General features: G+C 71.6%; 61 protein-coding genes and 3 pseudogenes. 25 read left to right on the top strand and 39 right to left on the bottom strand.

The features are described 5' to 3' along the window. Positions 1-77: 77 nt before the first annotated feature. Complete coding sequence (locus ACIBBH_RS39345) at positions 78-626, bottom strand: DUF6817 domain-containing protein (protein ID WP_399413290.1); 549 nt, start codon at positions 624-626, stop codon at positions 78-80. 195 nt (positions 627-821) lie between these two features. Here ACIBBH_RS39345 and ACIBBH_RS39340 point away from each other — a divergent pair, with 195 nt between their 5' ends. Further along, positions 822-1,715, top strand: coding sequence for a LysR family transcriptional regulator (locus tag ACIBBH_RS39340; RefSeq protein WP_399413288.1), 894 nt, complete (start codon positions 822-824; stop codon positions 1,713-1,715). On the opposite strand, the gene ACIBBH_RS39335 is transcribed toward ACIBBH_RS39340, so the two are convergent. Continuing rightward, positions 1,654-2,130 (bottom strand): ATP-binding protein, encoded by a 477-nt coding sequence (locus tag ACIBBH_RS39335; protein ID WP_399413286.1) that lies wholly within the window; start codon positions 2,128-2,130, stop codon positions 1,654-1,656. The genes ACIBBH_RS39340 and ACIBBH_RS39335 overlap by 62 nt on opposite strands. A 126-nt stretch (positions 2,131-2,256) precedes the next feature. On the opposite strand from ACIBBH_RS39335, the gene ACIBBH_RS39330 reads away from it, so the two are divergent. Continuing rightward, a complete protein-coding gene (locus tag ACIBBH_RS39330) occupies positions 2,257-3,120 on the top strand; it encodes a helix-turn-helix transcriptional regulator (protein ID WP_399413284.1) in 864 nt (287 codons plus the stop codon). Next, positions 3,117-3,389: a DUF397 domain-containing protein gene (locus ACIBBH_RS39325; protein WP_399413282.1), complete on the top strand. Its 273-nt coding sequence runs from the start codon at positions 3,117-3,119 to the stop codon at positions 3,387-3,389. The genes ACIBBH_RS39330 and ACIBBH_RS39325 overlap by 4 nt, the downstream gene beginning before the upstream one ends. On the opposite strand, the gene ACIBBH_RS39320 is transcribed toward ACIBBH_RS39325, so the two are convergent. The 3 genes from ACIBBH_RS39320 to ACIBBH_RS39310 form a co-directional block, all read right to left on the bottom strand. Continuing rightward, a complete protein-coding gene (locus tag ACIBBH_RS39320; protein WP_399413280.1) occupies positions 3,349-4,554 on the bottom strand; it encodes a cytochrome P450 in 1,206 nt (401 codons plus the stop codon). The genes ACIBBH_RS39325 and ACIBBH_RS39320 overlap by 41 nt on opposite strands. After that, the gene (locus ACIBBH_RS39315; RefSeq protein ID WP_399413278.1) at positions 4,554-5,546 is read right to left on the bottom strand and encodes a DUF1259 domain-containing protein; all 993 of its coding nucleotides are present in this window, start codon (positions 5,544-5,546) and stop codon (positions 4,554-4,556) included. Before ACIBBH_RS39315 ends, ACIBBH_RS39320 begins: the two co-directional genes overlap by 1 nt. A 224-nt stretch (positions 5,547-5,770) precedes the next feature. Further along, positions 5,771-6,079, bottom strand: coding sequence for a helix-turn-helix transcriptional regulator (locus ACIBBH_RS39310; protein WP_399413275.1), 309 nt, complete (start codon positions 6,077-6,079; stop codon positions 5,771-5,773). A gap of 96 nt (positions 6,080-6,175) precedes the next feature. Between ACIBBH_RS39310 and ACIBBH_RS39305 the strand changes: the two are divergent. Then, positions 6,176-6,340 (top strand): annotated as a pseudogene (locus ACIBBH_RS39305) (beta-ketoacyl synthase N-terminal-like domain-containing protein); the annotation flags it as partial. A 63-nt stretch (positions 6,341-6,403) separates the two neighbouring features. Here ACIBBH_RS39305 and ACIBBH_RS39300 read toward each other — a convergent pair. The 11 genes and pseudogenes from ACIBBH_RS39300 to ACIBBH_RS39250 form a co-directional block, all read right to left on the bottom strand. Beyond that, positions 6,404-8,344, bottom strand: coding sequence for an AMP-dependent synthetase/ligase (locus ACIBBH_RS39300; RefSeq protein WP_399413273.1), 1,941 nt, complete (start codon positions 8,342-8,344; stop codon positions 6,404-6,406). A 208-nt stretch (positions 8,345-8,552) separates the two neighbouring features. Next, a pseudogene (locus ACIBBH_RS39295) lies at positions 8,553-8,714 on the bottom strand (acetyl-CoA C-acyltransferase); the annotation flags it as partial. Positions 8,715-8,810: 96 nt separating this feature from the next. Then, a complete protein-coding gene (locus ACIBBH_RS39290; protein WP_399413271.1) occupies positions 8,811-9,512 on the bottom strand; it encodes a TetR/AcrR family transcriptional regulator in 702 nt (233 codons plus the stop codon). Positions 9,513-9,558: 46 nt separating this feature from the next. Then, positions 9,559-9,858 carry a DUF4229 domain-containing protein gene (locus tag ACIBBH_RS39285; RefSeq protein WP_399413269.1) on the bottom strand — a complete coding sequence of 100 codons (300 nt, stop codon included), beginning with the start codon at positions 9,856-9,858 and terminating at the stop codon, positions 9,559-9,561. 84 nt (positions 9,859-9,942) lie between these two features. After that, positions 9,943-10,467: a GNAT family N-acetyltransferase gene (locus ACIBBH_RS39280; protein WP_399413266.1), complete on the bottom strand. Its 525-nt coding sequence runs from the start codon at positions 10,465-10,467 to the stop codon at positions 9,943-9,945. Positions 10,468-10,483: 16 nt separating this feature from the next. Further along, complete coding sequence (locus tag ACIBBH_RS39275; protein WP_399413264.1) at positions 10,484-11,134, bottom strand: UdgX family uracil-DNA binding protein; 651 nt, start codon at positions 11,132-11,134, stop codon at positions 10,484-10,486. 52 nt (positions 11,135-11,186) lie between these two features. Then, positions 11,187-12,350: an aminofutalosine synthase MqnE gene (gene mqnE / locus ACIBBH_RS39270; RefSeq protein WP_399413262.1), complete on the bottom strand. Its 1,164-nt coding sequence runs from the start codon at positions 12,348-12,350 to the stop codon at positions 11,187-11,189. 82 nt (positions 12,351-12,432) lie between these two features. Next, complete coding sequence (locus ACIBBH_RS39265; protein ID WP_399413260.1) at positions 12,433-12,888, bottom strand: Lrp/AsnC family transcriptional regulator; 456 nt, start codon at positions 12,886-12,888, stop codon at positions 12,433-12,435. A gap of 77 nt (positions 12,889-12,965) precedes the next feature. Next, the gene (locus tag ACIBBH_RS39260; protein WP_399413300.1) at positions 12,966-13,634 is read right to left on the bottom strand and encodes a UbiX family flavin prenyltransferase; all 669 of its coding nucleotides are present in this window, start codon (positions 13,632-13,634) and stop codon (positions 12,966-12,968) included. A 292-nt stretch (positions 13,635-13,926) separates the two neighbouring features. After that, a complete protein-coding gene (gene mqnP, locus ACIBBH_RS39255) occupies positions 13,927-14,829 on the bottom strand; it encodes a menaquinone biosynthesis prenyltransferase MqnP (protein ID WP_399413257.1) in 903 nt (300 codons plus the stop codon). Further along, complete coding sequence (locus ACIBBH_RS39250) at positions 14,826-16,283, bottom strand: menaquinone biosynthesis decarboxylase (protein WP_399413255.1); 1,458 nt, start codon at positions 16,281-16,283, stop codon at positions 14,826-14,828. The genes mqnP and ACIBBH_RS39250 overlap by 4 nt, the downstream gene beginning before the upstream one ends. A 76-nt stretch (positions 16,284-16,359) precedes the next feature. Between ACIBBH_RS39250 and ACIBBH_RS39245 the strand changes: the two genes are divergently transcribed. Next, entirely contained in the window at positions 16,360-16,650 is a 291-nt protein-coding gene (locus tag ACIBBH_RS39245) for a PLD nuclease N-terminal domain-containing protein (RefSeq protein ID WP_399413253.1), read from the top strand. 68 nt (positions 16,651-16,718) lie between these two features. Here ACIBBH_RS39245 and ACIBBH_RS39240 read toward each other — a convergent pair whose 3' ends face one another. Beyond that, on the bottom strand, positions 16,719-17,039 hold the full coding sequence (locus tag ACIBBH_RS39240; RefSeq protein WP_399413251.1) for an ArsR/SmtB family transcription factor: 321 nt from the start codon (positions 17,037-17,039) through the stop codon (positions 16,719-16,721). A 106-nt stretch (positions 17,040-17,145) separates the two neighbouring features. Here ACIBBH_RS39240 and ACIBBH_RS39235 point away from each other — a divergent pair, with 106 nt between their 5' ends. The 3 genes from ACIBBH_RS39235 to ACIBBH_RS39225 all read left to right on the top strand — a co-directional run bounded on the left by ACIBBH_RS39235 (position 17,146) and on the right by ACIBBH_RS39225 (position 19,218). Beyond that, positions 17,146-18,120: a zinc-binding alcohol dehydrogenase family protein gene (locus ACIBBH_RS39235; protein ID WP_399413249.1), complete on the top strand. Its 975-nt coding sequence runs from the start codon at positions 17,146-17,148 to the stop codon at positions 18,118-18,120. 121 nt (positions 18,121-18,241) lie between these two features. Beyond that, entirely contained in the window at positions 18,242-18,868 is a 627-nt protein-coding gene (locus tag ACIBBH_RS39230; RefSeq protein ID WP_399413247.1) for a DUF6232 family protein, read from the top strand. Beyond that, positions 18,865-19,218 (top strand): hypothetical protein, encoded by a 354-nt coding sequence (locus tag ACIBBH_RS39225; protein ID WP_399413246.1) that lies wholly within the window; start codon positions 18,865-18,867, stop codon positions 19,216-19,218. The genes ACIBBH_RS39230 and ACIBBH_RS39225 overlap by 4 nt, the downstream gene beginning before the upstream one ends. A gap of 91 nt (positions 19,219-19,309) precedes the next feature. Here the strand turns inward: ACIBBH_RS39225 and ACIBBH_RS39220 are convergent, their stop codons facing one another. Beyond that, positions 19,310-19,552 (bottom strand): hypothetical protein, encoded by a 243-nt coding sequence (locus ACIBBH_RS39220; RefSeq protein WP_399413244.1) that lies wholly within the window; start codon positions 19,550-19,552, stop codon positions 19,310-19,312. Between the two features lie 181 nt (positions 19,553-19,733). Here ACIBBH_RS39220 and ACIBBH_RS39215 point away from each other — a divergent pair, with 181 nt between their 5' ends. From ACIBBH_RS39215 to ACIBBH_RS39200, 4 genes are all read left to right on the top strand, one after another. Beyond that, positions 19,734-20,186: a nucleoside deaminase gene (locus ACIBBH_RS39215; RefSeq protein WP_399413242.1), complete on the top strand. Its 453-nt coding sequence runs from the start codon at positions 19,734-19,736 to the stop codon at positions 20,184-20,186. Next, a complete protein-coding gene (locus ACIBBH_RS39210; RefSeq protein ID WP_399413240.1) occupies positions 20,164-21,150 on the top strand; it encodes an isopenicillin N synthase family dioxygenase in 987 nt (328 codons plus the stop codon). Before ACIBBH_RS39215 ends, ACIBBH_RS39210 begins: the two co-directional genes overlap by 23 nt. An 85-nt stretch (positions 21,151-21,235) precedes the next feature. Further along, positions 21,236-23,338, top strand: coding sequence for a hypothetical protein (locus ACIBBH_RS39205; protein ID WP_399413238.1), 2,103 nt, complete (start codon positions 21,236-21,238; stop codon positions 23,336-23,338). After that, positions 23,338-24,885 (top strand): hypothetical protein, encoded by a 1,548-nt coding sequence (locus ACIBBH_RS39200; RefSeq protein ID WP_399413236.1) that lies wholly within the window; start codon positions 23,338-23,340, stop codon positions 24,883-24,885. The genes ACIBBH_RS39205 and ACIBBH_RS39200 overlap by 1 nt, the downstream gene beginning before the upstream one ends. Here the strand turns inward: ACIBBH_RS39200 and ACIBBH_RS39195 are convergent. The 8 genes from ACIBBH_RS39195 to hemL form a co-directional block, all read right to left on the bottom strand. Continuing rightward, positions 24,882-25,298 carry an SRPBCC domain-containing protein gene (locus ACIBBH_RS39195; RefSeq protein ID WP_399413234.1) on the bottom strand — a complete coding sequence of 139 codons (417 nt, stop codon included), beginning with the start codon at positions 25,296-25,298 and terminating at the stop codon, positions 24,882-24,884. The genes ACIBBH_RS39200 and ACIBBH_RS39195 overlap by 4 nt on opposite strands. A gap of 184 nt (positions 25,299-25,482) precedes the next feature. Continuing rightward, positions 25,483-26,565, bottom strand: a complete 1,083-nt coding sequence (ccsB, locus tag ACIBBH_RS39190; protein ID WP_399413232.1) for a c-type cytochrome biogenesis protein CcsB — start codon at positions 26,563-26,565, stop codon at positions 25,483-25,485. Continuing rightward, positions 26,562-28,289, bottom strand: a complete 1,728-nt coding sequence (locus tag ACIBBH_RS39185; RefSeq protein ID WP_399413230.1) for a cytochrome c biogenesis protein ResB — start codon at positions 28,287-28,289, stop codon at positions 26,562-26,564. The genes ccsB and ACIBBH_RS39185 overlap by 4 nt, the downstream gene beginning before the upstream one ends. 3 nt (positions 28,290-28,292) lie before the next feature. Next, positions 28,293-29,066: a cytochrome c biogenesis CcdA family protein gene (locus ACIBBH_RS39180; RefSeq protein ID WP_399413228.1), complete on the bottom strand. Its 774-nt coding sequence runs from the start codon at positions 29,064-29,066 to the stop codon at positions 28,293-28,295. Position 29,067: 1 nt separating this feature from the next. Next, complete coding sequence (locus ACIBBH_RS39175; RefSeq protein WP_399413226.1) at positions 29,068-29,655, bottom strand: TlpA family protein disulfide reductase; 588 nt, start codon at positions 29,653-29,655, stop codon at positions 29,068-29,070. Positions 29,656-29,721: 66 nt separating this feature from the next. Beyond that, the gene (locus tag ACIBBH_RS39170; RefSeq protein WP_399413224.1) at positions 29,722-31,008 is read right to left on the bottom strand and encodes a hypothetical protein; all 1,287 of its coding nucleotides are present in this window, start codon (positions 31,006-31,008) and stop codon (positions 29,722-29,724) included. Positions 31,009-31,163: 155 nt separating this feature from the next. Beyond that, the gene (locus tag ACIBBH_RS39165; protein WP_399413222.1) at positions 31,164-31,889 is read right to left on the bottom strand and encodes a histidine phosphatase family protein; all 726 of its coding nucleotides are present in this window, start codon (positions 31,887-31,889) and stop codon (positions 31,164-31,166) included. Further along, positions 31,886-33,205, bottom strand: coding sequence for a glutamate-1-semialdehyde 2,1-aminomutase (hemL, locus tag ACIBBH_RS39160; RefSeq protein WP_399413298.1), 1,320 nt, complete (start codon positions 33,203-33,205; stop codon positions 31,886-31,888). The genes ACIBBH_RS39165 and hemL overlap by 4 nt, the downstream gene beginning before the upstream one ends. A gap of 530 nt (positions 33,206-33,735) precedes the next feature. Here hemL and ACIBBH_RS39155 point away from each other — a divergent pair. Next, positions 33,736-34,173, top strand: coding sequence for a hypothetical protein (locus ACIBBH_RS39155; RefSeq protein WP_003974483.1), 438 nt, complete (start codon positions 33,736-33,738; stop codon positions 34,171-34,173). Positions 34,174-34,194: 21 nt separating this feature from the next. Next, positions 34,195-34,440: a hypothetical protein gene (locus ACIBBH_RS39150; protein WP_399413220.1), complete on the top strand. Its 246-nt coding sequence runs from the start codon at positions 34,195-34,197 to the stop codon at positions 34,438-34,440. Between the two features lie 32 nt (positions 34,441-34,472). Here the strand turns inward: ACIBBH_RS39150 and ACIBBH_RS39145 are convergent, their stop codons facing one another. The 3 genes from ACIBBH_RS39145 to ACIBBH_RS39135 all read right to left on the bottom strand — a co-directional run bounded on the left by ACIBBH_RS39145 (position 34,473) and on the right by ACIBBH_RS39135 (position 37,275). Beyond that, the gene (locus tag ACIBBH_RS39145) at positions 34,473-35,942 is read right to left on the bottom strand and encodes a sensor histidine kinase (protein ID WP_399413218.1); all 1,470 of its coding nucleotides are present in this window, start codon (positions 35,940-35,942) and stop codon (positions 34,473-34,475) included. Further along, positions 35,939-36,658, bottom strand: a complete 720-nt coding sequence (locus ACIBBH_RS39140; protein WP_399413216.1) for a response regulator transcription factor — start codon at positions 36,656-36,658, stop codon at positions 35,939-35,941. Before ACIBBH_RS39140 ends, ACIBBH_RS39145 begins: the two co-directional genes overlap by 4 nt. A 197-nt stretch (positions 36,659-36,855) precedes the next feature. Further along, positions 36,856-37,275 (bottom strand): PepSY domain-containing protein, encoded by a 420-nt coding sequence (locus ACIBBH_RS39135; protein ID WP_399413214.1) that lies wholly within the window; start codon positions 37,273-37,275, stop codon positions 36,856-36,858. Between the two features lie 470 nt (positions 37,276-37,745). Between ACIBBH_RS39135 and ACIBBH_RS39130 the strand changes: the two genes are divergently transcribed. Next, positions 37,746-38,051, top strand: coding sequence for an STAS domain-containing protein (locus tag ACIBBH_RS39130; protein WP_399413212.1), 306 nt, complete (start codon positions 37,746-37,748; stop codon positions 38,049-38,051). A 27-nt stretch (positions 38,052-38,078) separates the two neighbouring features. Here the strand turns inward: ACIBBH_RS39130 and ACIBBH_RS39125 are convergent, their stop codons facing one another. Then, positions 38,079-38,486, bottom strand: coding sequence for an ArsI/CadI family heavy metal resistance metalloenzyme (locus ACIBBH_RS39125; protein ID WP_399413210.1), 408 nt, complete (start codon positions 38,484-38,486; stop codon positions 38,079-38,081). 28 nt (positions 38,487-38,514) lie between these two features. Further along, positions 38,515-39,873, bottom strand: coding sequence for an NAD(P)-binding domain-containing protein (locus ACIBBH_RS39120; protein ID WP_399413296.1), 1,359 nt, complete (start codon positions 39,871-39,873; stop codon positions 38,515-38,517). A gap of 128 nt (positions 39,874-40,001) precedes the next feature. Between ACIBBH_RS39120 and ACIBBH_RS39115 the strand changes: the two genes are divergently transcribed. Beyond that, the gene (locus tag ACIBBH_RS39115) at positions 40,002-40,370 is read left to right on the top strand and encodes an ArsR/SmtB family transcription factor (protein WP_399413208.1); all 369 of its coding nucleotides are present in this window, start codon (positions 40,002-40,004) and stop codon (positions 40,368-40,370) included. Between the two features lie 3 nt (positions 40,371-40,373). Here the strand turns inward: ACIBBH_RS39115 and ACIBBH_RS39110 are convergent. Then, positions 40,374-40,918, bottom strand: a pseudogene (locus tag ACIBBH_RS39110) (aquaporin); the annotation flags it as partial. A gap of 135 nt (positions 40,919-41,053) precedes the next feature. On the opposite strand from ACIBBH_RS39110, the gene ACIBBH_RS39105 reads away from it, so the two are divergent. Then, positions 41,054-41,473 carry an arsenate reductase ArsC gene (locus tag ACIBBH_RS39105; RefSeq protein ID WP_399413206.1) on the top strand — a complete coding sequence of 140 codons (420 nt, stop codon included), beginning with the start codon at positions 41,054-41,056 and terminating at the stop codon, positions 41,471-41,473. Here the strand turns inward: ACIBBH_RS39105 and ACIBBH_RS39100 are convergent. Then, positions 41,418-41,612 carry a hypothetical protein gene (locus tag ACIBBH_RS39100; RefSeq protein ID WP_399413294.1) on the bottom strand — a complete coding sequence of 65 codons (195 nt, stop codon included), beginning with the start codon at positions 41,610-41,612 and terminating at the stop codon, positions 41,418-41,420. The genes ACIBBH_RS39105 and ACIBBH_RS39100 overlap by 56 nt on opposite strands. Positions 41,613-41,819: 207 nt before the next feature. On the opposite strand from ACIBBH_RS39100, the gene ACIBBH_RS39095 reads away from it, so the two are divergent. Next, a complete protein-coding gene (locus tag ACIBBH_RS39095; RefSeq protein WP_399413204.1) occupies positions 41,820-42,197 on the top strand; it encodes a hypothetical protein in 378 nt (125 codons plus the stop codon). 307 nt (positions 42,198-42,504) lie between these two features. Here the strand turns inward: ACIBBH_RS39095 and ACIBBH_RS39090 are convergent, their stop codons facing one another. Next, the gene (locus ACIBBH_RS39090; protein WP_399413202.1) at positions 42,505-42,678 is read right to left on the bottom strand and encodes a hypothetical protein; all 174 of its coding nucleotides are present in this window, start codon (positions 42,676-42,678) and stop codon (positions 42,505-42,507) included. A gap of 362 nt (positions 42,679-43,040) precedes the next feature. On the opposite strand from ACIBBH_RS39090, the gene ACIBBH_RS39085 reads away from it, so the two are divergent. Then, on the top strand, positions 43,041-43,337 hold the full coding sequence (locus ACIBBH_RS39085; RefSeq protein WP_399413201.1) for a hypothetical protein: 297 nt from the start codon (positions 43,041-43,043) through the stop codon (positions 43,335-43,337). A 190-nt stretch (positions 43,338-43,527) separates the two neighbouring features. Continuing rightward, entirely contained in the window at positions 43,528-44,961 is a 1,434-nt protein-coding gene (locus ACIBBH_RS39080; protein ID WP_399413199.1) for a phosphatidylglycerol lysyltransferase domain-containing protein, read from the top strand. A 137-nt stretch (positions 44,962-45,098) separates the two neighbouring features. Here the strand turns inward: ACIBBH_RS39080 and ACIBBH_RS39075 are convergent, their stop codons facing one another. The 3 genes from ACIBBH_RS39075 to ACIBBH_RS39065 all read right to left on the bottom strand — a co-directional run bounded on the left by ACIBBH_RS39075 (position 45,099) and on the right by ACIBBH_RS39065 (position 48,502). Next, positions 45,099-46,541 carry an ATP-binding protein gene (locus tag ACIBBH_RS39075; protein WP_399413197.1) on the bottom strand — a complete coding sequence of 481 codons (1,443 nt, stop codon included), beginning with the start codon at positions 46,539-46,541 and terminating at the stop codon, positions 45,099-45,101. Then, complete coding sequence (locus ACIBBH_RS39070) at positions 46,542-47,270, bottom strand: response regulator transcription factor (protein ID WP_399413292.1); 729 nt, start codon at positions 47,268-47,270, stop codon at positions 46,542-46,544. A 341-nt stretch (positions 47,271-47,611) separates the two neighbouring features. After that, positions 47,612-48,502 (bottom strand): NADP-dependent oxidoreductase, encoded by an 891-nt coding sequence (locus ACIBBH_RS39065; RefSeq protein ID WP_399413195.1) that lies wholly within the window; start codon positions 48,500-48,502, stop codon positions 47,612-47,614. Between the two features lie 119 nt (positions 48,503-48,621). On the opposite strand from ACIBBH_RS39065, the gene ACIBBH_RS39060 reads away from it, so the two are divergent. Then, positions 48,622-49,026: a winged helix-turn-helix transcriptional regulator gene (locus tag ACIBBH_RS39060; RefSeq protein WP_399413193.1), complete on the top strand. Its 405-nt coding sequence runs from the start codon at positions 48,622-48,624 to the stop codon at positions 49,024-49,026. 9 nt (positions 49,027-49,035) lie between these two features. Here ACIBBH_RS39060 and ACIBBH_RS39055 read toward each other — a convergent pair whose 3' ends face one another. Further along, positions 49,036-49,533, bottom strand: coding sequence for a MarR family winged helix-turn-helix transcriptional regulator (locus ACIBBH_RS39055; protein WP_399413191.1), 498 nt, complete (start codon positions 49,531-49,533; stop codon positions 49,036-49,038). Between the two features lie 72 nt (positions 49,534-49,605). Continuing rightward, entirely contained in the window at positions 49,606-50,025 is a 420-nt protein-coding gene (locus ACIBBH_RS39050; protein WP_399413189.1) for a hypothetical protein, read from the bottom strand. A 183-nt stretch (positions 50,026-50,208) separates the two neighbouring features. Between ACIBBH_RS39050 and ACIBBH_RS39045 the strand changes: the two genes are divergently transcribed. From ACIBBH_RS39045 to ACIBBH_RS39030, 4 genes are all read left to right on the top strand, one after another. Beyond that, positions 50,209-50,547: a YnfA family protein gene (locus ACIBBH_RS39045; protein WP_399413188.1), complete on the top strand. Its 339-nt coding sequence runs from the start codon at positions 50,209-50,211 to the stop codon at positions 50,545-50,547. 91 nt (positions 50,548-50,638) lie between these two features. Next, a complete protein-coding gene (locus tag ACIBBH_RS39040; RefSeq protein WP_399413186.1) occupies positions 50,639-51,415 on the top strand; it encodes an SDR family NAD(P)-dependent oxidoreductase in 777 nt (258 codons plus the stop codon). Next, positions 51,415-51,564 carry a hypothetical protein gene (locus tag ACIBBH_RS39035; RefSeq protein ID WP_399413184.1) on the top strand — a complete coding sequence of 50 codons (150 nt, stop codon included), beginning with the start codon at positions 51,415-51,417 and terminating at the stop codon, positions 51,562-51,564. Before ACIBBH_RS39040 ends, ACIBBH_RS39035 begins: the two co-directional genes overlap by 1 nt. A 24-nt stretch (positions 51,565-51,588) precedes the next feature. Then, positions 51,589-51,717 carry a tyrosine-protein phosphatase gene (locus ACIBBH_RS39030; RefSeq protein WP_399413182.1) on the top strand — a complete coding sequence of 43 codons (129 nt, stop codon included), beginning with the start codon at positions 51,589-51,591 and terminating at the stop codon, positions 51,715-51,717. Positions 51,718-51,847: the final 130 nt, after the last annotated feature.

Raw genomic sequence — 51,847 nt, 5'->3', positions numbered from 1 at the left:
CGCGGGCCGCGGAAGCACGACACTGCAAAGAAGCGAGTGGCCCCCACGGCAACCCCACCAATCGGCGGCCGGGCAGCTCACCTCTCCCCGCCCAGCACCCTCTCGCAGTCCTGCCAGGCGGGCGGGCTCAGTAGGGGGCGGAGGTCGGTGAAGAGGGCGAGGAGGGCTGGGGCGTGGTGGGCGTGGAAGGTGGGGTCGTGGGCGGCCAGGTCGAGTTCGTTGGCGGCCGTCAGGTCGGCGAAGTCGCGTGCCCGGAGTGGTGACGCGTGCTCGTCCCGGCTGGTGAATCGGTTACGGAAAGGCGAGTTGAGGTCCGCTCTCAAGCGCGGGTACGTCGCCTTCCGGTCGCAGCTCCCGTAGAGGTACACGATCGCCTCCGCCTCCTCCCCGACCGCTTCCCGAAGCTCGTGGCGGCGCGCCGACGGCAGTAAGGCGCTCGGGAAGCCGTCGGTGCCGTAGAACGCGTGGCAGAGGCCGGCCAGTTGGAGGGCCGGGCGGGCGCCCCAGGTGGACAGGCGGGCGCGTACTCGTTCGCAGTGGGCGAGGAGGGTGCCGCCCGGGTGGGGGATGTCGTCCGCGTTCAACCGGGCCAGTAGCGCCCGTGCTTGCGCCGTCCCGTTCTCCACTTGCCGTGTCCCCTTCGGCCTGCGTGCGTCTGTGGTCGGCACCCGCTCCCTCCTCCCCCCACCCGGGTCCGGACATCGGTGCGGGGAGGGAAGGAGCGGGTTGCCGCCTGGGCCCGATAGGGATCGTCGTACGCGCGCATTGGTCCAGTCAATCCTTGGGATTTGTGGCGGGGCCCAAGTGTTAGCTTGGGTCTCGTGACCCTCGACGACCTGCGTGTGTTCGTGGCCGTGTGCCGGGCCGGGAGCCTCAGCGCGGTGGCCCGGGAGCTGGGGTGTACGCAGTCGGCCGTGAGCCAGCACGTGAAGCGGCTGGAGCGGGAGACGGGGGTGGCGCTGCTGGAGCGGCAGCCTCGCGGGGTCGTCCCCACCCACGCCGGGCGGGTGCTCGAAGCCGCCGCCGCCGAGGGGATCTGCGGGCTCGACCTCGCCGTACGGAAGTTGCGGGACCTCGTCGACGGTCACAGCGGTTACGTGCGGGTCGCCACCGGGGCCACCACCGTCCGGCACTTCATGTCCGACGCCGTCGTCACCTTCCGCCGACGGCATCCCCACGTCACCCTGGAGTTCCGCACCGTCAGTTCCGGACGCGGCAGTTTCGACGCGCTCGCCGACGGCACGCTCGACCTCGCATGGATCACGCTCGGCCCGCCCGTGCGCGGGATCGAGCAGCGGGCCGTGGTCGAACTGCCCTGGGTGCTGGCCGTACGGGCCGACGATCCGCTCGCCCGGCGGCCGTACCTAGACGCCGGCGAGCTGAGTGACGTACGCCTGATCCGGCTGCCGCCCAACTCCGCCTCTGCCGCTCATCTCGACAGCGTCTGCGATGAGTTGGGCGTGCGCTTCGCCTACGAGCCGAGCGTCGCCGACTGGGATACCGCCCTGCTGCTCGCCGAGTTGGGGGTCGGGCGGGCCGTCGTGCCCGCCGTACCCGGGCTTCCCGTGCCCGGGGAGGGTGATCTCCGGCTCGTTCCCCTCCCCGGGCTGCGGCCCCTGCCCGTCGGGTGGGCCGTACGCCGCTGGGACGCGCTCAGTCCGCCGGCCCGGGCTTTCGCCGACACGGTCGTCGAGTGCCGCGCCCGGTTGACCTGAGGGGCAGTTCCGCCCACACCGTCTTGCCCACGGCGCGTTCCCTGACCCCCCAGGTCCGCGACAGCAGCGATACGAGGATCAGGCCTCTGCCGCCCTCGTCGACCTCGTCGCCCGCCGTGGCGAACCTCAGCCGCCTGTCTCCCCGCGCGTCACTCACCTCGATCCGGAGTGTCTCCTCGGGGAGCAGCAAGAGGCGCAACTCGAAGTCCCTGCCCGGGACCCGGCCGTGCGTGACCGCGTTCGCAGCCAGCTCTGCCACCACGTGCTGCGCGGTGTCGTTCACTTCTCCGTCGTGGGGGTAGCCCCAGCTCGCCAGCTGGTGCGCCGTGAGGCGACGGGCCAGACGCGCGCCGCGCGGCGTCGCACTCAGGCGCTGGGTCAGTTCGGCGGTGGGGGTGGAGATCTGCGAGTTCACGTGACAGAGCGTGGTCGCTTCTCTCTACCCTGACCAGGAGTGACCTGGCGACGTTGCGTAGCCGTACGGGTGCGGTGGGTTGGGTGTACGGGTCGTCGGGCCTGATCGGGAGCGGGGTGGCGTGAGGTGACGGAAGAGGGCGAGCGGAGGCCGGAGACCCCTGCGGAGGCCGACGGTACGACGGGGTTGTTCACGACGCTGGGTAAGCAACTCAAGGTGCTTCGGGAGCGGAAGGGGCTCACGCAGAAGGAGCTGGGGCACCTTGTCGCCTACGGGCCCGATGCGATTTCGGCCATGGAGCGGGGGGTGCGGGTTACTCAGCCGGAGTTGTTGGAGAAGGCGGATGAGTTGCTTGAGGCCGGGGGGCTCCTCACGGCGGCCATCCCTGACGTCAAGGAGGCGCTGAAGAAGGCGCGCACCCGACACCCAGAGTGGTACCGGGGGTATGCGGTTATGGAGGCGGCGGCGATCGAGCTGCACCACTACTGCAACCACGCGGTACACGGCTTGCTTCAGACCGAGGATCACGCGCGGGCCGTGTTCGCCAAGCGGCGGCCGTTCCTGGACGAGCAGACCATTGAGAAGCGCGTCGCTGACCGGCTGACCCGGCAACAGGTCTTCGACCGTTGGCCGTCGCCTGTCGTCAGCTATGTACTCGAGGAGGTGGTGTTGGACCGACCCATCGGCGGGCCGCGCGTGCATGGCGAGCAGCTGCAGCGCCTGTTGCAGGTCGGTGGCATGCGGAATGTCGAGATCCAGGTGATGCCAACGAAGCTCGAGGAACACCCCAATCTGGGCAGCGCGTTCAATTTGCTGACGCCCAAGGGGAATGCGCAGGTGGCATACACCGAAGCTCAGGGGTTCCCCCGCCTGATCACAGACCCGGAAGAGGTCAGGAAGATCGCCGATCGCTATGGGATCATGCGAGCGATGGCTCTCCCGCCCACGGAGTCCCGGGCGTTGATCGAGACGAAGCTGGAGGAGCTATGAGCAACGCGGAACTCACCTGGTTCAAATCCAGCTATAGCGATGGCGAGGGTGGTGACTGCGTCGAGGTGGCCTATAGCTGGTTCAAGTCGAGCTACAGCGACGGTGAGGGCGGCGAATGCCCAGAAGTCGCCGCCCTCCCCACCACCATCCGCATCCGCGACTCCAAGCGGCACCCCACCGCCCCTCACCTGACCCTCTCCCCCACCGCCTGGCAGGCCTTCCTCCCCCTCACCAAGTCACCGGCAGCTCCACGGGGAACCGGCGAATAGTCTTCGCATCCCACCGGACGTCCTCCGGCGGCACCGCCAGCCGCAGGCCGGGGAAGCGCTCCAGCAACCGCCCCACCGCCACTTCCAGTTCCGCCATGGCCAAGGGCACGCCGATGCACCGGTGGCCGCCCCAGCCGAAGGTCATGTGGGGGGTGTGCGGTCGGCCGGGGTCGATGACGTGGGGGTCCGGGTAGCGGGCCGGGTCGCGGTTCGCGGTCAGGTACGACACGTGGACGAACTCCCCGGCCCGGATCTTCACGCCGTCCAGCTCGACGTCCTCCACGGCCACGCGGGGGATGCCGACGCCCTTGCGGAACGGGATGTAGCGGAGCAGCTCGTGGATGACGTCCGGGAGGCTCTCGGGGTGTCGCCTCAGCTGGTTCATCAGCTCGGGCCGGGTCAGCAGCAGGTACACGATGTTGCTGATCTGGCAGGTGGCCGTGTCCTGGCCGCTGAGCACCAGCGTCAGGGTCATGACGGCCATTTCCTTGTCGTCGAGCTGGTCCTCGCCGTCCCGGGCGGCGATCATCGCGCTGACGATGTCGTTCCCCGGGGTGTGGCGGCGCTGCTCCACGACGGTGTGGAAGTAGGCGGTCAGGTCGGCCTTGACCTGGGCCGCCGTCTCCTTGTTGTCCCGGCCGGTGACGAGGAGCTTGAGGACGAGTTCGCGCATCCGGGGCCAGTCGTCCCGGGGGATGCCGAGCAGGTCCAGGATCGTGTGCTGGGGGAACGGGTCCGACAGGTGCCGCACCAGATCCGTGGGCGGTCCCTCCTTCGCCATCTCGTCCAGCAACGAGTCCGCGAGCCGGACGATCCGCTCCCGCATCCCGTCGACCCGTTCCTGGGTGAACGCCTGGGAGACCAGGCTCCGTACGCGGCTGCTCTGGGGCGGGTCCATGACGTTGACGGACTCGGGGGACACGATGGGTTCCGGTGTCATCCGGGGATAGTCGTAGCCCATGATCCGCGCCCGGCTGAAGCGGCGGTCGGAGGTCACGGTCTGGACCGACTGGAAGTCGGTGACGAGCCAGGCGTCGGCGTCGCCGTACGGGAGGCGGATGCGGGTGGGGGACTCGCGTTCCATGAGGGCCGCGAGCTCGGGGTCGAACTCCAGGGCCTCGCTGTAGGAGAAGGGGCAGGTGACCGGTTCGTCGTTCGTGGTCATCAGGCGGTCACCCCGGGCATCGGCACGACGTTGGTGGCGTCCACGGCGGGGCGCAGGCCCTTGGCGAGCCGGACGGCGTCGCCGACGGCCCAGTAGTGGACGAAGAAGAGGCGGGGGTTGTCGGTGAGGTTGTGGTGGTGGAGTTCGACGAGGTCGACGCCGGCGCGGCGGACAGCGGCGAGGACGGCCTGGACCTCGTCGGCGACCATGACGAAGTCGCCGTTGATCGCGGCCCGGCCCCTGCCGAGGGGCTGGTAGTTGACGGAGGTGGTGGAGCCGAGGCCCGGGGGGAGGATCAGGTGGCCGTCGGTGATCGTCTCCTTGCGGACGAAGGTGCTCTTGTAGACGTTCCCGTCGCGGGATCCGGGCACGCCGATCGCGGCGTCGATGGCGGCGGTGTCCAGGTCGAGGGGCGGCAGGGAGGCGGGGGTGGCCGTTTCCGGCCGTGGTGTGGCCGTCCGGTCGAATGCCGCGCGCAGGCCGTGGGCGACGGCCACCGGGTCGTGGCCGTGGGCGTGCACGTGTACCCACCAGATGTCGGGCTTCTGCGCGAGCAGGTGCTTGTGGATGGCTGTCTGCCAGATGCCGTGCTGTTGCAGGGCGTCGCTGAAGGGCTGGAGTTCCTGCTCGGTGACCACCGCGTCGCCCATGAGCAGTGTGCTGCCGTCGTCGTAGCGGACGAAGGACACGTGGGTGCCGAGGGCGAGTGCGGCGTCGATCCTGATGCCGTGGGAGCGCACCTTCAGGTCCCGGCGCGGGAGACCCGTGTGGTACATGTACCGCTTCATGTCGCCGGGGGCGCCCAGGGCCTTGCCCACGTCCGACCAGTCGGCCGGCTTGGTCATCACCGGCTTGGCCAGGGTGCGGCCCGCCGCGTGCGTCGTGCCGGGGACCACCCCGGTCAGTACGGGCGTCAGCGCGGCGGTGGCCAGCATGCGGCGCCGGGACGGGATGAGTGGGGGTCGGCTGTGCTGCTGTCGGTCATCGGTCATGTCATATGCCTCCTGGCGCGATGGAAGCACGGCAGGCGCCGCGGACCGGTGATCTGCACCGGCGGGTGCGGCCAGGTGGGCTAAGCGGGCTTGGCGGTCGGGTGAGAGCCCCGCAGCGGCACCCCTGGGCCGATCAGGTCGCAGGAAAGGGACGGTGCCGCGCCAGCGCAGTCGAGGGGCGTCGGCTTGGCGGTGTCCTCTCCAGGCCGTACCAGGGGATTTCCTCAGGCCGGGTAGGCCGGGCCTTCGTCGTGCCGGATCCGGGGCCGGCCTGCCCGTCCCCGCCGCCTGGGGCGGGTTCCCCGGGCCCGGCGTGTGCGGTACTCGCCGGGGGTCATGTCGAACTCCTTGCGGAACGCGAGGTGGAAGCCGACCTGGCTGCGGTAGCCGATGCGCTGGGCGATGTCCTGCTGGGGCACGGACGTGTCCGCGAGCAGCCGCCTGGCCTCCTGCAGACGGCGCACCATCAGGTGCCGCATCGGCGGCTCGCCCACCAGCTCCCGGAACATCTGTGAGAACACCGACCGGGACATGCCGGCTCCGGGTAACCATGGTCGGCGCCGGGGCGCGGGCCCGTGCGGTCGCGTCCCGGCAGACGGCACGCAGCCGGACCAAGTACGGGGGAAGAGATGTCAGGCTACAACGGTGCGCTCGATCAGCGGCGCACACCGGTGCCCGTCGCCGTGATCGGCCTCGGGTGCCGCCTGCCGGGGGCACACGGCCCCGGGCAGCTGTGGGAACTGCTCCGCTCGGGCCGGGACGCCACCGGCCCCGCGCCCGCAGACCGGTTCCCCACCGGGACGGCTGTGCCCGCGGGTGGCAGGCGCGGTGGATTCGTGGACGGCGGACGGCAGGCCCTAGCTGTACAGGCCCTCCACCTGCGCCGCGAAGTCCCGCATGATCGCCTCCCGGCGCAGCTTCATCGACGGCGTGAGGTGACCGGCCTCCTCGGTGAAGTCGACGGGCAGGACGGCGAAGCGCCGGATGGACTCGGGCCGGGAGACGAGCTTGTTGGCCTCGTCCACCGCCCGTTGCAGGACGGCCGCCAACTCCTCGTCACCGGCGAGGAGTTCCGGGGGGACGGGGTGCTTGCCGTGCATCAGGCGCCAGTGGGTGATGCCGTCGGGGTCGAGGGTGAACAGGGCGGTGACGTAGGGGCGGCCGTCGCCGACGAGCATGCACTGGGAGATCAGGGGGTGGGAGCGGAGCCAGTTCTCCATCGGGGCGGGGGCGACGGACTTGCCGCCGGAGGTGATGAGGAGCTCCTTCTTGCGGCCGGTGATGGTGAGGTAGCCCTCGTCGTCGAGTTCGCCTATGTCGCCGGTGGCCAGCCAGCCGTCCCGGGTCGCGGGGACGACTCCGCCCGCCTGGGGGTCCCAGTAGCCGCGCAGGACGTGGTCCCCCGCGATGAGGATCTCGCCGTCGGCCGCGATGCGGACCTTGGTGCCGGGCAGGGGCCAGCCGACCGTGCCCAGGCGGGGCTTGAGGGGCGGGGTGACCGTGGAGGCGCCGGTGGTCTCCGTGAGGCCGTAGCCCTCGAATATCTCGATGCCCGCGCCGGCGTAGAAGGCGGCCAGGCGGCGGCCGAGCGGGGAGCCGCCGCAGATCGCGTAGCGGACCCGGCCGCCCATCGCGTTGCGGAGGCGGCGGTAGACCAGGGGGTCGTAGAAGGTGCGGGCGGCCTTCAGGGAGCGGCTGGGGCCGTTGCCGGTGCCGGTCTGGCGGGCTTCGAGGGCCTCGCCGTACCGGCGGGCGGTGGCCGCCGCACGGTCGAAGGTGGAGAGGCGTCCGCCCGCCTCCGCCTTGGCGCGGGCGGTGTTGAAGACCTTCTCCAGCGTGTAGGGGATGGTCAGCAGGCAGGTCGGCTTGAAGGCGGCCAGGTCGGGCAGCAGGTCCGCCGCCTTCAGGCTCGGGGTGTGGCCCAGCCGGACCCTGGCCCGGACGCACGTGATGGCCACCATCCGGCCGAAGATGTGGGACATCGGCAGGAACAGCAGCACCGACGCCTGCTCCCCGGACTTGGCCTTGAAGACCGGGTGGAGGAGTTCGATGGCGTTGTCGGCCCCGGCGAGGAAGTTGCCGTGCGAGAGGGCGCAGCCCTTGGGGCGGCCGGTGGTGCCGGAGGTGTGGATGAGGGTGGCGAGGGTGTCGGGGCCGAGCATGCCCCGGCGTACGGCCACCTCCGCGTCCGGCACCTGCGCGCCGAGCTCCGCGAGGCGGTCCACATGGCCCTTCTCCATCACCCACACGTGCCGCAGGTCGGGGAGGCGCTGCAGTTCGGGGCCGATGGCAGCGGCCTGGCCGGCGGTCTCGGTGACGAGGGCGACCGCGCCGGAGTCCTGGATGATCCAGCGGGTCTGGAAGAGGGAGGAGGTGGGGTAGACGGGGACGGTCACCAGGCCGGCCGCCCAGGCGGCGAAGTCCAGCAGCGTCCACTCGTACGTCGTACGGGCCATGATGGCGATGCGGTCGCCGGGCGTCAGGCCCTCGGCGATCAGTCCCTTCGCCACCTCCAGTACCTGCACGGCGAACTGGGCCGCCGTCACGTCCTGCCAGCCGCCGTCGGAGGTCCTGCGGCTGAGGACGACCGCGCCGGGGTCCGCCTCCGCGTTCTCGAACGGCAGGTCCGCCAGCGACCCGTGGGTGACCGGCGCGGCGAAGGGTGGGACGGACGCCTCCCGGACGACCCCCTCCAGACGCCGTGTCTCGGGTTCGACGAGGATCGGTACGCCGTCGTAGTCGGTGGCGTGGACGGGGGCGCCGGAGGAGACGGGGGCGTGCGGGTACGGGGTGGACACGGGCGGCTCCTCGGGCGTGCAGCGTGACCTGCTTGCTGCATGACGTACGTGCCCCGGATACCGAGGCGTTCACCGACGGTCCTGTTCCACAAAGGAGTTACCGGCGATTAAGGAGGTGATCGTACGAGGCCTCTGTGGTGGGCGTGTGCTGGTTCGGGGATGGTCCCGCGCCAGGCCTGTGCAATCTCGGGGATCAGGTGACGGTGGTTCATGTTCGCTCCGGGATCGCCGTCACACCCTGGCCGCCGGCCGCGCGGACCGAGATCAGTCCGCGTGCCGGTCCCTCCCGCTCGGACAGCGGTTTCGCCAGCGTGGCGACGAGCCGGGCGCCGGCCGCGGCGAAGGGGTGGCCGGTGGCGAGGGAGGAGCCGCGCCGGTGCTGCCGCCGGGGGGCGGTGACGTACGCGGCTCAGGGCGGGCGGTTCGAGTTGCGGGGCGGCGAGACGGTGCACGTGACGGGGGACGTCTACGCGCTGCTCTCCTGAGCCGCCGGCTCGGGCGGTGACCAGGGGCGGCCCTCCATGAGGTTGGCCAGGCCCGCCCAGGCGAAGTTCATCAGGGTCGCAGCGGCCTGCCGGGGGGTGACGCCCGGGGTGGCGTTGGCCCAGGCCGCGAGGGACTCGGCGGCGCCGACGAGGGCCTCGGCGAGGCCGGCGACCTCGTGCTCGGGGAGGTCGGGGTCCATGGGGGTCCCCCCGCTCGAGCGAAGTCGAGAGTGGGGGAGGGCCTCCCGGGCGGTGACGGCGATGAGCCGGGTGACGAACGCGACGATCTCCTCGCGCATCGCGGTGACCTCGGCGGCGAAGGTCTCGCCGTGGGTGCGGGCCTGGAGGTGCAGGACGGACCAGCCCTCGGGGTGCTCGCCGGTGTGCGCGAAGAACGCCTGGAGTCCGTCCCAGAGTTGGCGGTCGGCGGGCAGGCCGGGCCGGACCCCGGTGCGCACGGCCTGCGTCAGCGCCTTGGCCTCACGGCGGATGCAGGCGGTGAAAAGGTCTTCCTTCGAATTCAGGTACAGGTACACCAACGGCTTGGAGACCCCCGCCAGTTCGGCGATCTCGTCCATCGACGCGGCCATGTACCCCCGCTGGCCGAAGGTCTGTACGGCGGCGTCGAGCATCTGCTGCTCCCGCACCGCGCGCGGCATCCGCTTGGTCTTCACGGCACCCATGGGGCAAGCGTAGTTGGGGCCGCCGCGGGCGCCGCCGGAGAGGAGCTCAGGAGGTCTGGCCCTGCGCCCGTGCGGCGTCGTCGGCCAGGTCCTCCTGGCTGCGGTTGGCCTCCAGGTTGGCCTTCACCCGGTCGACCTTCTGCACGATCTGCACGGAGGCGCGGTCCCGCTCCTTGCGCAGTACCACCCAGCTGATCGGCGCCGAGAGCACCAGGGAGAGCAGCAGGACCCACAGGATGTTGGAGTCGCCGAAGCCGCGCGGGAAGATCCCGGAGTAGACAGCGCCCCAGACGACCACGAGGCAGCCCGCGAAGATACCGAGGCGCATCAGCGTGTAGCGGAGCATCTCAATCCAGTCTTCCGATGACGAAAAGGGGCACCGTCCAGTGAAGCATGCCCGGCCACCGGTCTTGGAAGGGGGTGGGACGAATCACCGCAGAGGCAGGAGCATCGTGACGTCCTCCCGGTCGTCACCCGGAGCGACCCGGATCGCGCCGGGCACGCGGCCGACCTCCTTGTAGCCGCAGGAGGCGTAGAACCGCTCCAGGCCGAGACCGCCCCGGCAGGAGAGCCGTATCGCGTCGATGCCCTCGAAGCCGCGGGCCGCGTCCTCGGCCGCCGCCAGCAGGTCGCGGCCGTAGCCCTTGCCCTGGTGCCTCGGGTGCACCATCACCGTGTACAGCCACACCCAGTGCGTCATCAGCCGGTGCGTGTTGAAGGAGAGGAAGGCGGTCGCGGCGACCTGTCCCGCCTCGTCGTGCCCGACCAGCAGCCGGTGGCGCCCCTCGGCCATCGCGACGAAGTGTCCGACCAGCTCCGGGCGTATGTCCTCCCGCGTCACCGGCGGTACGAAGCCCACGGCTCCGCCCGCGTTGGAGACGTCCGTCCACAGGTCGAGGATGCCGTCGCGGAGGGCGGGGGTGACAGCGGGACCGAGCGTAAAGGTAAGGGGCATGCGCGGATGGTATCTATTACCCCAGCGCTCGTGCAGCCACTTTCAGATCCGCCACCAGCCCCCGGTACGCCCCTTCCCGGTCCTCCGCCCGCAGCACCGCCGAGGGATGCACGGTCGGCACCAGCCGCTCCTGCCGCCCGTGGATCTCGTGCTCCAGCACCGTCCCGCGCACCTCGGTCACCTTGAACGACGAGCCGAGCAGCGCCTTCCCGGCGGTGGCGCCCAGCACCACGATCAGCTCGGGTTCGACCACCGCCAGCTCGGCGGCGAGCCAGGGCCCGCACGCGGTCATCTCGCGCAGGGTCGGCGCCTTGTGGATGCGGCGCTTGCGGGGTTCGGTCCGGGTGAACTTGAAGTGCTTGACCGCGTTGGTGACGTACGCCTCGCCCGGGTCGATCCCCGCCTCCGCGAGCGCCCGGTCCAGCAGCTTCCCGGCGGGCCCCACGAAGGGCCTGCCCTGCCGGTCCTCCTGGTCGCCGGGCTGCTCGCCGACCAGCATCACGCGCGCGTCCTCGGCGCCCGTCCCGAACACGGTCTGGGTGGCGTTCCGGTGCAGCGGGCAGCCCCGGCATCCGGCGGCGGCCTCGCGCAGGGCGGTCAGGCCGGCCCGGTCGGGGACGAAGGGCTCGGCGGTGTAGGCCTCCTCAGGGGCCTTCGTGGTGGCCATGCCGGACGGGTACCCGCCCGGCACCGGCCCTCACGGTCGCCGGGTCACGGCGTCACACCCGCATCGGCTGCGGGGACTCGCGCCGCGCCGGGTCCGGACCGTCGTACTCGCGGATGATCTCGTACCGCGTGTTGCGCTCGACCGGCCGGAAGCCCGCGTCGCGGATCAGGTCGAGCAGGTCCTCGCGGGTCAGCTTGTTCGGGGTGCCGTAGTTGTCGGCGTCGTGTGTGATCTTGTACTCGACGACCGAGCCGTCCATGTCGTCGGCGCCGTGCTGAAGGGCGAGCTGGGCGGTCTGCACGCCGTGCATCACCCAGAAGACCTTCACGTGCGGGACGTTGTCGAACAGCAGCCGCGAGACCGCGAAGGTCTTCAGGGCCTCGGCGCCGGTCGCCATCTGGGTCCGGGCCTGCAGGCGATTGCGGATCTTGCCGTCCTTCATGTCGACGAAGTCGTGCTGGTAGCGCAGCGGGATGAAGACCTGGAAGCCGCCGGTCTCGTCCTGCAGTTCGCGCAGCCGCAGCACGTGGTCGACGCGGTGCCGGGGCTCCTCGATGTGGCCGTACAGCATGGTGCACGGGGTCTTGAGCCCCTTCTCGTGCGCCAGCCGGTGGATCCGCGACCAGTCCTCCCAGTGGGTGCGGTGGTCGACGATGTGCTGCCGGACCTCCCAGTCGAAGATCTCCGCGCCACCGCCGGTGAGGGACTCCAGGCCGGCGTCGATCAGCTCGTCGAGGATCTCGCTCGCGCCGAGCCCGGAGATGGTCTCGAAGTGGTGGATCTCGGTGGCGGTGAAGGCCTTCAGGGAGACGTTCGGCAGGGCGGCCTTCAGCTCGCGCAGGGAGCGCGGGTAGTAGCGCCACGGGAGGTTCGGGTGCAGGCCGTTGACGATGTGCAGCTCGGTGAGGTTCTCCGACTCCATCGCCTTGGCGAGCTTGACCGCCTCCTCGATGCGCATCGTGTACGCGTCCTTCTCGCCCGGCTTGCGCTGGAAGGAGCAGTAGGCGCAGGAGGCCGTGCACACGTTGGTCATGTTGAGGTGCCGGTTGACGTTGAAGTGGACGACGTCGCCGTTCTTCCGCGTCCGCACCTCGTGGGCGAGCCCGCCCAGCCAGGCCAGGTCGTCCGACTCGTACAGCGCGATGCCGTCCTCGCGGGTCAGCCGCTCACCGGAGCGGACCTTCTCCTCCAGCTCGCGCTTGAGCCCGACGTCCATACCAACACCTTTCTACGACAGCCTGACCAACCGTACTCCCCCGCCCTTCGGGCGGGCGGAGCCCCCGTACGGCGCTTCGCGCCTACACCTCTTCGGGCAGCTCCCCGACCCGGTTCTCCCATTTCGTGGACAGCACGATGGTGGTACGCGTCCGCGACACGCCCTTGGTGCCGCTGAGCCGCCGGATGATCTTCTCCAGCCCGTCGACATCGGTCGCCCGGACCTTGAGCATGAAGGAGTCGTCACCCGCGATGAACCAGCAGTCCTCGATCTCCTGCAGGTCCTTCAGCCGGCGGGCCACGTCCTCGTGGTCGGCGGCGTCGGAGAGCGAGATGCCGATCAGGGCGGTGACACCGAGCCCGAGGGACGCGGAGTTCACGGTGGCCCGGTAGCCCGTGATGACGCCGGCCGCCTCCAGCCGGTTGATGCGGTCGGTGACGCTGGGTCCCGACAGGCCGACGAGGCGCCCCAGCTCCGCGTACGAGGCCCGGCCGTTCTCCCTCAGGGCCTGGATGAGCTGCCTGTCCACCGCGTCCATGCGATCGAAGCCTTCCGGTGAAAAGTTCTTGGAGTGATGAGAGGTACTGCCACTAACTCGACTTGCTCAGATGGCGCTCATGTCGTGCGGGTTCCGTCGCCGGTTGCGGTACCGCCGCCCAGGTCCCCCCGCCAGCGGCGGTAGAGCCGGTGCTCCACACCCGCCGCGTCGAGGATGCGTCCGGCGACGAAGTCCACCAGGTCCTGGATGTGGGTCGCGCCCGCGTAGAAGGCCGGCGAGGCGGGGACCACGGTCGCGCCCGCGTCGTCCAGGGCGACCAGGTGGCGCAGGGTCTGGCCGTTCAGCGGGGTCTCCCGGACGGCGACGACCAGCGGGCGGCGCTCCTTGAGGGTGACACTCGCCGCCCGCTGCAACAGGTCCTTGGACAGCCCGAGCGCGACCCCGGCCACGCAGGCCGTGGAAGCGGGCACGATGAGCATCCCCTTCACCGGGTACGACCCCGACGACGGCCCGGCCGCCAGGTCCCCCGCGTTCCAGTACCGCACCCCTTCGACGTCCACCGCGAAGGTCTCCGGCTTCCCGTCGGCCCCCCTCGCGAGCCATTCCCGCAGGTCCTCCCGCCAGTGCGCGTCCCGGAACGAGATCCCCGTCTCGTCCAGCAGCGTGAGCCGCGACGCCCGGCTGACCACCAGGTCCACCCGCTCCCCGGCGTCGAGAAGCCCCCGCAGCACGGCAGCCGCGTACGGAGTCCCGGATGCTCCGGACACCCCCACGATCCAAGGCACGCGCTGCGTTTCTCCTGCGTTCACACCTTGAGCGTACCGGCGGGACGAGCGGTGTTCAGGACGGGTGGGGCGCCTACGCCTCCGGCACCGGGGCGACGGCGGAGCCACGCGGCCCGGCACGCAGGCCGGGGCCGCCGGACGAGCCCCGCGGGGCGGGGAGCACCTCACCGTGAACGGATTCATGGGAATCGCTCTCGGGCCATCCCCGCCACAGCCGGCACAACGGCCCGATCAGCGTGGGAATCCGGCGGCAGCCCGACCGGCCCCTCGCCGCTGATGCCACCCGGACGGGTTACAGCGTGAGCCCCCGTACCAAGAGGTCCAGCAACGCACAGACGAACAGCGAGATCCCGATGAAACCGTTCGTCGAGAAGAACGCCCTGTTCAACCGGGACAGGTCGTGCGGGCGGACGATCCTGTGTTCGTAGACGAACGCGCCCGCGACGACCACCAGGCCCAGCCAGAAGAAGGCGCCGGCGTGGGTCACCAGCGCGTACCAGACGAACAGGGCCGTCGTGACCGTGTGGCACACCCGCGCGCCCCGGATGGCGGCGGGCACACCGAAGCGGGCCGGGACCGACATGACGCCGATCTCGCGGTCGGCGTCGACGTCCTGGCAGGCGTAGATGAGGTCGAAGCCGCCGATCCACACGCCGACGGCGAGACCGAGGATCACGGCGTGCCAGGACCACTCGCCGCTGATCGCGAGCCAGCCGCCGACCGGACCCATGGCCTGGGCCAGGCCCAGGATGGCCTGGGGGAAGTTCGTGAAGCGTTTGCCGTAGGGGTAGACCACCATCGGGATCACGGCGATGGGGGCCAGGGCGAGGCAGAGGGGGTTCAGCAGGGCCGCCGCGCCGAGAAAGACCACCAGGGCGATCAGGGCGCCGGTCCAGGCGTGCCGGACGGACATCGCGCCGGTGACCAGTTCGCGGTGGGCCGTGCGCGGGTTCCTCGCGTCGATCTCGCGGTCGATGATGCGGTTGACCGCCATCGCGAAGGTCCGCAGGCCCACCATGCAGACGGTGACCAGGAGCAGGCGGCCCCAGTGGATGTTCCTGTCCCACTGGTACATCGCGGTGAGGGAGGCGATGTAGGCGAAGGGGAGGGCGAAGACCGAGTGCTCGATCATCACCAGGCGGAGGAATGCCTTGGTGCGTCCCGGCTGGGGGATGGCGGCTGAAACGCTGCTCACAGGCCGTACTCCTTCCAGCGGCGGTCGACCTTCGCCGCCGTCTCCGGATCCGACAACACCATGTCCGGCCACCCCCCGTCGCGCGTGTACCCCTCCTCGGGCCACTTCTTCGTCGCGTCGATGCCCGCCTTGCCGCCCCAGAACTGCTGGTAGGAGGCGTGGTCGAGGTGGTCGACGGGGCCCTCGACCACCGTGAGGTCGCGGGCGTAGTCCGTGTTGCCGAGGGCCCGCCAGGCGACCTCGTGCAGGTCGTGGACGTCGCAGTCGGCGTCGACGACCACGATCAGCTTGGTCAGGGACATCATGTGGGCCCCCCAGATCGCGTGCATCACCTTCTGCGCGTGCTTGGGGTACTTCTTGTCGATCGAGACGATCGCGCAGTTGTGGAAGCCTCCGGCCTCGGGCAGGTGGTAGTCCACGATGTCCGGCACGATGATCTTCAGCAGGGGGAGGAAGAAGCGCTCCGTGGCGCGGCCCAGGGGGCCGTCCTCCGTCGGGGGGCGGCCGACGACGATCGACTGGAGCAGCGGGCGCCTGCGCATGGTCACGCAGTCGATCGTGAGCGCGGGGAACGGCTCCTGCGGGGTGTAGAAGCCGGTGTGGTCGCCGAAGGGGCCCTCGGGCAGCATCTCGCCCGGCTCCAGCCAGCCCTCCAGTACGACCTCCGCGTTCGCCGGGACCTGGAGCGGGACCGTCTTGCAGTCGACCATCTCGATCCGCTTGCCCGCGACGAACCCGGCGAAGAGGTACTCGTCGATGTCGCCGGGGAGGGGGGCGGTGGAGGCGTAGGTGACGGCGGGCGGGCAGCCGAAGGCGATGGCGACCGGGAGGCGCTCGCCCCTGCGTGCGGCCACCTGGTAGTGGTTGCGGCTGTCCTTGTGGATCTGCCAGTGCATGCCGATGGTGCGCCGGTCGTGGCGCTGGAGGCGGTACAGCCCGAGGTTGCGGATGCCGGTCTCGGGGTCCTTGGTGTGGGTGAGCCCCAGGTTGAAGAAGGAGCCGCCGTCCTTGGGCCAGGTGAAGAGCGCGGGGAGCCGGTCGAGGTCGACCTCGTCGCCGTGCAGGACCACCTCCTGCACGGGCGCGTTGTCGGACTTCACCTTCTTCGGCGGCACGTGCGTCATCGCGCCGAGCTTGCCGAAGGCCTCGCGCACGCCGACGAAGCCGTGCGGCAGTTCGGGGCGCAGCAGCCCGCCGATCCTGTCGCTGATCTCGCCGTACGACTTCAGGCCGAGCGCCTTCAGCAGCCGGCGGTCGGTGCCGAAGACGTTCATCGCGAGGGGCATCGCGGAGCCCTTCACGTTTTCGAAGAGCAGCGCGGGACCGCCGGCCTTCTGCACCCGGTCGACGATCTCCCCGACCTCCAGGTACGGGTCGACCTCGGCCTTGATGCGCTTGAGGTCTCCCTCGCGCTCCAGTGCCCTGAGCAGGGAGCGAAGATCGTCGTAAGCCATGCGTCCCAGTATCGGCCACCCGCTACTCTGGCCCGGTCACCGGGGCCGTCCCACTTCCCGAGGAGATCGCACCACCATGCTCAGGTATCTGCCGCTCCTGCTGGTCCTGGCGCTGTGGATCTACGCCTTCGTGGACTGCCTGAACACCCCCGAGGAGGAGGTGCGCGCGCTGCCGAAGGTGATCTGGGTGATCGTCATCCTGCTCTTCGGCGAGGTGCTGGTCGGCCCGGTCGCCTGGCTGATCGCCGGCAAGGTGCGGGGTGCTCCGGCGGTCGGGCCGGGCGCGGGCGGGGCCCGCTGGGTCGCGCCCGACGACAACCCCGAGTTCCTGAAGTCCCTCAACAAGGACAACCCCGAGTCGGACTGAGGGAGCCGCGGGCGGTGCCGTAGCCGCCGGTGCCTGCCGGTTGCGCATCGGCCGGTTCCGGGCGCGTGCTACTCGCGCAGCACCAGGTCCAGCAGTCCCGGGAAGCGGGCGTCGAACTCCTGCCGGCGCAGCCTGTTGACGCGCTTCGGTCCCTCGTCCCGCTGCTCGACCAGGCCCGCCCCGCGCAGGACGGAGAAGTGGTGGCTGAGGGCGGCCTTGCCGACGGGCACGTCGAAGCTGCCGCAGCTGCGGGACCAGTCGGCGGAACCGGCCAACTCCCTTACGAGCGTGAGCCGTACCGGGTCGGCGAGGGCGGCGAGGGCGGTGAGGACCGGGACGTCGTCCGGGTGGGTGTGCTCGGGGGCGGCCCGATGACGGGTGGCGGTCACGTCGTCCTCCCTGCGGTTGCCGAGTGTTCGATGAAAACCATACACTCGCGAGTGTTCGGTTTTCGTTGAACAGACGTGGACGAGTCTCTCGAGCCGGGGGTACGACATGCGCGCGATCGAGTTCCAGGAGTACGGCGGTCCCGAGGTCCTGAAGGTGGTGGAGCGGGACGTCCCCGAACCCGGCCCCGGCCAGGTGAGCATCGACGTGGCGTACACGGGGGTGAACTTCGCCGACCTCAAGGCCCGCGCGGAGGGCTACCGGGTGCCCGCGCTGCCGTACGTCCCCGGCCTGGAGGTCTCCGGCCGGATCCGCGCCGTCGGCGCGGGCGTCGAGGGCCTGGCCGTGGGCCAGGGGGTGGCGGCCCTGGCGGAGGGCGGGGCGTACGCGGAGGTGGCCGTGGCCGACGCGGTGACCGTCTTCCCCCTCCCCTCCGGCGCCGGCCTCCGCACGGCGGCCACCCTGCCGACGGTGCTGCCCACCGCGTACGCCCTCGTCCACACGGTCGGCCGCCTCCAGCCCGGCGAGACGGTCCTCGTCCAGGGCGCGGCGGGCGGAGTCGGCACGGCGGTGGGCCAGTTGGCGCGGGCGGCGGGTGCCGGGGCGGTGTACGGCGTGGTGTCCTCGGCATCCAAAGCGGCGTACGCCAAGGAGCACGGCTACGACGAGGTCTTCGTCGGCGCCTTCGAGGAGCCGGTCCGGGCGGCCACCGGCGGCCGCGGAGTCGACCTCGCCCTGGACCCGGTGGGCGGCGAGACCCTGCGCGGCAGCCTGGCCTCCCTCGCGGTCTTCGGCCGCCTGGTCTCCTTCGGCAACGCCAGTTCCGCCGAGCCGTGGACCGTGGGCCGGCCCGAGCTGTATCCCCTCGGCCTCTCCGTCGCCGGCTTCTCCATCCTGACGCTGGCGAAGACGGGGCCGGGCGAGCTGCGGCGGCTCGCGGAGCGGGCGTTCGCGAGGGTGGCCGACGGCACGGTGTCCCTGCCGGTGACGGCGGAGTTCGAGCTGGCGGAGGCGGCCGAGGCGCATCGGGTGATGGGGGCGCGGGCGAGCACGGGGAAGCTGCTGCTGCGGGTGCTCCCCTGAACTCTCCACAACCGCCTCACAGTTGCTCGCTGATTCCGACTTGCACCGAGGACCACTTGGAGTGGTTAATGGCCTGCAGTCAGTGATGGGTCGTGTCATCACCCATGCCTCAGGGGGACAGATGAGCAGCGCAGAACCGCCGGTGGCCAGTGCCGAACCGCCGGGGCACTTCGACATTCCACCGCCGCCCGCCGTTCCGCCGCAGTCGGTGACCGGCATCGACCTGCGGGTCGGCAAGCGGCTGCTGTGGGTAGGGAGTGCCGCGTACCCGCTGGAGAACGTCACGCGGGTGTACACCTACCTGCTCACGCCGAAGCGCAAGGAAGCCACCGTGCTGTTCCTCAAGCGTCTGGGGATCATCCTGTCGGTGGCGTTCGCCCTGACGATCCTCGGCGGCATCACGGGCCTCGCGAGCGAGAGCGCGGCGAGCGGGATCGTCACGGTCGTGTGGCTGGGTGCGGTGGCCGCGCTGGTCTTCAGCGTGATCGAGCTGTTCTCCGTCCTGACGGCGCCGGTGCAGTACGTCCTGGCCGTGGAGACGTCCGGCCCGTCCGTCGCCATCGTGACGAGCCCCGACCCGCGCCAACTGGACGGGCTGGTCGGCTCCATCGTCCACGCGATCGAGAACCCCGAGGTGGAGTTCCAGGTCAGGGTGGACCGCATCATGGTCAACCCCAGGAACTACTACTTCGGGGACAACGTCAACATGTACGGCGGTGCGGGCAACGTGGGGGTGGCGCACGCATGAGCGGCGACAACTACTACTTCGGCGACAGCGTGAGCATGCACGGCGGGCAGGGCAACACCGGCATCATCAAGAACCAGGCGGCGCCCGCCGCTCCCGCGGCCTCCCCCGAACTGGAGGCCGCGGTCCGGGAACTGGTCGCCCTGGTCGAGCAGTTGCGCGGGCAGGTCCCGCCGGCCAGCGCCCAGGCCATCGACGACTCCCTGCCGGACATCACCGCCGACCCGGGCGCGCCGACGCAGCAGCGGCACCGGGCGCTGATGGCCGTCGCGGGCATCGCGGCGACGGTCGGGGCCGTGGGCCAGCCGGTCGTCGAGGCGGTCAACAGGATCCTCGGGCTGCTGAGCTCGTAGCCCGGAACCCGGTTCCCGGCCCCGGTCCGCGATCCCGCCGCTCAGCGCAGTCGCGACGACGACAGGATCGACAGCAGGTGGGCCGGGACCATCACCCAGGTGATGACCGCCAGTGCGGCGAGGGCCCAGCGGGTCGGGTCGATGCCGCCGGTCGCCGTATCGTCCAGGTCAGCTGGTCGGGGGTGACCGGCGTGCGCACCAGTTGCCGGGTGAACCGCAGCGAGACCCCGCGCATGTACAGCCGCCCCGCCCAGTGCTCACCGTTCCGGCTCGCCAGCTTGGCCTGCGGCTGGCAGACCTCCCGCAGCTCCTGCAGCACCGGAGCAGCAACCATGACCGTGTCCTCCCACCACCCGGGGCCCAACCGCCGCTCGCGCGGCGATGATCGGGCCAGGGTAGAGGAGTGCGGTCGGGTGCTCGCCCAGGGCTCTCCCCGCGATCAGCTCCGCCGCGGATCGCGGGGAGAGTACGTTCCGCACGTTGCCCCGCGGTTTCCGCCGAAGGAGAGTGAAGGCATGGATCAGGCACAGGCACGCACCTGGCTCGCCACCGCCGTCACCGAGGCCCGCGCCGGGCTCGCCGAGGGCGGCATCCCGATCGGTGCCGCCCTCTACGGTCCCGACGGCACCCTCCTCGGTCGCGGCCACAACCGCCGCGTCCAGGACGACGACCCCTCGGCGCACGCGGAGACGGCCGCCTTCCGTGCGGCGGGGCGGCAGCGGACGTACCGGGGGACGACCATGGTGACCACGCTGTCGCCGTGCTGGTACTGCAGCGGGCTGGTCCGGCAGTTCGGCATCTCACGGGTGGTGGTCGGCGAGGCGGTCACCTTCCGCGGCGGGCACGACTGGCTCGCCGAGATCGGCGTGGAGGTGTTCCTCCTCGACGACCCCGAGTGCACGGCACTGATGCGCGACTTCATCGAGAAGAACCCGGCTCTGTGGAATGAGGACATCGGCAGTGACTGAGCCCCGTATCCCCAGCATCGACCTGCGTCCCTGGCGGGACGGCGACCCGGACACCCGCGCCCGCATCGCCCGTACCGTCGACGAGGCCCTCCGGACCGCCGGATTCCTGCTGGTCACCGGGCACGGTGTCGAGCCGTCGCTGCGCGAGCGGATCAGGGCGGCCGCACGGGCGTTCTTCACGCTTCCCGCCGAGGTCAAGGAGGCGTACGAGACGAAGGTCGGCGGGCGCGGCTGGCTCGGGCCGGGGGCGGAGGCCAACGGGTACGCGGAGGGGACCGAGACGCCGCCCGACCTGAAGGAGTCGCTGACCTTCGCCACGCATGAGCCGTTCGAGGATCCGGTCGTCAACGCCGAGTGGTACGCGCCGAACGTGTGGCCCGCCGAGGTGCCCGGGCTGCGGTCCCTGTGCGAGGCGTACCTGGGGAGGATGGCCGGGCTGGAGAGGGAGCTGCTCTCCCTGCTCGGGTACGCCCTCGGGCTCGAGCCCGACTTCTTCAGCCGCCACATGGACCATCCGACGTACGGCTTCAACATCAACTGGTATCCGGGCACCGAAGTGACCGGCGAGCCGGAGCCCGGGCAGTTCCGGATCGGGCCGCACACCGACTTCGGGACGGTCACCATCCTGGACCGGCAGGCGGGCAGGGGCGGGCTCCAGGTGTACACGGACGAGGGCGGCTGGGAGGACGCGCCCTACGATCCGGCCGCCTTCACCATCAACATCGGGGATCTCATGGCCCGTTGGACGGGTGACCGGTGGCGCTCCGGCCGGCACCGGGTCCTGCCCCCACCCGCCGACGCGCCCGCCGAGGAGCTGATGTCACTCGTGTACTTCGGTGAGTGCACCCCGGGCACCCTCGTGGAGTCCGTGCCGGCGCCGGTCGGGCGGGTGGCGTATCCGCCCGTCGACTCGCACGTGTATCTACGCGAGAAGCTGGACTCGATCACCGTCGGCCGACGCTGACGGAATTATCGTAACCCAACGGACATCACGGCATCTGGCCTGAAGCAACTACCCCTTCCTACACTTGAGTTCGAGGGGGGATGCGGTGCACAGACGTCTGCACGGGCGTGGGGCCCTGTTCGACACGGATCCGGCCGGGCTCGCTCCGCGGCTGCTGGGCCTGCGCCCGTACCAGCACCGTGCGCATCCGGTCGAACATCCGAAGGAGCTGCCCCTCGTCCTGTTCACGGGGGCGCGGGGCCTGGGCAAGAGCGCGGTGCTCGGGGAACTGCGGGAGGCGTACCAGGGGCACACGCCGGTCGCGTTGATCGACTGTGCGGACGAGCAGTTCGCGGGGCCGCCCGCGGACCGGCCCCCGGAGTCCTGGTCGCCGGTGACGCAGGGGCTGCTGGTGGTCGCCGAGCAGCTGGCGGAACCGGTGACCGGCGCGGGCCGGATCCAGTTCCCGCGGCTGATGTCGGGCCTCGTCGCGGTGGCCGCGAGCGGCTGGGGCGACGCCGACTCGGAGCGGATCCGGCGGGAGGTCGAGCGGATCCTGCTGCTGGGCGAGAGCGGCTCGTGGATCAGTGGCTTCGCCGGGCGGTGGGCCGGGAAGGTCGCGGCCAAGGTGGTCGCCGCCGCCACCGGGACCGGGCCGCTGCTGTCCGGGGCCATCGAGGCCACCCTGGAGTCGGTCGCGGAGGGTTTCGCGCACCGGCGGCACCAGAAGGCGTCCGTGTGGTACCGCACGTACCCGAACGCGGGCGGGCACGCCCAGCGCGGGCTGATGCTGCTGTCGGGGCACTTCCGGGCGGGCGGCACCTCCCGGGAACACGCCGAGCGGTACCTCGTACGGGCCCTGCTCACCGACCTGACGGAGGCGTATGCGGGCGTGCTGCCGCGTATGCGGCGGCTGGGCCGGCCGCTCCTCCTCGTCGACAACGCGCAGAGCGACCCCGGGCCCGGGCTGATCGAGGCCGTGCTGCGCGACCGGGCCGAGGGCATCGCCGACCAGGTGGTGTTCATCGGCGCCCGGCGCGGCGACGGGCGGGAGGCGCTGCGCAACGCCGCCCGCCGCACCCTGCCCGAGGTGGCCCGGCGCAGCGAGTGGACGCCGGACGCCGCCGTGCCGTCCTCCCGGGCGCTGCTGGTGTCGCTGTCGCCGCTCACCCCCGACGACACCCTGCACATCGTGGGCGCGGTCTGCGACGAACTGCCGGTGCCGCCCCAGCTCCCGCACGCCACCCACCGGTTGACCGGCGGCAACCCGCTGGGCATCGCCCTGCTCGCGGAGTCGGCCGCACAGCACCTGCCCGGGGCGACCTCGCTCGGGGAGCTGCTCACCGCCGAGGTACGGCTGCACGAGGACCGCGACGGCGCGCCCGCCTACCGCGAGCTCCTCGACCGGCTGGTGCCCGCCGACCGACTGGACGAGCTGACCGTGCTGGCCGCCGCCCACGACCACGACTCCGCCTGCGCCCTGGCCCACGCGCTCCTCCCGGACGACTTCGGCCCGGCGGACGTACGGGCGTTGCAGACCCGGCTCACGGAGGAGGGGCTGCCGGGCGCGCCCGGGCACGTCGTCGGCGATCCCTTCGTACGGACCCTGCTGCTGCTCCGGCTGCATCTGCGGGACGCCGACCACCGTGCGTGGCGCACGGCGCACGAGACGCTGATCGCCCACTACGCGCGGGAGGACGGTGAGGATCCCGGGCGTGCCCGCTACCGGCTGTACCACGAACTCGCCCTGGGCTCCGCGGACTCGGCGGTCGCCCATCTGCGTGACACCTTCTTCACCGCCGACCCCCGCGGCTGGCTGCGCACCCTCCGCTTCGTCGGCTCCGCGCCCTACTTCCACGCGCACGACGACGAGGGCCGCGACTTCACCGGGCGTGGCGACCGGCGGGCCGCGGTGGCGCTGGGCCGTACGGACGCCGAGCCGGCGGTGCCGGAGGGCGTGGACGCCGTACTGCACCTGCGGGTGCGGCGGCTGCTGCACGCGGTGTGGCAGCTGACCGACCCGCTGGTGCTGCCCGATCCCAAGGTCTGCGACCGGATGCGGTTCGAGCTGGAGCAGCTGTCCAACCTGCGGCCCGCGGGCAACGCGCTGCTGTGGCGGGCCTCCCGGGACTGGCCCGCCGCCGCGCTCGCCGGGCGCCCGCTGGACGCCCCGGACGACGACGAGGACGACCGGACCGGGGAGGCGTGATGGCGCGCAGAGGCGTGGGCACGTGGGTGCGTGAGGGTGTCTGGGAGATCCCGCTGCGCCGCTATCTGGCGCTGCTGGTCACGACGGCCCTGCTGGTGGGTCTGGTCTTCGCGGTGCGGACGCTCGCGCACGACGACCGGTCCTGCGCGCCCGGGGTGGTACGGCCGGAGGGCAGCGACGAGTGCGTGGGCGTGGCGTCGAACGCGTACGACTTCGGGCGGCCCCAGCTGAAGGACGCCGTGAAGGCGATCGACCGGGAGAACCGGCGGCTGAGGTCCGGCAGTTACGTCACCGTGGCGGTGATGCTGCCGTACACCTCCACCGCCCCCTCCAGCCTGGCCGACATCCAGCACCAGCTCCAGGGCGCCTACCTGGCCCAGTACCAGGCCAACCACGCCGCCAACGCGATGGTTCCGGCGATCCGGCTGGTGCTGGCCAACCCCGGGGCGACGGGAGCGCACTGGCAGCGGACGGTCGACCAGCTGACCCGGATGACGACCTCCGCCGACCGGCTGCGGGCGGTGGCGGGGATCGGGCAGAGCACCGACAGCAACAAGAAGGCCGTCAAGGAGCTGACCCGGCGCGGAATCCCGGTGGTGGGCTCCTCCATCACCGCCGACGACCTGGCCAACGGTCAGCACGGCAAGGATCCCTTCCCGGGGCTGGCCCGGGTCTCGCCGACCAACACCGACGAGGCCCGTGCGCTCGCCTCCTTCGCGAAGGTCAGCGCGGGCCGTGCGATGCTGGTGTACGACAAGCCCGGGGACCCGTACACGCAGACGCTGAAGAACGCGTTCACCGTGCTGCTCAAGGGCTCGCATCTGGAGCCGCGGCCGTTCTACCCGCCCGCCGACCGCAGCAAGGAGGGCTCGACCGCCGGCACGTTCTGGGAGATCACCCAGATCCTGTGCTCCACGCCCAGGACGACGGACACCATCCTCTTCGCGGGCCGCCACACCCAGCTGCGGCAGTTCATCAACGCGCTGGGCGCGCGCGGCTGTGACGACCGGAAGTTCACCCTGCTCACCGGCGACGAGGGCTCGTACCTGACCGGCGACGGGAAGCTGGACCGCAAGGCACTCGGCCACAACCTCTCCGTGCGCTACACCTCCCTCGCCCACCCGGAGGCCTGGACCGCCACCCCCGCGACCACCGGCGGCTCGGCGAAGGACGCGCGGGACCTGCTCGGCCTGGTGGCCGAGGCCAAGGGGGAGCCGGTCGGTCCCATCGGCTCGGCCGGCCTGGACGACGGCCAGCTGATCATCGGCTACGACGCCGTGCGGCTGGCCGCGCGCGGCATCCTCATGGCCTCGCGGGGCGGCAAGGTGCCCCCGGCGCTGACGCGGGTGGGCCACGAGTGGGGACAGGTGCAGGGCGGGTTGCGGCTCGGCGGGGCGAGCGGCTGGATCTGCCTGGACGCGCACGGCAACCCGTACGACAAGGCCGTACCGATCGTGGAGCTGGTCCCGGAGGGCGGCTCCCGCTTCGTGAAGATCGCCTGGCCGGAGGGGAAGCCGCCGGGGAAGGAGTGCCTGCCGCCGTCCTAGGGAGCCCGCTGGGGGCCCTCCCCCAGCTGTTCGATCAGTCGTTCGAAACGGGCCCGCCAGGACGGCTCCGACTCCCCCTCGCCCTGGAACTCGTGGGTGAACCGCAGGGCGGCCCCCGTCTCCCCGTCCCGCTCCAGATGGAAGCGGATGCGGCCGCCGCCCTCGACGGTGTACTCGGCGACCCGGTCCACGTCCCACGCGGTGATCTCCCCGGCGCCCAGGCCGCGCAGCGCGACCATCCCGCCGAGCCGCGGTTCCAGCACGTCGACGTCCGTGAACCAGCCCGCCAGCCCCTCCGGGGTGGCCAGCGCCGGCCAGACCTTCTCCATGGGCCTCGGGAGCCGCACCAGGAAGTGCAGTATGTGCGTGTTCCCGTGGGTCTGGCTGGTGCCCTGTTCGATGGAACCGGTCATGACACCAGCCTGGCCCTGAGCCGGGGGTTGTGCACCCCCGTTACGGGCGCCGGCCCGCCTTGTCGACGACCGCCCGGCGCAGGACGGCGGTGTTGCTGGTGCCCTGGCCCTCCTTCAAGGCGTCGTGATCCCCGCGCGGATGCGTTTCCGCAGATTCGTATCCAGTCGCTTCGCCGCGGGGGAGTCACACGCCCGCGTAGGAGTGCTTGCCGCTGACGAAGATGTTGACGCCGTAGTAGTTGAACAGCCAGCAGCCGAACGCGATCATGGCCAGGTAGGCGGCCTTGCGGCCCTTCCAGCCGGCGGTGGCGCGGGCGTGCAGGTAGCAGGCGTAGGCGATCCAGGTGATGAAGGACCAGGTCTCCTTCGGGTCCCAGTTCCAGTAGCGGCCCCAGGCGTCGCCCGCCCAGATCGCGCCCGCGATGATCGTGAACGTCCACAGCGGGAAGACGGCCGCGTTCACGCGGTAGGCGAACTTGTCGAGGGAGGCGGAGGCGGGCAGCCGCTCCAGGACGGAGGTCGCGAAGGAACCGGGCTTGCCGCCGCTGAGGAGCTTGTTCTCGTACGAGTCCTTGAAGAGGTACAGGATCGTGGCGACCGCGCCGACGTAGAACACCGCGCCGCAGAAGATCGCGGTGGAGACGTGGATGTACAGCCAGTACGAGTGCAGGGCGGGGACCAGCTGGTCGCTGGCGGTGTAGAGGACGGTGACCGCGAGGCCCAGGTCGAGCAGGACCGAGGTGACCAGGAACAGGCCCATCCAGCGGACGTTCTTCCTCAGCGCCAGCAGCGCGAGGTACACGCCGACCGCGACCGTGGAGAAGGTGATGTTGAACTCGTACATGTTGCCCCACGGCGCCCGCTCCACGGAGGCTGCGCGGGCGACGACACCGCCCAGCTCGATGAGGAAGGCGAGCATCGTGAGCGAGACGGCGATCCGGCCGTAGAGGTCGCCCTGCTCGTCACCGCCGTGCGCGCCGGGGCCGTCCGGCACGTCCCGGGCACCGCTCGCGGACCGGACGACGACCTGGGGCCGCTCCAGTACGGCGGTGCCGCCGGCGTTCTTCACGGTGACGGCGGGGGCCCCCGCCTTCTTCCCGCTGTCGGCGGTCAGCGCGGCGGCCGTACGGGCCACCTTGCTGCGGCTGCCGAAGAGCCATTCGGCGATGTACGCGAAGAAGGCCAGGGTGTAGACGGCCATCGACGAGTAGATCAGCGTGTTGCTGATACTCGCGAGGTGTTCGTTGGTCGCGGCGGCGAGAGTCACTGCTGCTCAGCCCCTTCGGCAGGTACGGCTTGGGGGTCGGGGGATTCTGATGGGTCGTCGTCGGCGTCGGGTGCCCCCGGCGCCTGGTCGTAGAGGATTCCGGCGAGGTCGCCCAGTTCCTCGGGCACCTTGGCGGACTCGCTGCGGCCGAGCCCGGCCATCTCGACGACCGTGACGCCGTCGGCGCCCCGGACGGCCCGCACCCAGACGCGGCGGCGCTGGATGAACAGGGACGCGGCGAGACCGAAGATCGCGGCGAGCGCGCCGCCGAGCGCCCAGCCGCTGCCGGGCTCCTGGACGATCTCGAAGCCCGCCCACTCCTTGACGTCCTTCTCGAAGGTGATCGAGCCGGCGCCGTTCGGCAGCCGCATGGTCTGCCCGGGCTTCAGGTTGTCCCTCAGCTGCGCGCCCTTGGAGTCCTTGAACTCCTTCATGTGGCTCTTGTCGAGCTGGTACACGCTCTGCGGGAGTCCCGAGTCGACGCCGAGGTCGCCGTGGTACGGCGCCAGGTTCAGCACCGGGTTCAGCAGTGCCGGGAACTGCGAGAGCACCGAGGCGCCCCCGCCGTAGGTCGGCAGGAAGAAGGCCTGGACGCCCAGCTGCTCGCTGACGCCCCGGGCGTTCCTGTAGCCGTCCATGACCTTGATGACGCCCTGCGAGGTGACGTTTCCGTCGAGCGGCAACAGCGGTACGGCGTCGTGGTAGACGACGTTGTCCTTGCCGTCGCGGACGGTGATGACGGGCGCGTAGCCGTGGCTGACGAGGTAGACCTTGGCGTCGTCGATCTTCAGTGGTTCGTTGACCTTGACGGTGGTCGGCTGCTCCTTGCCGTACGCGCCCTTGCTGTACGTGATCTTCGCCTGGAAGGCGCGCGGGGTGCCCTTGTTGGGGCCGCTGGCCTCGTAGGTGGCCGTGAAGTCCTTCAGGTCGAAGCTGAACGGCACCAGGTCGTCGCTCCGGAAGAGGCTGCCGGACTTGAAGTCGTCGTACTGCAGGATCGAGTTGGCGAACCCGTCGCCCTCGACGACCAGCTTGGTGCCGTCCGACTTGTACAGCTGGCCCGAGGCGAAGGCCACCAGCAGCACGATCAGCGCGATGTGGAAGACGAGGTTGCCCAGCTCGCGGACGTAGCCCTTCTCGGCGGCGACGGCGTCACCGGTGACATGGGCGCGGAAGCGGCGCTTCTTCAGCAGGGCGAGCGCGGCCTCGTGGACCTGCTCGGGGTCGGCCGTCGTGCGCCAGGTGGTGGAGGCGGGCAGCCGGTTCAGCCGCCTGGGCGCGGCGGGCGGGCGGCCGCGCAGCTGGCCGACGAACTGCCAGGTGCGCGGGATGATGCAGCCGATGAGGGAGACGAACAGCAGGATGTAGATCGCGGAGAACCACACCGAGCCGTAGACGTGGAAGAGGCCGAGCTTGTCGTAGACCGGCGCGAGCGTCGTGTGGGCCTTGCGGAAGTCGGCGACCTTGGCGGCGTCGGTGCCGGTCTGCGGGATCAGCGAGCCGGGGATCGCGCCGAGCGAGAGCAGCAGCAGGAGCAGCAGCGCGACGCGCATGGAGGTGAGCTGGCGCCAGAACCAGCGGAGCCAGCCGATGACGCCGAGCGAGGGCAGGCTCACCATCTCTTCCCGCGGGGCGGTGGACAGCTGGGAGCCGGCCGCCCCGAGGTCCTGGTCCTCGGCTCCACCCGGGGAGTTGCCGGGTCCGGTCTTTTCCGTCGTGCTCATTGATCAGATCCCCACAGTGAAGCCGTCGGACCAGGTCTGCATCTCCTGCACGAGACGGTCCCACGCCCCGGTCAGCAGCAGCACACCGGTCACGATCATCATCGTGCCGCCGACGCGCATCACCCAGACATAGTGGCGCTTGACCCAGCCGAACGCGCCCAGGGCCTTGCGGAAGGCGACGGCGGTGAGGACGAAGGGCACGCCGAGGCCGAGGCAGTAGGCGACGGTCAGTATGGCACCCCTGCCGGCACTCGCCTGCTGGGACGACAGGGCGACGACGGAGGCGAGGGTGGGGCCGATGCAGGGCGTCCAGCCGATCCCGAAGAGGGCGCCGAGGAGGGGCGCGCCCACCAGGCCCGTGGCCGGCCGACTGTGGAAGCGGAACTCACGCTGGGTCAGCCAGGGCATCAGCCCCATGAAGAAGACGCCCAGCAGGATCATGAGCACGCCGAGCACCTTGGACAGGGTGTCCTTGTACTCCTGCAGCGTCTGCCCGAAGAAGCCGAACAGTGCCCCGCCGGAAACGAACACGGCTGTGAAGCCGAGCACGAAGAGCGAGGCACCCGCCACCATCCGGCCCCGGCGGGCATCCCCCAGGTCGGCGCCGGTGACACCGGTCACATAGGAGAGATAGCCGGGGACGAGCGGCAGCACGCACGGGGAGAAGAAGGAGACGAGGCCGCCGAGCACGGCGACCGGCAGGGCGATGAGCAGGGCGCCGTCGCGCACGGTCGCGTTCTGGCCCGTCACCGCGGCGAGCGTCACAAGCGCACTCACGTCACTTCTCCGCGAGGACCGGCTTGAGCATCTTCAGCAGGTTCTCCTCGCTGAGCGCCTCCAGCGCCCGCGCGGCGATCTTGCCGTCGCGGTCGAGGATCAGCGTGGTGGGGACCAGCTGCGGGTTGAGCGTGCCCTTCTTGAAGCGGAGCATCAGCTTGCCGGTCGGGTCGTACAGGCTCGGGTAGGTGACCCCGTGCTCCTTCTCGAAGGCGACCGCGGGGGTGGTGCTGGTGTCCCGGGTGTTGATGCCGACGAACTGCACGCCCTTGCCCTGGTACTCCTTGGAGACCTTCGCGAAGTACTGCGCCTCCGCCCGGCAGGGCCCGCACCAGGAGCCCCAGATGTTGACGACGACGACCTTGCCCTTGTAGTCGGCGACGTCGAGGGTCTTGCCGTCGATGGTCTTGCCGGACAGGTCGGGGGCCGCGGCCCGCTTGCCCTTGGGGGCCGTGTCGATGCCGTTGTTGCCGGTGACGAAGTTGGTGTTGCCGCCTCCGCCCGAGGTCCCGCCGGAGCCGCACCCGGACAGGGTCAGGGCCGCCGCGGCGGCCGTGGCGGCGAGCAGGACGCGGCTACGGGTACTCATGTGAAAAGTTTCGCATGCCCGTTCCGAGGCTGTTGCGCACCCCCCTTGCGGGCGGAAAACCGCATTTCAGGCGGCGTTCGAGGAGGCCGACTTCGCGTCCGACAGAAAGCTCTTCCAGCCGCCCGCCGGGCGCTGCCCGACCTCCAGCGTACGCAGCTTGGCGAGCACCTCCGGCTTCTGCGCGTCCAGCCAGTCCACGAACTGCCGGAAGGAGACCAGCCGCACGTCCGCGCCCTTCTCCTTCTCCCGGGCGATGTGCTTGAAGGCCTCCTCGACGGCGTCCATGTAGATGCCGCCGTTCCACTGCTCGAAGTGGTTGCCGATGAAGAAGGGTGCCCGGTTTGTCTCGTATGCCCGCTGGAAGCCGGATATGTAGGCCTGCGCGGACTGCTGCCGCCAGCGCGGGTAGTTGTGGGCGGGCGCCCTGGTGGAGTTGACGGACTGGTTGGCGAGCATGTTGTAGTCCATCGAGAGCACCTCGAACGAATGCCCGGGGAAAGGTATCTGCTGCAAGGGCAGGTCCCAGATCCCCAGGCGCTTGCCGGGCCACACCTGACGGCCGCCGGGCGAGGAGGCGTCGTAGCGCCAGCCGAGCTCGCGGGCGGTGGGCAGCAGGTTGTCCTGGCCGAGCAGACAGGGCGCACGGCCGCCGACGAGCTCCTTGTCGTAGTCGAACGGCAGCGCCGGCAGGCCGGTCCAGCCGGTATTGGTCCGCCACTCCTTCACGAAGGACTTCGCCTGCTCGATCTCGCTCTTCCACTGCTGCGGGGTCCAGTGACCGACCGAGCCGTAGCCGTCCCCGCAGAAGTGCCCGTTGAAGTGGGTGCCGATCTCGTGGCCCTCCAGCCAGGCGCGGCGGACGCTGGTGAGCGTCGCCTTGATGTGGTCGTCGGCGAGGTAGCCGATGTCGGAGGCGCCGCGCGGGTTGTTCGGCGGGTTGTACAGCCGCTTCTTCGACTCGGGCAGCAGGTACAGCCCCGAGAGGAAGAAGGTCATGCTCGCGCCGTGCTCCTTGGCGAGGTCCAGGAAGCGCGGGAAGAGACCGTTGCCGACCTCGCCGGCCCCGTCCCAGGAGAAGATGACGAACTGCGGCGGCTCCTGACCGGGCTCCAGCGGCTCGGGCCTGGCCGGCTGGCGGGGCTGCTTGCCGGTGAAGGACGTCGAGCCGTCGCCGAGGGGGCGGGCGGGATGCGCACCGCTGCCACCGCCGTGACCACGGGACCGCCCCTGGCCGGAACCGGAACCGTGCCCGCCGCCGTCTGACGCCTCGAGCGTGCCGCAGCCCGCGAGTGAGGCGGCGGCCGCGGCGCCCGCGCCGAGGCCGAGTATTCCCCGTCGGGAGAAGGTGCGCATGAGAACCCCGATTCGTCACGTCCTGCTGGTGGTCACCCACTCAGAGGGCGTGACGAACAGGGAGGTTCCGCCACATGTCGGGTACTTCTCAGATAATTCGCGACAAACGTCACAAAGGCGTCCCGGAGAGCGCGGCGCCCGCCCGGCCGGACGGCTCAGGCCCCGAACGCCTTCCCCTGCCCCTTCACCGGCTTCCCGCCGGCCAGCAGATGGGGCGGGACGAGGTCGCGGGCGGGCTCGGAGTAGCCGACGGAGACGATCCTGTCCCCCTGGTATGTGAAAGTCGTCAGGGAGGCGAGCGTGCACTGCCGCTTGCGCGGGTCGTGCCACAGCCGCCGCCGCTCCACGTACGACCGCACGATCCAGATCGGCAGCTGATGGCTGACCAGCACGGCCTCGTGCCCGCGCGCCCGGTCCTTGGCCGCGTTCAGCGCGCCCATCATCCGCACGACCTGGTCGACGTAGGGCTCCCCCCAGGACGGCTTGAAGGGGTTGACCAGGTGCTTCCAGTTCTCCGGCCGGCGAAGCGCCCCGTCTCCGACGCCGAAGGCCTTGCCCTGGAAGACGTTCTCGGCCTCGATGAGCCGGGCGTCGGTGTCCAGGTCCAGGCCGTGCGCCTTGGCGATCGGGGACGCGGTCTCCTGCGCCCGCTCCAGCGGGGAGGCGACGACGTACGTCACATCGCGCGGGGCGAGGTGCTCGGCGACCCGCTCGGCCATCTGCCGGCCCAGCTCGGAGAGGTGGTAGCCGGGCAGGCGCCCGTAGAGGACACCGCTCGGGTTGGCGACCTCGCCGTGCCGCATGAGGTGGACGACGGTGATCTCGTCGTTGCCGGTGTTCGCACCGTTGCCGTTGCTGTTGTCGCTCATGCCGTTGCTCATGCCGGGGTGGCCTCCGCCGCCGCTCGGGCCGCCGCCGGAAGGGCGTCGGCGATCCGCTGGATGGCCCGCTCGTCGTGGGCCGTGGACACGAACCAGGACTCGAAGGACGACGGTGGCAGGTAGACGCCGTTCGCCAGCAACGAGTGGAAGAACGCGGTGAAGCGGAAGGACTCCTGCGCCTTGGCGTCCTCGTAGTTCCGCACGGAGCGGTCGGTGAAGAAGACGGAGAACATGTTGGAGGCGGCCTGCAGCCGGTGGGCCACGCCCTCCTTGGTGAGCGCCTCGGTGACCAGGCCCTGGATCTGCTCCGAGACGGCGTTCACCTTGTCGTACGCGGCGTCGTCGAGCAGACGCAGCTGGGCGAGGCCCGCGGCGGTGGCGACGGGGTTCCCGGAGAGGGTGCCGGCCTGGTAGACGGGCCCGGCGGGGGCGAGGTGCGCCATGATGTCGGCACGCCCGCCGAAGGCCGCCGCCGGGAAACCGCCGCCCATGACCTTGCCGAAGGTCATCAGGTCCGGCTTGACCCCGTCGATGCCGTACCAGCCGGCGCGGCTGGTACGGAACCCGGTCATCACCTCGTCGGAGATGTACAGGGCGCCGTTCTGCGCGCAGGCGTCCTTCAGCCCCTGGTTGAACCCGGGCGCGGGCGGTACGACGCCCATGTTTCCGGGCGAGGCCTCCGTGATCACGCAGGCGATCTCGCCGGGGTGGGCGTGGAAGGCGGCGTGCACGGCCTCCAGGTCGTTGTACGGCAGCACGATCGTGTCGCCGGCCTGGGCGCCGGTGACGCCGGGCGTGTCGGGCAGCGCGAAGGTGGCGACGCCGGAGCCCGCCGCGGCGAGGAGCGAGTCGACGTGCCCGTGGTAGCACCCGGCGAACTTGATCACCTTGGACCGCTGTGTGAACCCGCGGGCCAGCCGGATCGCGGACATGGTGGCCTCGGTCCCGCTGGAGACCAGCCGCACCTGCTCGACGGGCTCGACCCGGGCGACGATCTCCTCCGCGAGGGCGACCTCGCCCTCACCGGGCGTACCGAAGGACGTACCGCGCGCGACGGCCTCCTGCACGGCGGCGATGACCTCCGGGTGGGAGTGCCCAAGGATCATGGGCCCCCACGAACACACGAGGTCCACGTACTCCCGCCCGTCGGCGTCGGTCAGGTACGGACCGGTGCCGGACGCCATGAACCGGGGTGTACCGCCCACGGCCCGGAAGGCGCGCACCGGGGAGTTCACACCGCCCGGCGTGACGGCGGCCGCGCGGTCGAACAGGGCCTGCGAGAGGGGCGCTTCGTAGGGGTAGGGCGCTGCCGGCAGCGCTCCCGAAGAGTTGGCTTCACTCATGACCTGCGGCTTCTCCGACCTTCGCTGACAGGGTGACCTCCTCAGGGTAGGCCGACGCGGGGGCGGGTCCGACAAGGCGGGGGCGGCTGCGGGGCGACTGCGGGGGCGGTTGCGGGGCGACTGCGGGTGGCGGCCGTCGCAAACACGTGGTCGAGCCTCCGCCATCTGCGAGACTGGGACGTGGTCCCGCGGACTTTGTTTCCCCGCACGTTTCGGCGGGCGGCCGTGGGGGAGGTCACTGGCACGATGATCGGGTTGCGCGGCGGGGGCCACGCGTCCTAGAAAAGCAGTCGGGTGGAGATATGCATCGCGGTGGCGGACTGGGCGAGGGGACTGATGACCTGGGTCCTCGGCGTGCCCGGCGGGGAAGGCACCGACGCGAGGCGGAGGAAACAACCGAGGCACGTCAGGCACAGGGTGTACCGAATGAGCCGGAGCGGCTCGACCGACGTACTGATCGTCGGGTCGACCGGCTGAGGGCGGGGAGCAGGAATGGTGGTCGGGTGGGGGTGACGTACAAATACTTCGGCGCGCCGGACGGCGCGACCGCGGCCCGCGTCCCGATCTCGATGCGCCCTGAGGAACTCGGCGGCGACGAGCTCGGCATGAACGGCATGTTCACCAAGATCAAGCCGGAGACGATGGCCGCGATGGTCCTCACCGGTATCGAGGGCGTCCCCCTGCACAAGGTGCCGCCCCTGGAACTGGTCGTCCTGCACCCCGACTACGCGGTCGTCAAACTCCCCATGACCGTCGTCGACCCCCTGCGGGGCATCGGCGAGGAAGCGGTGGGCGCGGCGGCGTTCATCTGGTCCACGGTGCCGGACCGGGGCGGGCCCCGGGACGCGTTCAATGTGTACCAGTTGCTGCACGAGTGGCAGGACTTCTCGCATCGGTTGCATGAGGCGGGGCATCAGCCTTATTGCCTTGTCTGGCCCTGAGCCGGGGTTTCGTGGGGGCAGGTGCGTGGCCGCGCCGTCCCTGCCGTACGGACTCCGCTCGTACGCCGCCGGGTCGGGCACCTCGCCCGCAGCCACACCAGCGGCCCCAGCGCCCGGGACGGCGAGCACGCCGAGTGCCGGGCCGCAGTCACCGCCCGTGAGCGTGCGCATGCCGGGCACGGCGAGCGGTCCGGCCAGTGCACCGACCTGGTCCATCGCCTCGTGCACGGCGAAGCCGCGCCCGCACGTACGGTTCCTGCTCGGTGACGCGCCGGGTTCTCGGGCGTCCGGGCCGCCCGTCACCCGCCGGCGCGTTCACCGGGGACGGTCGCGGATGTGCTGCCGTGGGAGGGTGCCGCCGTGTGGGGTCGGCGCGCGAGGCGTCGGGGAGGGGGGCCGGCGGGGCGCAGGCGGACGCGGGCGGTCAGGCCGCCACCCGGCGCGGCGTGCAGGGTGATCTCGCCGCCGGAGGCGTGGGTGAGGTGGCGGACGATCGGGAGGCCGAGGCCGGTGCCGTCGTGGTGGGAGTCCGAGGCTCGCCAGAACCGGTCGAAGGCCCGCTCCCGGTCTGCCGGCGACATGCCGGGGCCCTGGTCGATGACGTGGAGTTCGGTGCCGGGGGCGCGGGCGAGGGTGAGCGTGCTGCCCGGCGGCGAGACGCGCAGCGCGTTGGCGAGCAGGTTGTCGATGATCTGCTCCAACGCACCGGGAATCGCCCAGACCTGACCGGCGGGAACTCCTGTGACGGCGAGGGCGACGTACTGTTCGGCGGCGAGCGGCTCCCACATCGCGACCCGTTCGGCCACTACGGCATCCAGGTCGACCGGCTCGGGAGTGGTCGCCGTGTTCTCCAGGCGGGCCAGGGCGAGCAGGCCCTGGACCATGCGGCCGAGCCGTTCGACTTCCTCGATGGTCTCGTCGAGGCTGGCGTGGGCGCGCGGGTCGAGGTAGGGCTCGAAGTTCTCCAGCCGCAGCCGCAGGGCGGTCAGCGGGGTCTTGAGCTGGTGGGAGGCTTCCGCGGCGAAGGCGTGCTGGGCCTTGAGCAGGTGCTGCAGCCGGGTGGCGGTACGGGTGAACGAGGTCGCCAGGCTGCGGAGTTCGGGCGGGCCGGTGGTGGCGTCGGGCGGGTTGGCGAGGTGGCCGGCGGCGAGTTGGGTGGTGGCCCGTTCCAGGGTGCGCAGCGGGCGGGTGATCCAGCGGGCGAGGGTGAAGGCGACCAGCGCGACGGCGGCCAGGACGCAGGCGCCGGCGAGCGCGAGGGCGAGCCAGACGCGGTGCACCCGGTCGGTGACCGTCGTCATCGGGTACGTCAGCCGCAGCGCCCCGCGGACGGTGGTGCCGGAGGAGCCCGGCAGGGTGGCGGAGAGCACCTCGCCGCCTTCGGTGCAGGTGCGGGTGGTGACCGTGGTCTGGTTGCGCAGGGCGGCGGCGATGTCCGGCTCGCGGGAGAGGTCGGTTCCGGGGCGGGTTGCCGGTCCGGCAGCGGAACCGGCACCGGAGTCGGCGAGGACGATGCCCTTGCGGTCGACCACGATCACCCGGCCGCCCGATTCGGCGGCGTACTCGCCGATCACGGCGGGCAGTTCGGCGGTCTTGCCCTCCTCGATGTTCTCCTCGGTCACCTCGGCGAGCATCGACGCGTCCCGCTCGACGCTCTGCGAGAAGCGGGCGGTCTCGCCGCGGGCGTAGATCCAGCCGAGCGGGATCTCCAGGCCGGCCAGCACGAGCAGAGCCAGGCCCAGGTAGCTGAGCAGCAGGCGACGGGTCATCCGGCGGCTCCGGGCGGCGGGTCCCCCGGCACGGTCAGGCGGAAGCCGACGCCGCGCGCGGTGGTGATCCAGCCCGGGTCACCGAGCTTGCGGCGCAGCGAGGCGACATGGGCGTCCAGGGTCTTGGTGGGGCCGAAGAAGTGCGGGTCCCACACCGCGTCCATGATCTGCTGCCGGGAGTGGACGGCTCCCGGGTCCTGGGCGAGGTAGGCGAGCAGGTCGAACTCGCGTGGGGTCAGGGCCACTTCGCGGCCGTCGACCCGGACCTGCCGGGTGCGCCGGTCCACCTCGAGCGAGCCCAGTCGCTGAGGTGCGGCCACCGCTGCGGGCGTGGCCTGCGGGGTTTGCGGCACGGTCGGCAGGGCGCCGGTGCGGCGGGTGACCGCGCGGATCCGGGCCACCAGCTCCCGTACGCCGAACGGCTTGGCCAGGTAGTCGTCCGCGCCGAGTTCCAGGCCCGCCACCCGGTCGGCCTCCTCACCCCGCGCGGTGATCATGATGATCGGGATGGCCGAGCGGGCGCGCAGGCTGCGGCACACGTCCAGGCCGTCCATGTCCGGCAGCCCGAGGTCGAGCAGGACCAGGTCGGGAGAGCCGCCGCTGGTGAGCCCGGCGGCGCCGGTGCGCACCCGGTCGACGGTGAAGCCGTAGCGGCCCAGCCCTTCCGTGAGGGGCCCGGCGATCCGGTCGTCGTCTTCGATCAGGAGCAGCCGCATGGCGACAGGCTCGCACAGCTGTGCAAGGCGGGTCGGACTGTTCACGCGAACTCGCAAGCGGCCTGGGGGACGAGCGGTGCTCCGCGCGTCCGGGACGGTGGAGACGCGGGGAAGCCGCCCGGCCGGTCGAGGGGGGGGAGAAAGGGACCGGCCGGGCGGGGTGAGCGGGGACGGTGACGACGCCGGACGGAGGAAAGTCAGCCCGCGTCCTCCGTCTCCTCGGTGCCCTCCTGCTTGGTGCCCGAGACCTTGAACGACTTGTCCAGGTACACCTCGACCGTCGAGCCGTCCTCCTTCTTGACCTCCACCGCGTACATGCCGGGCTTCTCCGCGTCCTCCTCGGACTTGACGACCGTGCCCGGGTACGCGGCGAGCGCCGCGGTCTCGGCCTTCTGCTTGACCTCGCCGGTCAGCGGCGGCTCCTTCTTGTCATCGGTGTCCCCGGCGGCCTCGCCCGCCGACTGCGCGCCGCCCTCGCTCTGCGCCGACCGCCGGCTGTCCGCGGCCTTCGAGCCGCCCGAGTCGGAGTCGCCACCGCCACCGCAGGCCACCAGGGCGAACATCAGCACGGCGGCGGGAGCGGCGGCGGCCAGGGCACGGCGGGGCATTGCACGCATCAGAGGTCTCCAGGATTTCGGGGAGCGGGGTCCGGGGGCGGACCTCCGGGGGACGTCACGACCCTAGGAACGCGCTGTCCAGAGCAAGCCCAGAGAATCGACAGCGGCAGACCAGCAGGCGGCCAATCTTTCGCCGGACGCACCGGCGGAAGCTGGCGGCACGTCACCGACCGCCCGTAGGACTCGGACGATCCGCGTTACCGCGACGCCGACTCCAACTCCAGTGGCGGCTCGGGCTACGTCACCGGCCGGATGGCCACAGTGACCCCGGAGGGGTGATCCCGGCATCCGGGGTCACCCGTTTGCGCCTGTTTACGGTTTCCCCGCTCCATGTAAATGCTTTCCCCGGTCCCGGTGCGCTCTGCCGGAGGGCCGCGCGGCCGGGCATACTTCCGGACATGAGTCCGGTCGACAGGCATGGCCAGGAGCCGCCTGCCCAGCTCAATGGGTATGTACCAGAGCCGGCAGGCGTGGTTCAGTACGAGTTGGGCGGGGCGTGGGTGGTCGTCGCTCGCGGCGACTGCGACATGAATTCCCTCGGCCCGCTGACCGCCGCGCTGGAGACAGCCGCCGAGAAGCATCGCCGAGTGGTGCTGGACGCTTCCGCGGTCACGTTCGCGGACTCGTCGTTCCTGAACCTGGTGGTGCGCGTCCATCAGGAGACGAGCCTGCGCGTGGCCGCGCCCGCACCACAGCTCAGGCGCGTGCTGGAACTCACCGGAGCCGACGCCGTCCTGGACGTGCGGGACACCGTCGACGACGCGGCCTCGCCCTGATCCGGGTGAAGGCCGGTCATCGGGTGGTCAGCGGCAGGTGCTGTTCCGCCGCTTGGCGAGCGAGTCGGCGTCGGCCTTGACGACGTACACCTCCCAGGGTTCCCGGCCGGGGCCGTGCACCCAGACCTTGTCCTGGAGGGCGTAGCAGCAGGTGGTGTCGTTCTCCTCGGTCGTGGCCAGGCCCGCCTCGCGCAGGCGGGTGGCGGCCGCGTGGACCGCTTCGGCGGTCTCGACCTCGACGCCGAGGTGGTCCATGCGCGTGTCCTGCCCCGCGGCGCCTTCGATCAGGACGAGCTTGAGCGGGGGTTCGGCGATGGCGAAGTTGGCGTAGCCGTCGCGGAGTTTGGCGGGTCCGGTGCCGAAGAGCCTGCGGTAGAAGGCGACGGACTCGGCGAGGTCGGGGACGCGGAGGGCGAGCTGTACTCGGGACGGCATGACGTGCCTCCTTGCGTGGGTGAGGGGTTCAGCAGCCGCCGGAGGATGCCGGGGCGCCGATGCCGATCTGGAGGGTGGTGGGTGCGGAGCAGCAGCCGCCGGACTGCTCGGCGTTCTCCGGCTCGTCGAACAGGCCCGCGCCGCCGCACACCCCGGTCTCCGGGAGGGTGAGCTCGACGCGCCCGGCGGCCTCCTGGTCGCCCGCGATCGCGGCGGCGATGGAACGGACCTGCTCGTAGCCGGTCATGGCGAGGAACGTGGGCGCGCGGCCGTAGGACTTCATGCCGACCAGGTAGACACCCTGCTCCGGGTGGGAGAGCTCCTTCACGCCGTGCGGGTGGACGGTGCCGCAGGAGTGGACGTTGGGGTCGATGAGCGGGGCCAGCGCGGTCGGCGCCTGGAGGCGCTCGTCCAGGCCGAGGCGTACCTCCGAGAGGAAGGACAGATCCGGGCGGAAGCCGGTCAGGACGATCACCTCGTCCACCGCGTCGAGGCGGCGGCCGTCCTCCGCGACAAGGACGAGCCGGCCGCCGTCCCGCTCGACGGTCTCCGTGCGGAAGCCGGTGACGGCGGAGGCGTACCCGCTCTCCACGGCGTCCCTGGCGCGCAGACCGAGAGCGCCCCGGGCGGGCAGCTGGTCGGTCTCGCCGCCGCCGTAGGTGCCGGCGCCGATGCCGCGGCGCAGGATCCACACCGCGTGCGTGCCGGCCTCCTCCTTCGCCAGGTCGGCGAGGTACGCGAGGGCGGTGAACGCCGAAGCCCCGGAGCCGACGACCGCGGTGCGCCTGCCCGCGTAACGGGCGCGGACAGCCGGGTCCTTCAGGTCCGGGACGCGGTAGGAGACACGGTCGGCCGCCGTCTTCTCGCCGAGGGCGGGCAGGCCGTTCGCGCCGAGCGGGCCGGGAGTCGACCAGGTGCCGGAGGCGTCGACGACCGCGCGCGCGGTGACGCGCTCCTCGCGGCCGTCCGCCGTGCGGACGTGCACCGTGAAGGGCTGTTCTTCGCGGCCGGAGTCGACGATGCGGTCCCGGCCGGCGCGGGCGACGCCCGTGACCGTCGCTCCGTAGCGGACCTTGTCCGCGAGGACGTCGGCGAGCGGCTGGAGGTAGCGCTCGGCCCAGTCGCCGCCGGTCGGGTACGTCGTGCCGTCGGGGCGGGTCCAGCCGGTGGGGGCCAGGAGCTTCTCGGCCGCCGGGTCGGTGATCTCGGCCCACGTCGAGAACAGGCGCACGTGCGCCCAGTCCCGCACGGCCGTACCGGCGGACGGGCCGGCCTCCAGGACCAGCGGTTGCAGGCCGCGTCCGACGAGGTGGGCGGCTGCGACCAGCCCGACCGGGCCGGCTCCGACGACCACGACGGGCAGCTGGTCGGTGGTGGAGGCGCTCACGGCGATCCCCTTTGCTTCGACGTTCATCGATATCTTGAGCTCCCAGCGTCCCACCTGTTTCGACGATCGTCAACATAGACATCCATCGAACCCAAGGTTGGTGGTTCGACGTGTGTCAACATAGACGTATGTCGAATACCAAGGCGCTGCCGCTGCTGGAGCCCGGCGCCCCGGAGACCGCGGCGCCCTGTTGCCCGCCGCTGGCCGAGCGTCCGCTGACGGCCGACGAGGCCGAGCGGACCGCCCGGATGTTCAAGGCGCTCGGCGACCCCGTGCGCCTGCGCCTGTTCTCGCTGGTCGCCTCGCACGAGGGCGGCGAGGCGTGCGTGTGCGACATCTCCGACGTCGGGGTGTCGCAGCCGACCGTCTCCCACCACCTGAAGAAGCTCAAGGAGGCCGGGCTGCTCACCTCCGAACGGCGCGGCACCTGGGTCTACTACCGCGTCGAACGGTCTGTGGTGGCCGCGATGGGCCGGATGCTGAAGACCGCCGGCTGAGCGCCGGCTCTCAGCGAAGATCAGCAGGATGAGGCCGGCCGTGGCGACGACCTCGCCGAGCAGCAGGTGTCCGGCGGAGCGGTCATGGGAGGACCACTTCACCAGCGGCTCCCCGAACATCGCGTCCGCCAGGATCGCGGCCGCGATCGCGCCGGCGATCTGGGCGGGGACGTAGACGTCCGCCTCTCGGACGGTGACTCCGGCGCCGCCGCGGCGGGCGGTCCACCACTCGGCCAGGGTGACGGCCGGGTTGAAGTGCGCGCCGGAGACCGGGCCGAGCAGGGTGATCAGGACGCCGAGGCCGAGGACGGTGGCCGTGGAGTTGGCCAGCAGCTGCAGGCCGGCGTCCTTGGTCAGCTCGGTGGACTGGATGCCGGAGCCGACGACGATCGCGACGAGCGCCGCCGTGCCGACCAGTTCGGCGGCGGCCCTGGCGATCAGCGGCGGTGTCCGGGGCGGGGTGGCACCCGGGCGGGCTGCGGCTCAGCGCCGGGCGCTGTCGCGCATTTCCCCGGTTTGTCGTGCTCGGTGGCCTCGGTGGCGGTCAACAGGACTCCTCGGTGCGGTCGCCGTGGCGGCGGTGGGCAGGGGCAGGACCTCGCAGCACCTTAAAGTGGTCGAGAGGTTGGTCTGCTCGGTCCCCGTCGCAACAACCCTCTTGAGCCACTCACGAAGGAAACCCGATGCCCTCCAGCCCGCTCGCCTCCGTGCTGTTCGTCTGCGTCCACAACGCCGGGCGTTCGCAGATGGCAGCCGGATTCCTCGACCACCTCGCGGGCGACCGGATCGAGGTCCGCTCCGCCGGCTCCGTCCCGGGCGACCGGGTCAACCCGGCCGCGGTCGAGGCCATGAGGGAAGTCGGCGTGGACATCTCCGAGGCCAGGCCGAAGATCCTGACCACCGAGGCCGTCCAGGCGTCCGACTACGTCGTCACCATGGGCTGCGGCGACGCCTGCCCGGTCTTCCCCGGCAAGAAGTACCTCGACTGGGCCCTGGAGGACCCGGCCGGCAAGGGTGTCGAGGCCGTCCGTCCGATCCGCGACGACATCAGGACCCGGATCGAGGCCCTGATCGCCGAGATCGACGCCGAGCAGGAGGCGTGACCTGCGTGGCGGACACCGGGACGCGCGCTTCCTCGGCGTCGGCGAGGATTTCGACGAGGGTCGCCCGGGCCCGTGCCACCCGCGAGCGGATCGTCCCGGCGGGGCAGCCGGCGGCCTCCGCGGCCTCTTCGTGGGGCAGCCCCTCGCATCCGGGCTCCGCTCGTCACGGGGGGTACCCACACCCGGGCCTGCCTCTCCACCCCGAGCCAGCGATACAGGCCACACCGCCGGTCGCGGCGTCACACCGGGTAGTCCTACCCCGGCCCCCGTGGGTAGTTCTTTCCCTTGATCCGCACAGGTCGGAAGCCCGACGTTGGAGAGAGGAGCCGACAAGCTAGGAGAAATCATGCGCAACCGTGTCGCAATTCTCGCCGTCTCAGCGGTGTTCCCTCTGACGGGGCTGGCCTCGCTCGCGGCGGCGGGCCCTGCGGGAGCCGATCCGAACAGCAAGACGGTCACGGTTCAGGGATCGGTCGATGACTGCGAGGACGGAACCTCCCCCGCCACCGTGTCGATCACGACGGGCCAGGAAACCCGCAGGGACAGCGGTCCGGACGTAGGCGACTCGGGCGCTTACAAGGTCACCTTCAAGAACGTCTCCAAGAAGGGCGTGAAGGCCACCGCGACGGTGACCTGCGAGGAAGGCGCCAAGTACCGGGACACGTTCACGCTCAAGCGGCCGCTCGGCACGTCGACGACTCAGACGGTGAATCTCGAGCCGTAGACGTCAGCAGTACGGCGGCTGATGGGTCAGCGAGGCCGCCACCCGCGTCCACGCGCCGGACTGGCGGTGGAGAGAGGGAAGGCGGCCGCTCGCCCGGTGCGGCTGCCGGTGGCAGTGACGCCGGGGATGCCCGGCAGGGTGGCGGGCCACGGAGGAGGACTGCCGGCGGACGGCGAGGGTGACGGCGCCGGTCGCGGGCGGGGCCGGGTCGGGGATGGCGGCGAGGGCGGGCCCGGATGACCGCGTCCTCGATCTCCTGGTGAGCCTCGGCCGCGGGGCGCAGCTCCGAAGCGGTCGCGCGCGTACTTCACGGGCCGTGACGATGCCGCGTCCCGGTCCGTCGCCTCCGCGCAGGCCGCGTCGTCGCCGGCAGAGGGCGACCAACCACGGGCACGCCGATCGCCGCCGCGGTGGCCCGGGCCAGGCCGATCTCGCCGACGGGGCGGCCGTCCAGCCAGATGTCCTCGATCTCGTGCCCCATGAAACTGTGGCTCAGCACGCCGTGGGCGCCGGCCGGGAGTGGCAACCGACGCAGACGACGGTGTCGTACTCACCGGTGAGTCCCTGAGCATGCCCCCATCTGCTTGGGCCCGCCGCGGACCAGGCGGGCCGCCGGGTGCAGGGCCGCGGGCGGGAGGTTGCGCATGGGGCCGTGGCGTCGTTCACAAGTACGGAGCCCGGTGACGCCCTCCAGGTCCGCACTGATGCGTATCCGCACGGTGGTCCGCCCAAGACGCACCGGCCCCTACGTATCGTAGGTTCCCAACTGCTTTCTGAGCAGTCATGGATCAGCAGGCACCGGTGCACAGGCACCGGTGGAGGCCTCTGTTCGACGGGGGAAACATGCGGGACGCCGACACGCGGGAAGTGCGCCCATCACAACCGGGCGCGGCACCGGCCGTGCGGACGCTGGCGCCGACGGTCGTCGTGCTCGTGGTGAGCCTGGCGATCGCCGCCGCCGGGGTGTACGAGCTGTGCGGGTTCGGGCTGCACAGCCTGGACCGGCGGCCGCACCTGTTCGGCGACGGGCTGGCCACGGCCGGGGTGATCGCCGCCGTGGTGGCGGCCGGGGCCGCGGTGGGCAACCTGGCGTGGCTGCTGACGGCGGCCCGGCGGCGTACGGAGGACCGGGCCGGGTGAGCCGCGGGCGTGCCCGGCGCCATACGCGCCCTGGCACGCGCCGGCTCGCGTGGCACAGTTTCCGGACGGCGGCCGCCAGGCTCCGTTACCCTACAAACTGTAGGGTCAGCGGTGGCGAAGGCGCGCGACGGACCGCGCGACCGGCTGCCACCCGTCCCCGTCCCCGCCCGTACCAAGGTGACCGCTCACCATGCCCCCACTGCCCGCACAGCAGTCGACCCTGCACCCCCCACAGGTGCCCGCCCCGCGCACCCCGCGCCGCGTCCCCGCCCTCCCCGGCCCGCTGCTGCGGGCGCGGGCGGCCGCGGCCACCGTCTGGTACCTGCGGCTGCTCGCCGTAGTGAACATCGCCACCCTCGGCACGCTGCTCGTGGACGCGACGAACAAGGTGCCCGGCGCCACGCTCCAGGACCGGATCGCGTACACCCTGCTGCGCGGCATCAGCGTCGGCCCGCTCGCCGACCGGGTCGACGCCGTGCACGCGCCCCGCTGGGTCGACGTGATCATCAACGTGCTGATCGCCGCGACCTTCCTCCTCGTCCTGTACGCCTGCTTCCGCGCCCCGCGCGGCCAGGCCCTCCTCGGCGAGGACGACGAGCGCCGGCTGAGGGACCTGCTCGCGAAGCACGGTGAACGCGACTCCCTCGGCTACTTCGCCCTGCGCCGCGACAAGGCCGTCGTCTTCTCCCCCAGCGGCAAGGCCGCCCTCACCTACCGCGTCGTCGGCGGCGTCAGCCTCGCCTCCGGCGACCCCATCGGCGACCCCGAGGCCTGGCCCGGCGCCATCGACGCCTGGCTCGCCGAGGCGCGCCGGCACGCCTGGACGCCCGCCGTCATGGGGGCGAGCGAGGAGGCCGGCACCATCTACGCCCGGCACGGCCTGGACGCCCTGGAACTCGGCGACGAGGCGATCGTCGACCTGGCCGACTTCACCCTGGGGGGCCGGGCGATGCGCGTGGTCCGCCAGGCCCACAACCGGGTCCGCCGCGCCGGCTACACCATCCGCATCCGCCGCCACGAGGACATCCCCGACGACGAGATGGCCCTGCTCATCGACCGCGCCGACCACTGGCGCGACGGCGCCACCGAACGCGGCTTCTCCATGGCCCTCGGCCGCCTCGGCGACCCCGCCGACGGCCGCTGCGTGATGCTCGAGTGCCGGGACGCCGAGGGCGAGCCGCGCGCCCTGCTGAGCTTCGTCCCCTGGGGCGAGCACGGCCTCTCCCTGGACCTGATGCGCCGGGACCGGGCCTGCGAGAACGGCCTGATGGAGTACATGGTCGTGGAACTGCTCATGCGGGCGGGGGAGTTCGGCGTACGACGGGTGTCCCTGAACTTCGCCATGTTCCGGTCCGTCTTCGAACGCGGCTCCCGTCTCGGCGCCGGTCCGGTCCTGCGCCTGTGGCGCTCGGTCCTCACCTTCTTCTCCCGCTGGTGGCAGATCGAGTCCCTGTACCGGGCCAACGCCAAGTACCGGCCCGTGTGGGAGCCCCGCTTCCTGCTCTTCGCCAAGAGCAGCGACATCCCCCGCATCGGACTGGCTAGCGCCCGGGCCGAGGGGTTCCTCACGGCGCCCGCGCTGCCGGGCCTGCCGGGACGTCGCAAGTCCCCGTCCTGTTCCTGACGGACGGCAGCCCGTTGATCGCGGATTGCGGAGGATGACGCTCTGACGTCCGTCCGGCGGGACAACCGGTCAAGCACGGAGTGGGACACGCCGGCCCCGAGCGGGCCCCGACCGGGTGGGGGCGCGGAATGTGCCCCTCAGGCCCCGCCACGCGTACCGCCCACGACGCCGCCCCCGCCCACCGTGAACCCGATCACCGCACCCCCGCCCTCCCGCCGGAAGGCGAACGGCGCCCCGCCGTGCGCCGTGGCCACCTCCCGCACGATGGACAGGCCGAGGCCGGAGCCGGGCAGGGAGCGGGCGTCGGCGGCGCGGTAGAAGCGGTCGAAGATGCGGATGAGGTCGCCGTCGGCGATGCCGGGGCCCCGGTCGAGGACCTCGACACGGACCATGCCCGCCCTGGCGGGTCCGGTGACGTTGACCTCGATGGCGGCCTTGCCGTCGCGGTCGAACTTGGCGGCGTTCTCGACCAGGTTGGAGATGGCGCGCTGCAGCATGCCGGGGCGGCCGTCGGTCGTCGTGTCGCCGGCGGCGCGCAGGACGATGTCGCGGCCGGTACGGCGGCGGGCCACGCCCACCACGTCCTCGGCGAGGTCGGCGAGGTCGACGCGCTGCGGGGGCTCGCTGTCGGACTGGCCGGCCGCGAGGTCGACGAGCTCGTTGACCAGGTCGGTCAGTTCCCGAGCCTCCTGGGTGAGGTCGGCGACGAGTTCCTCGCGGGTGGCGGGAGGCAGCTCGTCGATGCGGCGCAGCAGCGAGATGTTCGTACGGAGCGAGGTCAGCGGCGTGCGCAGTTCGTGGCCCGCGTCCTGGACCAGGCGGCGCTGGTCCTCCTCCGACTGGGCGAGGCGGCCCAGCATGCGGTCGAAGGCGCGGCCGAGGCGGCCCACCTCGTCGTATCCGGCGACGGGCACCTCGATGCCGAGCCGGCGGGTGCGGGCGACGTCCTCGGCGGCCGAGGTGAGGATCACCAGACGGCGGGTGATCCGGCGGGCCAGCCACCAGCCGAACAGCCCGGCGGCGACCACGACCGCCGCCATCAGGGCCAGCGTCCGCTGCTGGAGCGCCCGCAGCAGGTCCTCGGTGTCACTGAACTCCTGCGCCACCTGCACCGCGCCCCGCCCGTCGCCGAGCGCGACGGTCGCGATGCGGAAGAGGTCCTCGCCGACCCGGACGTCCTTGTGCTCGACCAGCTTCCCGGCCGCCGCCGCCCCCGCGGTGTCCCGGTCGCGGGCGGTGACGGGCAGGACCGGGCTGCCGTGGTCGACGATGTCGCCCCGCGCGCCGAGCACCTGGACGTCGGTGCGGGCGGGCCGTACGACGTCGTGGCCGGGGCGGGAGGAGGAGAAGTCGTCCGGCACCATCTCGTGCTGCCGCACCTCGTCCTGCACGTCCTGCACGACCTGCGTGAACACGGACTGCTGGTCGACGCGGACCAGGCGGGCGGCGGCACCGTAGGAGAGGATGCCGACGAGGATCGTGACGGCGGCGGTGACGGCCGCGAAGGACACGGCGAAGGTCGTGCGCAGCGACACCAGCTTGGGCCGGCGCCGGACCAGCAGCCGCCCGGGGCGGCCCACTCAGTCCTCCCGCAGTACGTAACCCACGCCTCGGACGGTGTGGATCAGCTGCGGTGCGCCGGGTTCGTCGAGCTTGCGGCGGAGGTAGCCGACGTAGACGGCGAGGTTCTTGGAGCCGGGGCCGAAGTCGTAGCCCCAGATGCGGTCGTAGACGGTGGAGTGGTCGAGGACGATCCCGGCGTTGCGGACGAGCAGCTCCAGCAGCTCGAACTCGGTGCGGGTCAGCTCCAGCTCCCGCGTGCCGCGCCAGGCCCGGCGGGCCTGGAGGTCCATGCACAGGTCGGCGGCCTCGATCCGGCGCTCGGCGAGCCGGGGATCCGGCTTGCTCACCTCTGTGCCGGTGTCGTTGCCGGTGGTGGGGGCGGCGGTGACCGGGCTGGTACGGCGGAGCAGGGCGCGCAGGCGGGCGAAGACCTCCTCGACGTCGAACGGCTTGACCACGTAGTCGTCGGCGCCCGCGTCCAGGCCCGCGATGCGGTCGGCGGTCTCCACCAGGGCGGTGAGCATGAGGATCGGGGTGCGATCGCCCTCGGCGCGCAGGACCCGGCAGACCTGGAGGCCGTCGATGCCCGGCATCATCACGTCCAGGACCAGGACGTCCGGCGGGGTCCGGTGCGCCTGCGCGAGCGCCTCGACGCCGTCGGCGACCGCCGTGACCTCGTAGCCCTCCAGGGCCAGGGCACGCTCCAGGGCATGACGGATGGCACGGTCGTCTTCGGCGAGCAGCACAGTCGGGGACACGTCCCCAGTCTGCCAAGGCCTCCGGCGGTTCGGCCGGGGCGAGTGGGCCTACGATCACCCTTTTTACCTGGCTCTCACCGTCACGGGCGCACCCTGCTCGGGGCCCCGTGCCTGGGGGCTGCCGCCCCGGACGGGCCGGCTGACGGGGACCGGCGCCCGTCAGCCCGGGCAGCCACGGGAGCCGTACCGCCGTAGCTGCCGTAGCTGCCGTAGCTGCCGTAGCTGCCGTAGCTGCCGTAGCTGCCGGCAATCGTGCCGCCCCATCCCCCGGTCCCCCACGCCGCGGACGTGAGCCTCAGCGTGGGGCATCGGCCACCGAAGGCCACCGGTCAGGGGACGAGCACCAGCCGCCCCCGTACCCCGCCCTCCGCCTGCCGGGCGTGCGCCTTGGCCGCCTCCTCCAGGGAGTACGTCTCGGCCACCCTCAGGGTCAGCACGCCCTCGTCCACCAGCCGGACCAGCTCGGCCAGCCGGGTGCCGTCGGCGGTCACCTCGACGGCCGCCGTGCGCACCCCGCGAACCGGTGCGGGCTGGGCCTGCGGGATGACACCGACGTACGCGCCCCCGTCCCGCACCCACTCCAGGGCCGGCTCGCCCAGCACCGCAGCGTCGAGCACCGCGTCGAAGCTCGCCGGCGCGATGCCACCGGACGCGAAGTGCGCGGCGCCCAGGGTGCGTACGAGCTCCTCGTCACCCTCCCGGGCCAGCGCGGTCACCGCGATGCCCTGGTGGGCGGCGAGCTGCACGGCGTACCCGCCGACCGCGCCCGCCGCGCCCGTCACCAGCAGCGACCGACCCGGCGTCAGCTCCAGCCGGTCCAGGGCCTGGGCGGCGGTCAGCGCGTTCAGCGGCAGGGTGGAGGCGTGCACCGCGTCCACCGTCGCGGGTGCCTTGGCCACCGCGTCGGTGGGCACGACGACGTACTCGGCGTGCGCACCCAGCGGCTCCGCCATGCCGTAGTCGAGCGCCACCACCTCGTCGCCCGCGTTCCATTCGGTCGCCGCCCCCACCGCGTCCACCGTCCCGGCGATGTCCCAGCCGAGTCCGACCTGCTCACCGGCCCCGCCGAACGCCCCGGACCGCACGCCCGCGTCCACCGGGTTCAGCGCACTGGCCGCGACCTTGATCCGCACCTCGCGCGCACCCGGCTCGGGCAGCTCCACCTCCACGATCTCCACGGCCTCGGGCCCGCCGAACGTCTTCACCACAGCAGCACGCATGTCAACTCCCCCTGGATACGGATTTCCGGTCGTTCGACCGCTGCGACAACCCTAGGAAGAGCTACTATCGATTGGATAGTAGTTACCTGAAGGTGCGTTGGTGACCCGGAGGAGAGCCCATGGCGACCATGACGGCGGCACAGCGGCGCGAACAGGCCCGCGTCGAGTACGACGCCTTCCTGCGCGGCTGCCCGACCAACCAGCTCCTCGGCCGGCTCAGCGACAAGTGGGTCAGCCTGGTCGTCGCCGCCCTCTCGGCCGGCCCCCTGCGCTACAGCGACCTCGGCCGCCGGATCGCCGGCGTCAGCCCCAAGATGCTCACCCAGACCCTGCGCACCCTGGAGCGGGACGGCATCCTGTCCCGCACCGTCACCCCGTCCGTCCCGGTCCGGGTCGACTACGAACTCACCCCGCTCGGCCGCAGCCTCGCCGTCCTGCTCACCGCCGTGAAGGACTGGGCGGAGACCCACTTCGAGGAGGTGCGGGAGGCCCGGGAGCGGTACGACTCCGAGAACCCCGAGTGAGTCCCGGGATCAGACCCGGCCCTCCCGCAGCCGGGCGATCTGCTCCCCGCTGAGCTCCACCGTCCGCCGCATGTGCCGGACGATCACCGCGAGTTCGGCGTCGCCCAGGTCGTCGAAGAGCGCCTCCCAGGCGCCGCCCAGGCTGTCCCACATCCGCCCGAACTCGGCGACCTTCTCCGGCACCGTCGCCACCAGCACCCGCCGCCGGTCCACCGCGTCCCGCTCCCGGACGACGTACCCCGCCTTCTCCAGCCGGTCCACCAGCCGCGTCGCCGACCCGGTCGTCAGCCCGGTCAGCTCCCCGATGCGGCCGGTGGTCACCGGCGCCTCCTCCAGCGTGAGCAGGTTCAGGCACTGCAGATCGGTCGGGTGCAGCCCGAGATGGTCGGCGACGGCCTGGTTGAACAGGGCGTACGACGCCATGTACCGGCGGGAGACCGTGGACAGCTCCGCCAGCAGCCGCGCCCTGCCGTTCCCGTCGCCGCCGCCGTTACCGCTCCCGGACATGCCTGCCCCTTTCGTCTGCGCCGTGCAGAGATCGTACGACGCAGGAGCCGCGCCCTCCCCGGTCGCCGCGGCTCAGAACACGTAGGTGTCCCCCGTGGCCAGCACCAGCACCCGCGCCAGGTCGTTCGCCTTGTCGCCGTCCGTCGCACCGCCGTTCCACGCCGTCCCGACCTCCAGCGTCACCTCCGACGACCGCTCCTTCAGCCGCACCGACAGCGCGATCTGCCCACCCGACCCGCCCACGGCCAGCGCTCCGGTCCGGCACACCACCGCCCGCTCCTCCGTGCGGACGCACCCGGCCGGGAGCTGCTGTCCGTCCGCGAGCGGGACCGACCAACGCAGCCGCACACTGGCGTCCTCGACGGCGGACGGGCCGTTGTCGCGCGGGGTCAGCCACACGTCGACCTGGTCGCCGGTCAGCATCGCGGAGCCGTGATACACCAGGTCGGCCTCGGGATCACCGGCCCAGGCGGCCCCACCGCCCCCGGCCACCGCCAACCCTGCGGCCCCGCAGACCGCAAGACTTCGCAGACCTCTCACACCCCGCATAGCACCCACTCCTCATATATGCGCATGTACGGGATGTATGCCACGAAGAGCGAGTGGCAGGCGCCGTCCATCAGGTGACGTGGACGCCGGCCACAGCGCCCGTGCCCGGCATGCGAAGCTGCCCGCATGCTCGTCCTGCGCTCCGCCGCCCTCTTCGTCGTCGCCGCCCTCTTCGAGATCGGCGGCGCCTGGCTGGTCTGGCAGGGCGTGCGCGAGCACCGCGGCTGGCTCTGGGCGGTCGGCGGGATACTCGCCCTCGGCGCCTACGGCTTCGTCGCCACCTACCAGCCCGACGCCCACTTCGGCCGGATCCTCGCCGCGTACGGCGGGATCTTCGTCGCCGGTTCGATCCTGTGGGGCGTGGTCGCCGACGGCTACCGCCCCGACCGCTGGGACATCACCGGCGCGCTCGTCTGCCTCGCCGGGATGGCCGTCATCATGTGGGCGCCGCGGGGCGGCGGCTGACCATTCGGAGGCGGACGGCCCCGCCGCGGGCCCACCGGGCTCACCTACCCTGGACACAGACCGATCACCCGTACGCACGAGGAGCCGCCCCATGGCCACCGCCGCCCCGTCCGCCGCCTCCCGCATCGCCGTCGTCACCGGTGCGAGCAGCGGAATCGGCGCCGCCACGGCCCGGCAACTCGCCGCGGCCGGCTACCGCGTCGTCCTCACCGCCCGCCGCAAGGACCGTATCGAGGCGCTGGCGGAGGAGCTCACCGCGGCCGGCCACTCGGCCACCGCGTACCAGCTCGACGTCACCGACCGCGCGGCCGTCGACGCGTTCGCCACCGCCTTCACGACCGTCGGCGTCCTCGTCAACAACGCGGGCGGCGCGCTCGGCGCCGACCCGGTCGCCACCGGCGACCCGGCGGACTGGCGCACGATGTACGAGACGAACGTCATCGGCACGCTGAATCTCACCCAGGCCCTGCTCCCCAAGCTGGTGGCCAGCGGCGACGGCACGGTCGTGGTCGTCTCCTCCACCGCCGGTCACGGCACCTACGAGGGCGGCGCGGGCTACGTCGCCGCCAAGCACGGCGCCCACGTCCTCGCCGAGACCCTGCGTCTGGAGATCGTCGGCCGGCCGGTCCGGGTCATCGAGATCGCGCCCGGCATGGTCCGCACCGACGAGTTCGCCCTCACCCGCTTCGGCGGCGACCAGGAGAAGGCCGACAAGGTCTACGAGGGCGTCGCCGAACCCCTCACCGCCGACGATGTCGCCGACACGGTCACCTGGGCGGTGACCCGCCCCAGCCACGTCAACATCGACCTCCTGGTGGTCCGCCCGCGCGCACAGGCGTCCAACACCAAGGTCCACCGGGAACTGTGATGACCGATGAGGACAAGGCGCGGGAAAGGCGCCGCCTGGAACAGGAGGCGAAGGACGAACGCAAGGTCTGGTACGGCCTCGCGTACTTCCTCTTCGGCATCCACATCGTGGCGTTCGTCATGATCTACGCGGTACGGCACGGACACTGAACGCGGCGGGCAGACTCGGGGGCCGTGGACAGACACATACCCTTCGAGCGCCTGCACAACTTCCGTGAGCTGGGCGGCTGTCCGACCCCGGACGGCCGCCACCGCATCCGCCCCGGCCGCCTCCACCGCGCCGACGCCCTGGGCAACCGATGACGCTGCTGGAGAAGCGGCTCACTTCCCATTACCGCGCCTAGTAGGGCTTGGTCAGTTTCACTCGTGAGTGGCATGTCTGTTGGGCTGTGGGTGTCGTTGTGGTGGTGTGACACCTGGGGAGATGGCCGAG

Source organism: Streptomyces sp. NPDC051636, from assembly GCF_044453765.1.
Classification (GTDB): domain Bacteria; phylum Actinomycetota; class Actinomycetes; order Streptomycetales; family Streptomycetaceae; genus Streptomyces.
This window is presented reverse-complemented; position numbering and strand designations above follow the sequence as displayed.

Coding starts and splice junctions, on each gene's coding strand:
- ACIBBH_RS39145 (WP_399413218.1), bottom strand. CDS start 35,942: ATGACCCGTCGCCTGCTGCTCAGCTACCTGGGCCTGGCTCTGCTCGTG.
- ACIBBH_RS39200 (WP_399413236.1), top strand. CDS start 23,338: ATGGCGCGCAGAGGCGTGGGCACGTGGGTGCGTGAGGGTGTCTGGGAG.
- ACIBBH_RS39165 (WP_399413222.1), bottom strand. CDS start 31,889: ATGAGCAACGGCATGAGCGACAACAGCAACGGCAACGGTGCGAACACC.
- ACIBBH_RS39135 (WP_399413214.1), bottom strand. CDS start 37,275: ATGCGTGCAATGCCCCGCCGTGCCCTGGCCGCCGCCGCTCCCGCCGCC.
- ACIBBH_RS39325 (WP_399413282.1), top strand. CDS start 3,117: ATGAGCAACGCGGAACTCACCTGGTTCAAATCCAGCTATAGCGATGGC.
- ACIBBH_RS39280 (WP_399413266.1), bottom strand. CDS start 10,467: ATGCCCCTTACCTTTACGCTCGGTCCCGCTGTCACCCCCGCCCTCCGC.
- ACIBBH_RS39170 (WP_399413224.1), bottom strand. CDS start 31,008: ATGCGCACCTTCTCCCGACGGGGAATACTCGGCCTCGGCGCGGGCGCC.
- ACIBBH_RS39290 (WP_399413271.1), bottom strand. CDS start 9,512: ATGGGTGCCGTGAAGACCAAGCGGATGCCGCGCGCGGTGCGGGAGCAG.
- ACIBBH_RS39230 (WP_399413247.1), top strand. CDS start 18,242: ATGAGCAGCGCAGAACCGCCGGTGGCCAGTGCCGAACCGCCGGGGCAC.
- ACIBBH_RS39060 (WP_399413193.1), top strand. CDS start 48,622: ATGGCGACCATGACGGCGGCACAGCGGCGCGAACAGGCCCGCGTCGAG.
- ACIBBH_RS39250 (WP_399413255.1), bottom strand. CDS start 16,283: ATGGCTTACGACGATCTTCGCTCCCTGCTCAGGGCACTGGAGCGCGAG.
- ACIBBH_RS39105 (WP_399413206.1), top strand. CDS start 41,054: ATGCCCTCCAGCCCGCTCGCCTCCGTGCTGTTCGTCTGCGTCCACAAC.
- ACIBBH_RS39245 (WP_399413253.1), top strand. CDS start 16,360: ATGCTCAGGTATCTGCCGCTCCTGCTGGTCCTGGCGCTGTGGATCTAC.
- ACIBBH_RS39275 (WP_399413264.1), bottom strand. CDS start 11,134: ATGGCCACCACGAAGGCCCCTGAGGAGGCCTACACCGCCGAGCCCTTC.
- ACIBBH_RS39265 (WP_399413260.1), bottom strand. CDS start 12,888: ATGGACGCGGTGGACAGGCAGCTCATCCAGGCCCTGAGGGAGAACGGC.
- ACIBBH_RS39095 (WP_399413204.1), top strand. CDS start 41,820: ATGCGCAACCGTGTCGCAATTCTCGCCGTCTCAGCGGTGTTCCCTCTG.
- ACIBBH_RS39285 (WP_399413269.1), bottom strand. CDS start 9,858: ATGCTCCGCTACACGCTGATGCGCCTCGGTATCTTCGCGGGCTGCCTC.
- mqnE (WP_399413262.1), bottom strand. CDS start 12,350: ATGGACGTCGGGCTCAAGCGCGAGCTGGAGGAGAAGGTCCGCTCCGGT.
- ACIBBH_RS39055 (WP_399413191.1), bottom strand. CDS start 49,533: ATGTCCGGGAGCGGTAACGGCGGCGGCGACGGGAACGGCAGGGCGCGG.
- ACIBBH_RS39115 (WP_399413208.1), top strand. CDS start 40,002: ATGTCGAATACCAAGGCGCTGCCGCTGCTGGAGCCCGGCGCCCCGGAG.
- ACIBBH_RS39210 (WP_399413240.1), top strand. CDS start 20,164: ATGAGGACATCGGCAGTGACTGAGCCCCGTATCCCCAGCATCGACCTG.
- ACIBBH_RS39195 (WP_399413234.1), bottom strand. CDS start 25,298: ATGACCGGTTCCATCGAACAGGGCACCAGCCAGACCCACGGGAACACG.
- ACIBBH_RS39125 (WP_399413210.1), bottom strand. CDS start 38,486: ATGCCGTCCCGAGTACAGCTCGCCCTCCGCGTCCCCGACCTCGCCGAG.
- ACIBBH_RS39235 (WP_399413249.1), top strand. CDS start 17,146: ATGCGCGCGATCGAGTTCCAGGAGTACGGCGGTCCCGAGGTCCTGAAG.
- ACIBBH_RS39185 (WP_399413230.1), bottom strand. CDS start 28,289: ATGAGCACGACGGAAAAGACCGGACCCGGCAACTCCCCGGGTGGAGCC.
- ACIBBH_RS39080 (WP_399413199.1), top strand. CDS start 43,528: ATGCCCCCACTGCCCGCACAGCAGTCGACCCTGCACCCCCCACAGGTG.
- ACIBBH_RS39085 (WP_399413201.1), top strand. CDS start 43,041: ATGCGGGACGCCGACACGCGGGAAGTGCGCCCATCACAACCGGGCGCG.
- ACIBBH_RS39035 (WP_399413184.1), top strand. CDS start 51,415: ATGACCGATGAGGACAAGGCGCGGGAAAGGCGCCGCCTGGAACAGGAG.
- ACIBBH_RS39090 (WP_399413202.1), bottom strand. CDS start 42,678: ATGGGGCACGAGATCGAGGACATCTGGCTGGACGGCCGCCCCGTCGGC.
- ACIBBH_RS39040 (WP_399413186.1), top strand. CDS start 50,639: ATGGCCACCGCCGCCCCGTCCGCCGCCTCCCGCATCGCCGTCGTCACC.
- ACIBBH_RS39065 (WP_399413195.1), bottom strand. CDS start 48,502: ATGCGTGCTGCTGTGGTGAAGACGTTCGGCGGGCCCGAGGCCGTGGAG.
- ACIBBH_RS39310 (WP_399413275.1), bottom strand. CDS start 6,079: ATGTCCCGGTCGGTGTTCTCACAGATGTTCCGGGAGCTGGTGGGCGAG.
- ACIBBH_RS39175 (WP_399413226.1), bottom strand. CDS start 29,655: ATGAGTACCCGTAGCCGCGTCCTGCTCGCCGCCACGGCCGCCGCGGCG.
- ACIBBH_RS39215 (WP_399413242.1), top strand. CDS start 19,734: ATGGATCAGGCACAGGCACGCACCTGGCTCGCCACCGCCGTCACCGAG.
- ACIBBH_RS39140 (WP_399413216.1), bottom strand. CDS start 36,658: ATGCGGCTGCTCCTGATCGAAGACGACGACCGGATCGCCGGGCCCCTC.
- ACIBBH_RS39315 (WP_399413278.1), bottom strand. CDS start 5,546: ATGACCGATGACCGACAGCAGCACAGCCGACCCCCACTCATCCCGTCC.
- ACIBBH_RS39320 (WP_399413280.1), bottom strand. CDS start 4,554: ATGACCACGAACGACGAACCGGTCACCTGCCCCTTCTCCTACAGCGAG.
- ACIBBH_RS39045 (WP_399413188.1), top strand. CDS start 50,209: ATGCTCGTCCTGCGCTCCGCCGCCCTCTTCGTCGTCGCCGCCCTCTTC.
- ACIBBH_RS39225 (WP_399413246.1), top strand. CDS start 18,865: ATGAGCGGCGACAACTACTACTTCGGCGACAGCGTGAGCATGCACGGC.
- ACIBBH_RS39220 (WP_399413244.1), bottom strand. CDS start 19,552: ATGGTTGCTGCTCCGGTGCTGCAGGAGCTGCGGGAGGTCTGCCAGCCG.